The organism is Desulfobacter sp. (assembly GCA_028768545.1).
Taxonomy (GTDB): Bacteria; Desulfobacterota; Desulfobacteria; order Desulfobacterales; family Desulfobacteraceae; genus Desulfobacter.
Map to the genome: position 1 here is coordinate 1,660,247 of CP054838.1, position 57,671 is coordinate 1,717,917.

The window sequence follows — 57,671 nt, forward strand, 5'->3', positions numbered from 1 at the left end:
TTTCCTCATTGGGTTCCAGGTAATATTGGTACACAGGATCGGCATGTTCTGACTGAACCCCGATGATTTTGGGCAGGCAGGTGATGATGCCTGCCTCCAGGAATTTTAAAAATCCGTTCATCACCGCAGAAATATTGCCTGCATTACCGATGGGGAGCACCACCACCTTGTCTCTCATGTCCCAGTCAAAGTCCTGGGCAATTTCATAAGAATAGGATTCCTGGCCCAGAATACGCCAGGCGTTCTTTGAGTTTAACAGCACCACCGGATATTTGGATGAGAGATGTTCAACTACCTTCATGCAATCATCAAACACGCCCGGGATTTCAAAGACGTTGGCACCGCTTCCCAAAGGCTGGGCCAGCTGGGCAGAGGTCACCTTTTTATATGGCAGCAATACCGCTGATTTTACAGCATCCCCAAGATAAGAGGCATAGAGGGCTGCCGCTGCCGAGGTATCTCCCGTGGAAGCGCAAATTGAAATAACATCAGAGACCAGTCCCTGGTCAATCAGGTATTTAATGCTGGACAGGGCCGAGGCCATTCCCCGGTCTTTAAAGGAGGCGCTGGGGTTCTGCCCGTCATTCTTATAGTAGAATTTAAGCCCTGTTCGTTCCTGAAGCAGTCCATTGGCTTCAACCATAGGGGTATGTCCTTCTCCAAGATAGAGAATCGAGGAGAGGGGGATGGAAGGCCCGATAAATTCATGGTACCGGTAAATCCCTTTGAGCGCTGGAATTTTGAGCATTTTTCTATAGTCAAATATTTTTTGCCACATGGGCCCTGAAATTTCTTTGAGACGGGCTTTTTGCCGGTCATGGATGAGCAGGACCTGGTTGCACTCAGGGCAGACATAGAGCAGTTTTTCAATGCCGTATTCCCCACCGCAGCCCAGACATTTATAGTAAAGCTCTCCTTTGGGCTCAGGAATAATGTAGGGCCTTATCTCTTCTGGAAAAAGATCAAGATTCATTTTCAATTACCTTTTGGCCCCCCATGTACGGTACCAGTGCATCGGGTACGGTGATTGTACCGTCTTCCTGCTGGTAGTTTTCTAAAATGGCTGCAAAGGTCCGTCCCACGGCAAGGCCTGATCCGTTCAGGGTGTGGCAGAATTCTGTCTTTTTTGCATTCTGCCGTTTAAACCTGATATTGGCCCGCCTGGCCTGAAAATCCAGGCAGTTGGAGCAGGAAGATATTTCCCGATACTTGTTCTGGCCCGGCATCCACACCTCTAAATCATAGGTTTTGGTGGCTGAAAATCCAAGATCTCCCGTGCATAATGTCACGACCTGGTAGGGCAGATCAAGGCGCTGGAGAATGGTTTCCGCATTGGCCAGCAGGGAGTCGAGTTCATCAAAGGAGGTGTCCGGCGAAGTGATCTTGACCATTTCAACCTTGTTGAACTGGTGCTGACGGATCAGGCCTTTGGTGTCCCTGCCGTAAGAGCCTGCTTCTGAACGAAAGCAGGGGGTATATGCCGTGAATTTGACCGGCAGCTTTGACTCGTCCAGGATCTCTTTGGCAAAAATATTGGTGACCGGCACTTCGGATGTGGGGATGAGATAGTAGTCCAGGCCCTCAAGCTTGAAAAGGTCCTCTTCAAATTTGGGCAGCTGACCCGTGCCTGTCATGGTGGCCCGGTTAACGATAAACGGGGGCAGGGCCTCCTTGTATCCATGCTCTCTGGTGTGGATGTCAAGCATGAAATTGATCAATGCCCTTTCAAGACGGGCGCCTGCACCTAAGTACAGAGGGAACCTGGAACCTGCAAGCTTTGTTGCCCTGGCAAGGTCGAGTATGCCTAAATCTTCACCAATATCTGCATGGTCTTTGATCGTAAAGTCAAATTGTCTGGGACTGCCCCATGTTCTTTCCAGCCTGTTTTCGGTATCATCCTTTCCCTTGGGCACATCATCATGGGGTAGATTGGGCAGGGAGATGAGAAAATTTTTTATCTGGGATTCAAGATCTCCAAGTGCTTTGTCAAGCCCCTTTATCCGCTCTGACACGGCCCGCATATCATCAATGCTGGACTGGGCATCCTGTCCGGATTTTTTCATCTTGGCAATTTCATCTGAAACCGTATTTCGTTTATGTCTGAGCGTTTCTATTTCAAGCAAAAGTGTTTTTCTGCTTTCTTCGTTTTTCAAAAATTGGGAAAAATCAATCTTGGCACCCCGTTTTTCCATTCCTTTTTTAACGAAGTCCAAGTTATTTTTTAACTGTTTTATATCCAGCATTTTGGTCGTTGTCCTGCCTGGTTAATGGGTTGAAATGTCGATATTTATAAGATTTTACACAATTGTAATCAGATAACATGGGCCATGTAAACAGTCAATGATTATTGCCGGTTGACAATTGGCTTTCAGTGTATAATATTTTCCCAACACTTTTTGCTAAGGAACCAGGTGGATACAACCTGTACAGGTTGTATCCAAGTTTCACCTGATGACTAAATCAAAGGAAATACAACTATGGACGAGATGAAGAACGGAAAAAGCAGTGTATTGGCACAGGTGGCTGCTCGGATGGATGCCCTGGCTCCGGAAGTTCTGGAGGAAAAATATCAGACCATTGAAGGAAAATTATTTGAGTTCGCCAATTTTCTTGAGGCCCAGCAGGCATTTTTATATACCCCGGCCAGCACTGAAATTCCTACAGAGAAGATTATTCGGAGGGCATTGGAGATTGAGAAAGGCGTTATTCTGCCTGTGTTTACCGATGCAAAAAATGCCTTTCACCTTTATAAAATAAGTGATTATGATAAGGATCTTGTGGTCAATGCCAGTGACATGCTTGAGCCCAATCCTGACAATTGCAAAAAAATTGTTTTAGATGATGTGGATATCGCCATTATTCCAGGACTCGCCTTTGATGATAAAGGCGGCCGGGTCGGGTTTGGCAACAATTACTATACCAAGCTGATCACAAAATTGCCTGAAACCTGTAGAAAAGTTGCTTTGGCCTATGAAGAGCAGGTGGTTGACCAGATTCAAATGGAGTCAAGAAAATTTACAGTGGATATTATTATCACAGATACCCGGATTATCTATAAGATTTAGTTTTTACCCGAGGCTGTCCGAAAAAAAAGGATTTGCAGTGATTTGCCGGGGCTGAGATCTGGTCTTTTCGGGCCGGCCCCTTTTGATCTTAAAGTGACAGGGCTTTGCGAAATCCTCTTAAATCTTCTGTTTTTCCCATGACAATCAGGGTATCCCCCGGATGGATCATGGTTTCAAAATGGGGGGCAAAGTCCATCTGGCCTGCGGCATCCTTAACAGCAATGATAATGAGATTGAAATCCTGGCGGATACCCGAGTCTTTCAGGGCCTTGCCGGCGTAGGGAGAAGACTTGGGCACAAAGGCCTCTTCAATCTGGATGGCATCGCTTTTTCTTGAAATGGCCGCATCCAGAAAGTTGGAAACCGTGGGTCTTAAAAGTTTCATCCCCATTGACACGGCACCCGTGTCATAGGGAGATTCCACCTGGTTTGCACCTGCGACCATAAGTTTTTTACGAACCTTGGGGCTGGATGCTCTGGCCATGATATAAATATCAGGGTTGAGCTGCCTTGCGGTCAGCACTAGAAAGACATTGGCCGTGTCCGTTGCCAATGCAGCAACCAATGCTTTTGCTCTCCCGATCCCGGCCTTTTCAAGAATCTCTTCATCCGAGGCGTCTCCCATCATATAGTGGATTTTATCCTTTTCAAGGATGGGGATGAGTTTTTCGCTTTTTTCAACCACCACAATGTCCGGGGTGTCTTCCTTGATGAAATTGCAGAGTACCCGGCCGATGCGTCCATAGCCGCATACGACATAATGATTTTTTAATTTTTTGATCTTATTGTCCAAACGTTGCCTCCCCAGCAAAGTTTTAATTTCACCTTCCACAACCGAACCGATGATTACCCCGCCCAGATAGAGAAAGTATCCCACGCCCGCGAATATTAGGAAGATGGTGAAAATCCTTCCGGCATTGGTCTGTTCCTGGACCTCCAGGAACCCAACGGTACTCAGGGTGATGGCTGTCATATACGCGGAATCCATGACGTTCCACTCTTCAATGATCATGTATCCCAGGGTACCGCCCACATAGATACAGACTGCGATGAAAATCGCCATTTCCATTTTTAAAATCTTATTCATGACAGTTATCATTACTGATCCTGGCCTTAAAATGCAAGGCATAAGTCCGGCCAGGGAAAATTGGTATCCAGATCTTTTAACCCACGCCCTGTCAAACCATGTATCAAGGGGCGTATGCCCGGCCTCATATTATGGTTTGTCCCAAGGGGGAGGCCTGGATCATTTCCGGTTTATGGGTTTTGCCATTTGAGTTTTTATATTATACTATGACGGCTGAAGGCCAATACCGTCCAGGCAGGAGTTGGCATCCGGCCCGGTACACGTTTTTTGCCGGGCATCATATGCTGGAATCCTCAGCATCTGCAATTGGATGAGGCTTTTTAAAAACATAAGGACAGACAATGAAGATCCACCATTTAAGGAATGCCACTTTTGTGATTGAATCGGGTGAGCATTTTATCCTGATTGATCCCATGCTCAGCAATACCGGAGGGCTGCCGCCATTTGCCTTTTTCCGGCATAAGCCCCTGCGCAATCCCATTGTGCCCTTGCCGGAAAATGCCTTGGATCTTCTGGATAAGATTAGTCTTTGTTTTATTACCCATTCCCAGAAGTGGGGAATTCAGGCCCTGACCCACACGGATCACTTGGATTTGCCGGGCATCGTTTTTTTAAGGAAAAACAAGATTCCCGTGGTTTGTCACCACAAGGATGCCCCTTATCTGAGAAAGCATCAGATCCGGGTGGCGGCGGCCACGGAGTATTGGCAGCCCCTGGACCTGAGCATGGGGCGGGTGGTTGCCGTTCCGGCAAAACACGGCCATGGCTGGTATCACAATTTAATGGCAAACGGTTCGGGTTTTTATCTTGAACTTGAAAAAGAGCCTTCAATGTATATTAGTTCTGATACGGTGTTTACCCGGGAGGTGGCCCGGGCCCTGGATGAGTTTAAACCCGATATTTCCGTGGTTGCGGCAGGCGGTGCCAGCATGGATATTGGCGGGCCTATTTTGATGACTTTGGACGAAATTGTGTCTTTCGTACAAAAGGCGCCCGGCCGAGTGATTGCAAATCATATGGATGCCCTGAATCATTGCCCCATTACCCGCTCAAAATTGATTCGTTGTTTAACACAAAAAAAGTTGTTGAAAAAGACCTGGATTCCCGGAGACGGGGAAACAATTCAGGTAATTGAAGGATAAGAATATCTGATTGAGTCTGCCAAAAAAAACGGCAGAGATTGGATCTTCTATCCCCTTGGTTATATCATTATTTAAGGAGCATCATTGTGGATACCTATAAGGTCGGGCTGGTTCTGGGAAGTGGGTCTTCCCGGGGCTGGGCCCATATCGGGGCCATTGAAGCCCTTCAGGATGCATCCATTCGAGTTCATTTCATTGCCGGGTGCAGTGTGGGCGCCTTTATCGGTGCGGTCTATGCTTCCGGCGGCCTGGATGCGCTCAAGCAATATGTCATTGACATGGATGGCGAGCGCATGTTTTCGTTTTCAGATCTCTCCTTGATCCGGCCCGGGCTTTTGGACGGTGATAAAAAGCTTAATAAGCTTTTTTGCATGCACTCTGATAAAAAAGCCTTTCATGAGCTGGAAATTCCTTTAAAGGTTGTTGCCGCAGACATGCATTCCGGGGATCAGGTGGTTCTGGATTCAGGGGATTTGATCACGGCCCTGCGGGCGTCCATGTCATATCCCGGTCTTTTTGCGCCTGTACATCACAAAGGCCGGTGGCTCATTGACGGCGGAGTGGTGGACCCGGTCCCGGTGGGGGTGGCCCGTGCCATGGGCGCGGACGTGGTAATTGCGGTGAACCTTGATTCTAAGCTCATCTCCCGCAAGCTTCATCTGCCCTCAGCATCCATTTCCCAGGTCAAACTGCCGCCTTTTAATAACGAATTTTTAAACACCATTGCTGCCCGCTATGAGGCCGTAGAAAAGACCTTTATACAAAAATTGGAACAGCAGCGGGGAAAAAAAACGGCAATCCCCAGCACACCTTCGGTAATAAACGCGGCAATTGGGCTGATGCAGGAACGGATCACACGAGTGAATTTTGCTGTCAGCCCCCCGGACATTTTAATCACCCCAAGGCTTGGGGATCTTAAAATGCTTGATTATGACCAGGTGGAGCATGCCATTGAAGAGGGGTATATTGCCACCCGAAATAAGATTAACGATATTAAAATGCTTTTGGAATCAAGACAGGAAAATAAGTTCAAAAACAGATGAAGATCTCTGAAATTTGAGAATTGGGTTCATCTTTGGATTATGGGGTGGCACCCTTGTCCGTTCTGCTTGACTGGCCGTGTTGTTGCTGGTATTAAGGGGGCATGATTGACCAACCCAAAAAATATTCCCGGTGGCGAAGGGAGATGGTAGAGACCCAGGTCATGGCAAGGGGGATTACAGACCCTTTGGTGATCCAGGCCATGAATCATGTGCCCCGCCATCTTTTTGTGAGTGAGGCCCTTGTGGACAGCGCCTATGGAGACTTCCCCCTTCCCATTGGAGAAGGCCAGACCATTTCCCAGCCCTTTATTATTGCAGAAATGACCCAGAGTCTTGAACTGACCGGGTCTGAAAGGGTGTTGGAAATCGGGACCGGGTCTGGATACCAGGCTGCCGTACTGTCCAGAATCGTTTACAAGGTATTCACCATTGAACGGAATAATACCCTGTTCATGCAGACCCGGAAGCTCTTTGACCGGCTCAAATATCACAATATTGTTACCCGGTATTCCGACGGCACCCAGGGATGGAAGACCCAGGGCCCCTTTGATGCCATTATCGTAACCGCAGGCGGAAATCAGATCCCGGCTCCTTTGGTGGATCAGCTCGATCTTGGGGGCCGCCTTGTCATGCCGGTGGGCGGCCAGCATGCCCAGGAACTGCTCAAGCTTGAAAAAAACAAGACCGGTATTAAAACCACCAATCTGGGCGGGTGCCGGTTTGTCAAACTCATTGGTGAGCACGGATGGCAGCAATAAATCCTATGCATTCCGGAGATCAGGTTTAACATGGCATTCAGGGAATTTTGGCCGTCCATGGTAAAAGAGCTTGGCATGGGATTTTGCCTGGGCGTGGCAAATATTATTCCTGGTGTCTCAGGCGGTACCTTCCTTTTGGTTTTTGGTATTTACGAACAGGTGTTTTCCATTCTTAATCAGATCAATAAACCCTTTTTGATGCGATTGGCCGCATTGGTTCTGGCCCTGGTAAAAAATGTTGGCAAAAAGGGAACAGCCAGGGATTTGATTCGTTTTTTAAGGGAAAGCGGTTTTTTGTTTTTGTTCAAACTTGCAGCGGGCGCCTTTTTTGCCATCATAGCGTTGTCCAGCCTCATGAAATACCTTCTGCTCGATCATTTTTCCATGACCTATGCCTTGTTCTTCGGCCTGATCCTGGTCTCCATTATCATTCCCATTAAGATGCTTAAATGCTTTAATGCATCCATTTTTTGTTTTGTTTTGCTGGGTGCGCTACTCACCGTCTTTGTGGCCGGGTCGGTCAATCCCTATGACAAGATAAAAATGAAGTCAGATCATCTGGCCCGAGCCTATGCCCAGGCCGGTGGTGAACACGAATCGGTCCGGGCATCTTCTTCTGCCTTTACCCATGGATATGGGCTGAACGAATATCTTTATATCGGGATATGCGGGGCGCTGGCCATTTCAGCCACGGTCTTGCCCGGTATCAGCGGCTCTCTGGTTCTGATCCTGATGGGGGCTTATTTTGAGGTAATTTCCGCCATTTCCGCTTTGAAAACCCTGAATCCGGAAACCTATTTGTTTTTAGGGGTGTTCGGCCTAGGAGTGCTGTTGGGCGGGCTGTTGTTTGCCCGGCTGGTCAGTTTTGTCTTGTCCCGGTATTACAAACGGACCATGGCCTTTTTAACCGGCCTGATGATCGGTTCCTTGTATGCCCTCTGGCCCTTTAAGCAGTCCATTGTCATGGCCAGGCAGTATGTGAGGGAACAAGGAGAAATCAAGGTGATGGAAAATGTCCTGGTCCAGACCAATATCAATGTCCTGCCCGGGACTGAAGATCCTTTGATTTTACCGGTGCTGTGTTTTATTATCGGCTGCCTTGTTATGGCCGGATTTGTCCGGGCCGAGGCGGCCTGATCGTTCAGGGGGTTAGCCTTTTTTTGAGCCCTTCCAAGATGAGTTCAACTGCAAACCGGGTATCTTCAGCAATGGTTTTAAAATTAAACTGATCTGAAATCATGTATCCGTTTTTCATGTCCATGCCTCTGCTTTTCATGCTATCGGCAAGGGAGAGGATGATCCATGCGGTTTTTTGGGTATCCACGGGGTGGATGAGGTCGTCTGCCTGAGCCCGGTCTAAAATGTTTTTGATTAACTCGGATTCCTGGGCTTCAAAGTTGGCGGCCAGGGTTTTGAACATGGGTTGGAACTGAAGCTGCTCGGTGGTTTTTACCGAGAGCTTGTGAAGATTGACGGTCTCTTTCAAGTATTGCTGGCGTTCCAAAAGATAGGCCTGAATTTTGACGTCCCATTGGGACAAGCGATTGATCTTTTTTTCCAGAGAGGAGATAAAGCCTTGGCATTCTCTTTCAATGATTTTGCAGAATATGGCTTCCTTGTTTTTATAGTAATAGTACAAGGAGGCCTTGTTCAGTCCCACCAATTTGCCGATATCATCCATGGTGGTTTTGGAGAATCCGTAAAGGGCAAAGCTGTGGCTGGCAGCCTTTAGTATTTGGTTTCTTTTTTCTGAATCGGCCATATTCCTCAAATTAGCAATAAGATTTGCCCCACCTTATTTTTTGACAATGGCCCTGTCAAGGAATAATCAAAGATCCAATATAAAAAAGCCCGGGCCTGGCCGGGAATAATTCCGGCAAAATGGGCTTGGGACCTTTGCACGACTCTAATGTTTTAGTGGACTGGTTTGATAGGGGCACCTGCGTTTTTACTTCCAGGGTTCAGGGGGAAAACGGCCGGACTTTTTTTGCCCGGCCGTTTGGCAAGAAGTATGGGGGTTAAAAGAAGGAATACCGAATGCCGACGGCGCACTGGTACAATACCTTGTCATAGGTAACTTCCGGTGTGATCGTCGGGTTTCCTGGAATTGGGGTCGCGGTTACTGCCGGTGCTGTATCGTCTATATAAAAAAAACCGGCCAGGCCAAGGGTGAAGGCCAGGCGTTCGTTCCATTTATATTTACCCCCGACTGCAAGGGTGTGGCAGTCCAGGGGAGGGCTCATTTTTTCGATGATCCCGAAGTTTTGAGGCTTCATGTCCACGTCTGTGTACATATATCCAATTGTGCCGGTCCATTTTTCGCTGAAATCGTACCTAAGGCTCAGGGCAAGGTCATAGGAGTTGCCGTCCACAGAATCGTTCTGGTCTCCCCAGTCCGCATCTTTTTCAAAGTAAAGGGTGTAGGAGGGGCTGATGGTTAATTTGGGCATGATGCTCCATTCAACGCCCAGGGCCAGAACAGCCGGGAGGTCCCTGGCATAACTCTGGCCGTCCTGTCTGCCGAAAACACCGAGGATTGATTCTCCGACCGTACCTTTGGATTCACCTGCTACGGTGGTTTCCCAGTCCAGGTTAACCCTTGTTTCATATCGGATACCGATATTCACGGTGTCCGAGGGGTGGATGTTGATGCCGAAGATTCCGCCGAACCCGTCGGCTTCCTGTTCGTATTTTCCTGCCACATGGGTCATGGTACCGACCGGGTCGGTATAATCCCCGTGGATATCCACCTCCTTGTCCGTGATCACGTACCTTACGCCTGCGGCCAGGGCGAACATCTCATTGATTTTATAGGAGACCCCTGTGGTGAATGTATAATCATAGCTTTCAACATAGGCATACTCATTGGACAGGGTTCCGCCAGGCATACTCAAGCCGGGAGCACCCGCAGGAATTTGTGATGTGGGAAAACCATCTGTGAACATTCCCAGAGCACCCATGTTCCCGATCCCTTCGGTAATGATATTCCCGTTGTCGTATTCAACTTCGCCGCCCCCGCCGTTGACGGTGAAGGCGCCCCAGAATGCCCAGTTGTCGGATTTGTGAATGGCAAAGGCTGTGGGGGAGGCAAGGTTGGGGCTGGCCGTATGGGTTTCATTTCCATAGCTGTGCTCATAATCAAAGGTAAATGGCTGTATATTAAATTCGAAATGTAGCCCATTTTTTAGCATCATCATGCCGGCCGGGTTGTAGGCGGCTATATCGGGTTCGTCGGTGGCTGCATTCCGGCTCAGACTGCCGGCATAGGCCGCAGAGAAACTCTGTTTGTTGTCAATACCACTCCCAAAAGCCGGAACCGCTGAAATTGCCGTTCCCAGAATTAATACCACCAACAGCACGGGGTTAAACCATTTTTTCATCAATGTCTCCTCCTAAAAATCGGTGAATAATTATCTTACACTGGTCCATCTACGGTCCAAAGCTGAGTTGTCTGTCCCGGCATCCATCGTGTCCTGTTCCGAGACTATGTTTGATGCTATATGGAAACGGTGTTTCAAATTGTCAAGCACAAATATGTTTTGTTTGAATGTTTGTCAAGTGAAAAATCTATCCAAATCTGAGAAAAGAGATTGGAGAGAATCAAAATCCATTATGGGAGGCTTCAATTGATTTACGATAAGGTTCAAAACGACCAATGGAAGTGTATTGGTCGGCAAAATTTTATTGGGCCCTGATTATGAGAACGGCCATGGGCTGTTTAACAGCCCAGTCTACTCAGCGATAGTTAAAAACAGATGGCGGCCTGACCTGAACTGGCCAGGCCCGTTTTTTTAGACCACTGAAATGATAGGCCGGTCTGTCTCATGAACCTGGCCGATCACTGTGGTATGTTCAATCCCTTTGTCCTTTAACTGGGCGATCAGGGCTTGGGTTTTGTTTTCCGGGCAGCCCATGAGCAGTCCGCCGGATGTCTGGGGGTCAAAGAGGATGTCCCGGACCACCGGGGTGATTGTAGGGCTTAAACTTACCATATTCTGCCTGAACCGACGGTTGGCATGGGCTCCGGCAGGCACAAGGCCCATGGCGGCAAATTCCGCGGTTTTTTCTATCACAGGGACGGATGCGCCGTCCAGGGTGATTCCGGTCAAGGTCTTGTCTATCATTTCAGCCAGATGTCCCAAAAGTCCGAATCCTGTGATGTCGGTGCAGGCGGTAATGGGAAAATGGGCCATGACCTCGGCCGCATCCTTGTTGAGCTGTGCCATGAGAGCGACGACCTTTTTCATTGTATGGTCCGGGGCAAGCCCCCCTTTGATGGCCGTATTGAGTATGCCCGTGCCCAGAGGTTTTGTCAGGACCAGGCAATCGCCGGGCTCAAGGCCCTGGTTGGCCAGCACCTTTTGGGGATGGACAAATCCGGTAACGGACAACCCGTACTTGAGTTCTTCATCTTCAATACTATGGCCGCCCAGAAGAACGGTTTTTGCCTGGTTCAGCGTATGGATTCCCCCGGCCAGAATTTCTCTGAGGACCTGGCCGCCCAGCTTTGCCAGGGGAAAGGCCACAAGGTTCATGGCGGTTTTTGGCTGTCCGCCCATGGCATAGACATCAGAGAGGGCATTGGCTGCGGCAATCCTGCCAAAGTCAAAGGGATCATCCACAATGGGAGTGAAAAAATCAACGGTCTGTATCAGGGCCAGGTCCTGGGATATCTGGTATACCCCTGCATCATCAGCCGTTCCAAGACCGATCATCACATGTTCATCCCCTGGGATTTTCAGGGAGCACAACGCCTCTGCCAGGTCCCCTGGCGATAGTTTGGAGGCTCACCCGCCCCCTTTGACGTTGCGGGTCAGCTGTACTTTTTTTATCTCTTTGTCTGCTTCCATTGATTTTCTCCTGAAATTTAGGGTTTCAATACCAGGCATATGGACTTTAATCAATGAAATAAATCATGGATGCGTATGGAAAATCTGAGGTATTGAAAAATTAAATATCAACGGCAATTCCCATTGCAATAATCAATTGGATTCAAGGGATGATGAATGACAATAACCAATCTATACTATATTTATGGGAGAAAAAATGAAAGATCAATTTGTAAAAAAAAAGAGGGGGGCATTACCCTGGAGATGACCGTGCTGGAGGTGGTGTCCCAATGGGAATCCACCCAGGCGGTTTTCAAACGCTGGGACCCTGCGGCAGGAGAGTGCATCTGCTGTAATTGCCTTTTTGAACCCATTGAATACCTTGGCAAAAAATACAGACTGGATACCCAAAAGCTGATAGGTGAACTGAACCAGGCCGCATCAGGATAATGGGTTATAACATTTCTGGTGTGAATGCAACCACCTGGTCAATGGCAGGTGAATCGCAAAATAGCATGACCAGTCGGTCCATTCCCAGGGCAATGCCTGCGGCATCAGGCATGGTATCAAGGTCGGCAAGAAATTTTTCAGGCAAGGGCAAATGGGGCAGTCCATATTGGGCCCGGATTTTGTTTTCCGTTTTAAACCGGGCTTTTTGAATGTGAGGATCCGTGAGTTCTGTAAATCCGTTGGCAAGCTCAATGCCGGCCGCATAAAGTTCAAACCGCTGGGCAATGGTTTTGTTTTCTGGGTCAAGCCTTGCCAGAGAGGCCAGGCAAGAGGGATAGTCATATAAAAAACAGGGCCGTTCATTGCCCAGGTGGGGCTCAATTTTTTCAGTCAGGATTTCTTCAAACTTTCCCTGTTCAAGGGCAATTTCAGCAGATGTATTGGCAAAGGTTTTAAAGGCCTGGGCCACGGAGATTCGGTCAAAGGGCGGGGTTAAATTGATGGTGTTTCCCTGGAAGACCAAATCGTTTTTCCGGCCAAGGCCCACTGCCAGTGTACGGAGCAGATCCTGGCACTGGTCCATGAGGTCTGAATAGGTCTGGTGTTTACCATACCATTCCAGCATGGTGAGTTCAGGCAGGTGGCGATTTCCCCGTTCTTTTTTTCTAAAGCATTTACAGATCTGGAAGATCTTGTCCGCACCCATGGACAATAGGCGTTTCATGCAGAGTTCGGGAGATGCCTGGAGAAAATCGTTTTCAGCCCTTACCGGGTCAATGTGGGCCTCTGGTATGATTGCAGGCCCCATGATAGGGGTCTCCACTTCCAGGTATCCTCTGGACCTGAAAAAATCCCTTGTATGGTGAATGACAAGGGATCTTTGTTTGAGATTTTTCAGCCGGGATGCTGAATCCATGGGGTCAGCCTTGAAACTTATTGCTTGATTTCATAACTGTCTTTGGGCCGGTCCTGGAGATAAATATGCTGATATTTGGTTTTGTCTGCCTGGTCATAGAATTGATACGCCTGTTCTTTGCAGGCAGGGCAGGCATTGATGGGAATATGGACCCCTAAAATGTGGTTTCCAGGGGTGGCTTTGGAATCCACCTCAAAACTGCCGCCGCAATCCCTGCACACCCTTATTTTTTCCTTTTGGCGTTCAAAAATATTGTCGGTGTCATAAAAGACCTCCCGGTGCCTCACCAGGATCTCACCTACGGTGCCGGCCTCTTGTCTCATCTTTTCCCTTGCCGCCCAGAACCCATTGATCTGGTCCGTGGTCTTTTTAATTTTATCTGTAATGGACACGGACTGCTTGAGCTGTTCTGGATTATAGTCCGGTTCGATCACCCCTGAATAATCCAAGCCTGCCATGGCCAGGATGATGCCGAGGTTAACGTAGGGCAGGGCCCCTTCAATGGCATAGCCTCCCTCAAGAACGGCAATGTCCGGTTTGAGCATTGAGGTGAGTTTTGCATAGCCCTGGGCCGAAAAATTCATATTGGTCAATGGATCGGTATAGTGGTTGTCCTGTCCTGCGGAATTGACCACGATATCAGGTTTGAACTCTTCTAATATGGGCAGCACGCAATGTTTGATCACGTAAAGATAGCCCTTGGTGGAAGTGCCCGGGGGCAGCGGGATGTTCAGGTTCGACCCCTTGGCATTGGGTCCTCCCAGTTCTCCGGGGAATCCTGTGCCCGGATACATGGTCCTGCCGTCCTGGTGAAGTGAAATAAAGAGCACATCCGGATCATGCCAGAAAATATCATTGGTTCCGTCTCCATGGTGGCAGTCCGTATCAATGATGGCAATTTTTTTAACCCCGTATTGTGACCGGATATATTCCACCATCACGGCCTCCATATTGATGTGGCAGAATCCACGTCCCCCATGGGATACCCTCATGGAATGGTGACCGGGCGGCCGGACCAGGGCAAATCCGTTCTTGACTTCCCCTTTCATGACCGCATTGGCAATGGCCATGGCCCCGCCGGCCGAGATGAGATGGGATTCCGTGGTGATGGTCTTTTCATCGGGCACGCAAAAATGGGTACGCCGAATATCTTCCTTGGTGACCAGGTCGGGTTTGTACTCCACAATGCCTTCAATGTCGAAAATGCCTTCTTCTGTCACCTGGTCCTGGGTATAGAGCAGTCTTTCTTCCCGTTCCGGATGGGTGGGGTCAATGGCCCAGTCAAATGCAGGGAAAAAAACAAGCCCGGTTTTATGAGAAGCTTTTAACATGGTGTCCTCTTCCTTAATGCTCGCTTGGGGGATTGGGGCTGATCACGGATTCATAGCCTTTGATCAGGCCCGGTTTCAGCTGAATTTTGGTTCGAAAAATTTTCCCCCGGGGAGAAAAATTTCTGACAATGTTGAACTCCTGGAATTCAACCACCTCAACATCTTCAAGGTTCTCCGGATCCGCGCCTGAGTTTTCCGCCTTTTCCCTTAACAGGGTATAGGCGGTTTCAATGAGATCATCTTCTGAATAGGTCTTTGAAATAGGCTCTGCAAAATCTTCTTCATGGGCCGTGACAATGCCCTGTTCCGTATCTGCATTCAAGGAAACTTCACAGGTGGTCCGGGCCAGGGCAGCACCAATGGCGTTGGCCACGGAAGATTCAGGGACGGCCATGGTTTCAATTTTGTACATGTCCTGGATTTTGTCTGCAAAGAACCGGGCAGGGCCGCCAAGCAGAAGAATTTTCCGGGGACTGAGTTTATACCCTTCTAAAAAGTCGTGTACCGTATACACGGGTTTTGAATTGAGCTGGTCAATCATTTCAAAGGTTTTTTTTAGGATGATGTTGCAGCAGGAGCGGAAGATATGATCTGCTGCCTGGGTGTCTGACATGGATAATTCATCTGCGATTTCATGAATCCCCTCTCTTGCCTTTTCCATATCCCCCTGATCCATCAGCCCCAAGACCACCAGGGCGTCTGTGGGCGTCGGGCTGGTACCGCCAAAAGCCATGGCAGGCCCGATCCGGTCCGGCCCGATGGTGAGTTTCCCCTGATCCACCCGCAGGGCAGAGTCTCCGCCGATCCCTTTGGAATTTGTCCTCAAAGAGCGGATCAGGCTTTTGTAATGGCCCCTCCGGATACCCACAGGTTCGAGCAGGGGGGTTTTGTCTACCAAAAAGGCAATGTCTGTGGTGGTGCCGCCAATGTCCAGAACAATGGCATCCTGGCTTGCCGGGGCATGGGGAATGGCGCCCAGGATACTGGAGGCAGGCCCGGATAAAACGGTTTGGGCCGGAAATTCCATGGACGAGGCCAGGGTCATGGTCCCCCCGTCTGCCTTTAGAATCTGTATGGGCACGACCAGCCCTTTTTCTTCAAGGGACTTTTCCACAGCCTCAAAAAAGTTTTTGTGAAGTGAAAAAACCGCAGCATTCAGATGGGTCGTGGCAATCCGTCTTGGGAAATTCAGATTTCCTGAGACATGGTGGCCTAGAAATATTTTTTTGAAATGCTTATTGAGAATGCGTTTGATCAGTATTTCATGGGAGGGATTTCGGGTACAAAATTTACTGACCACACCCACATATTCAATGCCGGCTTTTTTCAGTTTTTGCGCAATGTCCTTGATCTCCATCTCATTGACCCGGGCCTTTTCCCTTCCCCGGTGGTTGATAGAGCCTCCCACGCAATAATACGGGCCTTTGGTTTTGAAAAATTCAGGATTAATCCCAGGGCCTGCCGATACGATCATTCCCACCGGTGCCATGGTCTGCTGTACAATGGCATTGGTGGTCAGGGTGGTGGAAATGACCACCCGTTCGATCTGGTTGGGATTTGTGTTTTCCAAAAGTTTGGAAAAGCCTGTGAGGACGGTCTTGAAAAGGTTGTCAGGATCAGTGGGTACTTTTACGCGCTCTTGAATCCCTGCGCTGCTGAGGAGAACAGCATCCGTGTGTGTGCCGCCGACATCTAATCCTAAAATCATGGTGTCTTCCTTGGCAAGGTGATTTAAATCAAATGATACCAGAGTATCTATAATAAAGCGGAGCTTGTCAGAAAACGATAAGGTTGTCAATGAAGTTTTAGCCCCTTGAAATCTGCATGGAATTGATTTATCGTCCGATAACAATGTTAATTTGTACGAATGTAAATTTAACTTTAGGAGCAGCATATGGCAGTCATTGAATGGAGAAAAGAAAATAAGATCGCAATCGTGGAAATGTGCAACGGCCCCAACCTGATGAACCAGACCTTTGCCCAGGAGATGAATCATTGTCTGGACGAGGTTCTTGAAGATCTTGATGTGAATGCCGTGGTGCTGACCTCAACAGATGAAAAAAATTTTTCCCAGGGCATTGATGTGGAGTGGATCGGGGGAAAACTGGCCGCAAAAGAAAATGAGGCGGTGATCTCTTTCATGAACGGTATGAACACCATCTTTAAACGTCTGCTGCTTTTTCCCGTGCCTGTGATTGCCGCCATCAACGGTCATGCCTTTGGCAATGGGGCCATCCTGTCCTGTGCCTGTGATTTTCGGTTCATGAAAAAAGACAGAGGATTTTTCTGTTTCCCTGAGGTGGATGTCTCCATCCCCTTTCTGCCCGGTATGATCGGGTTTGTGCGCAAGGCCATCCCCGAATACAGGTTCAACCAGATGCTTTTGTCAGGCCAGCGCATGGGAGCCGATGATTTAGAAGCCTCCAATGTGATTGTCCATGCCTGTGAAAACCAGGAGGCGCTGATGGAAGAATCCCTGGCCTTTGCCGCCACCTTTGCCAAAAAACGGGGAATTTTCCAGGAGCTTAAAAAAAGGATACACAAGGAACTGGTCCGCATTATTGATGAAGAAGATTCTGAATATATTGATACCTTGAATCTTTTTGTGGCAGATTGATTTATGCCCCACCTTGCAGAATTTTAAGGTGATGCCACAAACGGTTTTTCTTCGGGAAAACCATGAAGGCCCTATTTTCTTTGTTGGTAAGATGTTACGGTGAACGCTTTTTGCGGCAATCCTGCTGTTGTAAGCGTTCGCCTTTAAGTGCTGGGAAGAAAGTTACGGGGAAACTAAGCATTGATCTGTGATCGGTTGGGTGATGCGTTGTTGTTGCATTCATTGTCTGAGATTACCTGCAAAAAAAAAATTTAGATTGTTTGGCGTGTTACATTGGTCGGTCTGTGCCTGTCGAAACCCTGTCCATGGACTTTGACTCCTGGGTCCTTTGGGAGACCATTTCAGGCCTGGCGTATCAATCTTACGAGTGTGGTGGATACCTGACTTATATATTAATTTTGCATATACGTTGAAATCCTCAAATAGTCCTTGTCATTTATTCGGCTTACTGTTTTTTTATTAAAAATTGTGCAGACATAGGTGACCTACAATTGTTTATTCCTAGCTAAGGCGTATATTCTAAATCTCAAAAGTGATTTGCCCCAAGTTAGAAGATAGTTCTTTTGTTTTTTATCAGGAGATTGCCAACATGGCTAACGGTATCGTAAAATGGTTTAACGACTCAAAAGGTTTTGGATTTATTGAACAAAAAGACGGTGGAGAAGATGTATTTGTGCATCACTCAGGCATCAATACAACACCTCAATGAGGGGGATCGTGTTTCTTTCGATATAAAAGAAGGACAAAAAGGACCTTCTGCAACAAGCGTAACCGTGGTTTAGTCAACTGTTTTATTTGTTTTCCGGAATTAAAAAATATGTTCAGAAATTTTTAAAAAACCATCTCTTCTCTGAATGAGACGTTGCCGTTTTCCAGAAAAATCCTTATCAGGTACAGATGCATATCCTTGCAGCCTAAATTGGAATAATACAAAAACATGTTGTCGTCATTGGGATGATTGCAGGAAGACAGGGTCCCGCACATGAACTGGGTAAATGAATGCCCATGATAAAGATCCGTGGTTTTCATCAGTTCCATCTCATGGGTATGGCCACAAAAAACATTCTCTATTTTGTGTTGATGCACAAAGTCAATCAGGATGGATGAATTTTTCAAGAGGGCGTTCAAAATTCTGTGTCAGTTGAATGAAAGCTGATATACTCAGCTAAATAAGGAGAACTGACATGACCGAAGAAAACACCGAATTTGATTTTCAAAAAGCCCTTAAAGGCATCCAGGAAGGTAAACCCTTCACAGGTAAGGGCGGCGTCCTTACATCATTAATCAAAAATCTTGCTGAAGCTGCTCTTGAAGGAGAGTTGGAGTCCCATCTCGGGCAGGAAGTTTCTGCCAACCGCCGTAATGGAAAAAGCAAAAAGACCATTAAATCCCTGGATGGTAAATTTGAGCTAAAAACCCCGCGTGACAGGGCCGGAACCTTCTCTCCACAGATCGTCAAAAAACATCAGACAACGCTCAGCGATGAAATTGAAAGAAAGATAATAGCCCTTTACGGCCTGGGCATGAGTTATAATGATATGGCTTCCCATTTACAGGAAATCTATGGACTTGAGATTTCAAATGCCACTCTGAGCACCATTACCGATAAAATCATCTATACCGTCAAAGAATGGCAGGCCAGGCCGTTGGAAAATGTGTACCCAATCATATGGCTTGATGCCATACATTATAAAGTACGAGAAAACGGAAAGGTCGCCAGCAAAGCCGTTTACACAATTCTTGGGGTGAATATCGAGGGCCGCAAAGAGGTTCTTGGGCTGTACATATCCGAGAATGAGGGTGCGAACTTCTGGCTGCAGGTGTTAACAGACCTTTCAAACCGAGGGGTAAAAGATATCCTGATTGCCTGTGTTGATGGTCTAAAAGGTTTTCCCGAGGCCATTGAGACCATATTCCCGGACACAGAAGTTCAACTCTGCGTAGTCCACCAGATCCGAAATTCATTGAAATACGTTGGTTCCAAAAATAAAAAGGAATTTATGGCAGATCTAAAACGTGTTTATAAAGCGGTCAATAAGGATCTGGCCGAAGAAGAACTGGATATCTTGGAAAATAAATGGAATGACAAATACCCGATTGTGATAAAATCCTGGCGGAACAACTGGGAACGCCTCAGTCATTTCTTTAAATATCCAGAAGAGATTCGACGGATAATATACACCACAAATACCATTGAGGCTGTGCATCGACAGTTTCGAAAACTGACCAAAACAAAGGGATCATTCCCGAACCAGGACAGCCTGTTAAAGCTGCTTTACATGGGGATCCAGAACGCCAGTAAAAAATGGACAATGCCGATTCAAAATTGGTCACTGACAATTTCCCAGTTGGCAATTTTCTTTGAAGGCCGGCTGGATAAAGAGCTGGGAATTTGATAGGGATTTATTTACAGATGGAAAAGATGGTTCCAGGAACTCCACTCCAGCAAAAGTCAACTCCTCCGACGTGGCTGATTGAAGGCCCATTCTCGGACCTGACTTTTACTTCCGCTGGCGCTGAGGCAGATCCGGGAACCGAAACCGTGACACAGAATTCTGAACATTCCCTTTTTCAGGGGACAATCATCAGTGCCTAAAACAGAGTAGTGGGTCAGCAAAATCGGCAGATCATATTCCGATTGATGGATTTCCTTTGAGACGGCCTTTAAAACTTCTTCTTCAACGTACCCTTGATCGCTGTATAGCTCATTGGTGTCTATGCTGATAACCAGAATGCTCTTGTTTTTTAACGAAATGAGCTTCACATAATTTATATCCGTAAAATTATCGCGAACTTTGGTTATGTCCCGGTCTAAAAAGAGATGTTTCTTTTTTGACGGTACCATCTCAGGAATATAAATGATCTCCGGTTTATAGATGTACTTTCGGAACAGTTCATGGGAGCGCATATTTCTCTTGTCATGATTTCCGATAATGGAAATTACATTTTTACATTTGATTTTTTTTAAAAACAGGCCTGCTTTGGCATACTCATCCTCTAAGCCATCGGTTGTATTGTCTCCGGTATTAATTACAATATCAGCCTTAAATGAATTAAGTTTTTTCAAAAGAATCTTATCGTTTCCATCCCAGTGGCGAGGACCAAAATGCAGATCCGAAATATGCAGGACATTCATGATTGACTCCTTTTTGCAATAAAAATAGATTCAAACCGTGGGTGAAGTCTGATCTTTAAATGGTGTATTGTCAATGCTTAACAAAACTCTAACTCCTGGGTACAAAAGTTTGACATCGTCTATTTTTTACACGAATTCATACATGTTTTGACAAAAGAGCAGGACCTATCTATCCTATAGAAATATTGCTACAGAGGGCTATAAAAATGCAGGACACTTTTTTAAACATATTTAACAATATTCTAGGCTCGGTCCGGGAACCGCTTGTCTTACTTGATCCGGATTTGAAGGTTGTCAGTGCCAACCAATCTTTTTACCAATCTTTTTGTGTCACACCTTCCGAAACCGAAGGGGTACTGATCTACGATCTGGGCAACGGGCAGTGGAATATTCCCAAACTCAGAGAATTACTCGAGGATATTTTGCCTCAAAACAGCGTATTCAATGATTTTGAGGTCTTCCATGATTTTGAAACCATTGGGTCCAAAATCATGCATCTGAATGCCCGAAGAATCCATGGCCAAACAGACCCCGGTGACTTAATTCTTCTGGCCATAGAGGATGTAACTGAAAGAGAGCATTACAAAAGGAACCTTGAGGATATCGTTGAAACCCGAACAGCCGAACTTGTTCGGGCAAACCAAACGGCTGAACAAAGAAAACAGGTTGCCGAATCCGCAGTCTTGGAAATTCGTAAATTGAAAAATCAGCTGGAAGAAGAACGGGCATACCTGAAAGAGGAAATCAAACTCGATCACGATCATGAAAATATTATCGGGCAAAGCGACGGGCTCAAATATGTGCTTTATAAAATTGAACAGATTGCCAACAGCAACACCATTGTACTGATTCTCGGTGAAACCGGAACCGGTAAGGAGCTTGTTGCCCGGGCCATTCACGGCTATAGTAATCGGAAAAACAAAGCCTTGGTAAAAGTCAATTGTGCGGCACTGCCCTCAAGCCTGATCGAAAGTGAATTGTTCGGTCATGAAAAAGGTGCTTTCACCGGCGCCAACGCCTTGCAACTTGGACGATTTGAAATTGCCAATGGGGCCACTCTTTTTCTGGATGAAATCGGAGAACTTCCTTTGGAATTGCAATCCAAACTGCTTCGTGTGATCCAGGATGGCGAATTTGAACGACTGGGAAATTCGAAAACCATTAAAGTGGACACCCGGATTATTGCCGCAACGAACCGGAATCTGGAAAAAGAAACCCAAAAGGGACGGTTCAGGGATGATCTATGGTACCGGCTGAATGTATTTCCCATCACAATGCCACCCCTTAGGGAACGGATAGAAGATATTCCCCTTCTGGCTGATTTTTATGTCAAAAAAATTTCCAGAAGACTTGGAAAAATAATTGAAATGATTCCCCAAAACGTGATGAATGCGTTAAAAAAATATCATTGGCCGGGAAATATCCGGGAGTTGGAAAATGTTCTTGAACGCGCCGTTATAAATTCGTCTGGATCGAAGCTTCGCCTGGCCGATGACCTTGTCAAACCTTGTAAACGATTAGGGAAAACCTCAAAGACCTTGGATGTTGTCGAACGGGATTATATTATTCGGGTACTCAACCAGACCCGCTGGAAAGTCAGTGGGAAAAATAGTGCTGCCCAAATTCTGGGTCTGAATCGAAGTACCCTGCGCGCCCGAATGCGCAAGCTTGGTATCATTAAATCCTAATCGTTTTCTCTCCATTCGGATGAGAGGGGGCTCTCCTCCAAGGCCTGCCTTTCCCTTTCTACCCCACTGTATAGTCCATGAAACACGGGGCTATATATGACCTATTGCACAAGTATGACCTCTTTGTCTTCTGGTAAGGGTGAACGTATTCAGCTGATTTGAAATTTTATATATATAAATCAAGTGTTTAAATGAAACTTCGATTTTGTGGCAACATTGGCATCATGATTGCTATAGTTAATAGACGATGGGTGAGAACATTGTGTTATTCCTGGCAATAAAGATGGAGGCATAAATGGAAGGTTATCTGCCCCAAAAACAAATAATTTTCTTTAATCCGGGTAAACCAGGCATTGTATTTATCCACCCTGCAAATCAATTCATTACGGTAACACAGCTTCTCAACGTGCAGGAACATTTTGTGGAAACAACCAGCAGCCCTGTAATCTATATTGAAGATCGCAGACTGAAATCAAGATGAGCCGTTATTTCACATAAAAATAGGATACCCGTTTATGGGGCCATATATGACCAGGCTAATGAGGCTTAAATCTAAAACGAAAAAGGGAAGATAATGGCTGACAAGGGAAAAAGGGACAAGGGCAAACGTGAAGTTCAAAAAAAAAGCAAACTCACACTCAAGGAAAAACGGAAACAAAAAAAAAGCAAATAAATTTTAAATTTAAATGACCGGCACATGAAAGGATCGGTGGAAACGTTGAAATGAAAGAGCTTATCGAAACCATGGCCATGGCGCTGGTTGATGAACCCGATTCTGTCAGTGTCACCGAAGTCGGCGGAATGCACACCTCTATACTGGCACTGAAAGTTTATAAACCCGACATGGGTAAAGTGATCGGCAAGCAGGGCCGGACAGCTGATGCGCTGCGGACCATATTAAGTGCGGTCTCAGCAAAGTTGAACAAACGGGTTTTCCTTGAAATTGTGGACGATTAAATCCTTAGCTAAATTTTATACGAGGTGATCTCAATGATCGCTGTTCGAATTATTTTAGACGTACTGCCGGAAAAACAACTGGAAGTTATGCAGACCCTCTTTTCCCTGATCAAACCCGTGGGCAAAGAACAGGGTTGCAAAAGTTATAAGGTTTATTGTGATATCAAGGATAAGAACAGTTTTTGCCTATTCGAAGAATGGGAGACCCGTGAAGACCTGGATTACCACATAAAGACATTTCGATTCAAAGTATTGCTGGGCACCAAAACACTTTTACGCAAACCTCCGGAAATAAGAATTTATACCGTCAGCCGGACCCAGGGAATGGAAGCCGTGGAGGCCATAAGAATTAAAGACGTTTGATAAGAATCGATATCCTGTTGGTTTGTATCTTTTTCACCTGTTGTTTTTTTCTGACAAATATACAGCAAATTACAGAATTCAGGAGATCCCGAAATCCCTGTATGACCTTACCAATAATGGGTATTGGTTTGCCGGCTGCCGTTGGCTCACAATGATAACGGCCCCTCAAATTTCTAATCAAAAGGAGATCTATGATAAAAACTAAATCGTATTATCACAATAACCGTATTACAACAGCCCTGCTGCTTGCGGCCGGCACGGGATCACGTCTGCTCCCTCTGACGCAAAAGGCGCCTAAATGCCTTACAATGGTAAACGAAACCTGCATATTGGACCGATTGATAGCCAGCCTGAATCATCATGGTTTCAAACGCCTTGTTGTGGTAACAGGACACCTGGAAGACTGCATCCGCAATTTTTTGGAGGACAGGGCAGGCAACCTTGTCATTGAATATGTTTTCAGCCCCCGGTATAAAACCACCAATAATATTTACTCCTTGTGGATGGCCAGAAACTTTATAAGCGAGCCGTTTCTGCTGATTGAAAGCGATCTTGTTTTTGACCCCTCTTTGTTGACAGAGATGCTTTATCCCGACAGGATAGCCGTTGCAGGGATAAAACCCTGGTTGAACGGCTCCACTGTCACGATAAATCAATCCCATCGTGTTGACGCCTTTCATCGTGATACCTCACGGTCGCCAACCCGGACAAAGTATAAAACCGTCAACATTTACAGCTTTTCCCTTTCTTCATGGTACCAGGTTGTTGATCTCTTAAATGAGTATATTCACGCCGGGAGAGTCAATGACTATTATGAGGTTATATTTCGTGAAATGGTGGCTCAAAAAAGATTGTCCCTCAAAGCCGTATCCTTTGACGGCAAGCCCTGGTATGAAATAGACACCTTAGAAGATCTTGCATCGGCCGAACAATTGTTCCCTTCAAAATTCATTGCAAAACGTCCCTCGTATGACCTTAATCAAAACCGTTCTGAGCATTCGTTTGGCCCTTTGTCTGACTCTGATTGGGTGTTGAAAGGACAGAATAATGTCATTGCGTGAATATCATAATCAAGCTGAAAAATATGAGTATATTTCAAGACAGCATGGCGGATATTACCGGCACGATTTCATAGATCATGCATACCTGTATAATCTTTATTTTCCACCGGAAGAGGTATTTAATTGCTTTAAACATAATATCCATGATCTTGTGTTGAATTATCCCGTTGCCCAGGATGTCCTTGCCTCACTTGTGGGAAGAATTATTAATCAAAAGCCTGAGCATATCGTTGTGGGCAATGGTGCCGCAGAGCTCATCAAAATTGTTTCCGGGCAACTTGCCCGAAAACTCATTGTTCCCGTACCTTCCTTTAATGAATATGCCAATGCCGCACCCAAGGGATGTGTCATCCAATTCCCCCTTGAATTTCCTTCCTTTCAACTGGATGTGGAAAAATTTGCAGACCATGCCATTCTGGAAAAAGCGGATATTGCAGTGGTGGTCTCACCGAACAACCCCACTTCAATGGCTGTACCAAAGTTGGATCTGATATTCCTGGCCAAAAAATTAGGCCGGCATAATTGCCGGTTAATTATAGATGAATCCTTTATTGATTTTGTACCGGATACAGATCTGTTAACCATGGAGCCTGAAATTAAACGGTATTCCAATATCGCTGTTTTTAAAAGCATGAGTAAAGCATACGGAATCTGCGGTCTTCGCATCGGATACCTTTTAACGGCTGACCTAAAATTTGCCCGAGCCGTCCGCCAGGGTGTCCACATCTGGAACATCAACGGGTTTGCCGAAGAATTCCTAAGAATTTTGCCGGATTTCAGGGAAGATTTTATCAAAAGCTGTGAACGGGTTAAACAAGACCGGTCAAAGCTTTATGAAGATCTGAGACGGCTGCCGGGAGGAACCATTTACCCCCCGGATGCCAATTTTATTTTTTGCCGCCTGCCCGATGGCGGCCCTGCCGGTCCCGAGGTCACCCAAAGGTTATTCATTGATCATAACATGTACATTAAGCATTGTTCCGGGAAGACCATGCAGCAAGCGGACCGGTTTATCCGCATTGCCGCCCGGACAAACAAAGAAAATTCCAACCTAGTGGATGCTCTGGTTTCCATCCTTGGTTATAAAGAATTATAAAGAGCCCATAATGAATATATATAAAAAACACAGACACCAGGCTGGAATGCTTTTTTTTGCCAAAGATCTTCCCAATATCTGTTCTCTGACAGGACTCTTATGTGCACTTATGGGCGTTTATTATACAATTTTACAGAACTTTCAAGCCGCAATCATCGGTATGATATGGGCGGTTTTATTTGACTGGGCAGACGGAATCATTGCCCGGAACATGAAGAATCGGACTGATAAACAAAAGGAATTCGGAGGGCAGTTGGATTCTTTGATTGATATGGTCAGCTTTGGTATCTGTCCGGCTGTTTTTCTTTTGAGTTATGGAAATTTCAGCCCATGGTTTCTTCCGGGTGCCTTTGTCATCGTTGGGGCTGCGGCTATTCGGTTGAGCTATTTCAATGTGTTCGGTCTTGTCGACGGGGCAACATACCTGGGGCTTGCCCTTGATAATAATGTCATTATTTTTGCCTTTGTTTTTCTGTTTGAAGGCATCTTCGACCCCGGGGTTTTTTCAGGCATCATTTATGCCTTATTCCTGGTCATGGCCGCCTTGAACCTGGCGTCGATCCGCACACCCAAATTCGCAGGAAAATGGTTTTATGTTCTCATGGCATATACTGTTGGATTAACACTTATTTACGGGGGGATCATATGGACTCGGTCCTGACGAAGCCGCCCCTGAATACCGGCACTTCCTTCCGTTCGTCCATTTAACAGTCTGACAATGAACTGCTGATTTTCGGGGTGGATAATTTTTCACAATTTTCCAAACGGGACGGGTCGATTTTGTCAAGATGCAACCGGGCCCTTGCCGTTGCAGGGCAGGGGGATCTGGTTGTTTTACGCACAGAATTTGACAGGGATTATCGAGATTGGCTGCAGGCCAATGGCCTTGGAACAGATAGGCTCGTTGAGTACGGTGTTCAGTCAGATGAAATGACCCTTTCCGAAATGATCGTTAAAAATCCAGATCCCATATTGGAGGTGATTTCAACCCTCGGAAAAGACCCTGTTTATGTGCCTTGGTTCTCCGGACAAATGGAAAAAGCCGCAGCAGACATACTTGGGGCAAAGCTTTTCGGTTCTCCAAAATCTTTGACCCGAACCTACAATGATAAAGTGTGCTTTAAACGCATCTGCCGACAATTGGGGATTTCAACCATAGAGGGCAACTCCTTTGAGGTCGTTCCGGAAAGAAACGAAAATTATTTTCAGTTTGAAAAAATCGTTCACCGTCATCTGTCAACAACCCATAGGGTAATTGTGGGGGAAGCCGGTATGTCTTTATACAAAACTTCGGGTAATGATCTTCCTGAATTATACCGGCAGATAGCCGACACCGGGGAAAAAAAATTTATTATAGAGCCTTTTTTGAATGTAATTTCTTCTCCCAACGATCAATGGATCATAGACAGGAGCGGAAATGTTCACCACATGGGTATTCGGGAACAGATCTGCGAGAGGGGTATGGTATATATTGGTACGCTCAAAGGAGAACCCTATTCCCCTGCTGTTCGTGATTCTATTTTGCAAGCGTCCATGAAAATTGTAACTCATATGGCCCGCTCGGGATACACAGGCGTCGTCGGCATTGATTATATTATAACAAAGAACGGCACCTATCCTGTCGAAAATAATGCACGGTTCAATGGTTCCACTTATGTGGGGATGATCATCCTTGCAACGGATATTGAACAACTGCATCATCTGGAAAAAGAATTAAAGGAATTGGGAATAAGAAAATGAGGTTTGAAATAAATATTCAAGGTTTAACTGGAAAATTAGGATCTCCCAGTCAAGATTGATCGTGATAAATTGACGACAGAAAAGGACATATTGATTTGAAACCCAAAAAAATAGAACCAAAACAGAGGCATTTGGAATTAAAATTATATTTTTGCCCCCATTGTCAAATGTCATTGATGAAAGGAAATGTCAGAACCCTGAAAATGGAATGCCCAAATTGCCAAAAAATGATTGATTCAGATGAAAAAGACCTTTTTGAAAAATAGGAAATGTACATTTTTCAGGGGGGCCTGAAAAATCCGGATTATAATTTAAGCGCTTGCATGTTATGTTTAGAAGGGCAAAATTATTCTGATATGTGCAACACTATTTTTTCAGGCCAAAGCGATAACCTGTGGATAGACAGTCATGACTTTTGCATGGGATCCCTTTGGGTGGTTGCGAGCCGAATCTGTTCTGTTTTTTTATTGGGGTAGGACCGGCTTGGCAGAATTAAGATCCAATGGTTTTCCGGGTAAAGTCGATAAATTTTTTGCAGATGGGAGAGCGGCTCCGTTTTTTGGACAGGGTCAGATAAAAATAACGGGTCAGGTCCAGCCCTTCCACTTTCAGGGCAAAAAGACGCTTGGTGCGAAGTTCTTCCGCCACGGCAATGGTGGAGAGAATGGAGATGCCCACACGGTTGATAATTCCCTGGATCACGGAAATGGAGTTGCCCATGGTGACGTTGGGCACAAGATTCCCCGAGTTAAAGCCTGCATTGTCCATACTTTTAAGGATGGATTTCCAGGTACCCGATCCCCCTTCCCTTGCAATAAAGGGCTGGGAGAAAAGAAGATCGCAGGGAATACTTTTTCGGCCGGCCCATTCATGGCCGGCCGGAACAATGAGTTTCATCTCATCTTGAACCAGTTTTTCCTGTTCAATGACGGGATCATCTGTTTTGGCCCCGACCACCCCGAGTTCCAGCTCTCCTTGCTTGACTGCCCGGATGATTTGGCTGGTGTCTCCGGGCAGAAGGGATATGGTCACATCCGGATAGGCCTGTTTAAAATCGCCCAGAATCCTGGGGAAAAGATACCCGGCCGGTATGCTGGAGCCGCCCATGATGAGTCTGCCTTTGGTATGGCCTAAAAAATCCAGCATGGCCGTCTGGGTCTCCTCTCTCAGGGCCAGCAGTTTTTTGGCATAATCATAGAGGATGAGGCCTGCCCGGGTGGGTTCTGTGATTTTGCCCAGCCGGTCTAAAAGCCGGCACTGGAAATGTTCTTCCAGCTCTTTGATATGGGTGGATACGGTGGGCTGGGACAGATTGATGACTTCAGAGGCCTTTGAAAAGCTCTTTTTTTCAACCACAGAAACAAATATGTGAAGCTGCCAAAGATCCATGGGGCTCCTAACAGGGGTTAAGGGTTAAGTTTTGGAAATTTTTCCATGAGTTTAAGTTTAACCGGTTCGGGCACCATGTCAGAGATGTCTCCTCCGAATCTTGCTGCTTCCTTGATAATGGAAGAAGAGGTAAATATCCAGCGCAGACCGGTCATGAGAAAGACGGACTGAACATCTTTGTTCAGCTTTCTGTTCATCAATGCCATCTGGAATTCGTTTTCAAAATCGGAAATGGCCCTCATGCCCCGGATGATTGCCACGGCTTTTTTCATCCGGGCATATTCCACCAAAAGGCCGTCAAAGGTATCCACCTCAATCTGTTTATTTCCGTTAAGGCTTTTCTGGATCATGGTTACCCGCTCTTCCGGGGAAAACAAGGCCTTTTTGGATGGATTATGAAGCACTGCCACAATCACAAGGTCAAATATATCCTGGGCGCGTTTGATGACATCAAGGTGACCGTTTGTCAGGGGGTCAAAGGAACCGGGGTAGATGGCAATTTTTTTGTCTATCATACTCAATCCTTATATCATTAGGCAGTTTCTCGCAAAAAGGAAACAAATGTCTTTGAGTATTTTTTTTGACGGTAAATGTCAAGGCTGTTCAATGGATTGGCCAGTCTTTCCTTAAACGACTGCTCCACAATGATCAGCCCGTCGGGCGCAAGCAGTTTTATAAACCCCTCTTTCCCAAGGACTTTTTCCCCATATCCTTTGTTGTAGGGCGGGTCCATGAAAATTAAGTCAAAGGTTTCTGCCAGGTCTGGCAGGGGGCTTTTGACAAGGTCATGGCAGACCAGGGTGGCAGACGATGCCATGTTGCAAAGCGCTATGTTTTTTTGTATGACCTCGCAGGAGGCGGGCGCTGCATCAACAAACACGGCAGATTCTGCCCCCCTGCTCAAAGCCTCCAGGCCGAATGCGCCTGTGCCGGCAAAAAAATCCAGCATCCGCTGTCCCCGGATGGCGGGACCGATGATGTTAAACAAGGCTTCCCTGACCCGGTCCGAAGTCGGCCTGATGTCCCGGCCCTGGATTTGGATCAGCTTTTTTCCCCGGTTTTGTCCGCTGATGATTCTCATGGCCGATCAGGTGATTCTTTTTTTAATGTATTTGATGGTGGTGTTGATTTTCTGGGCAACAGATTTAAGATCCCCGTTTTCCTGTTCAACCTTTTTGCGCAAAAATTCCTGCTCAAAGGCGATTCTTGCCTCTTCCAGGTTGTCCATGGTGAACAGCCACCGTCTCTCTTTGGGGGTTTCCTGGATGAAATCCGGGTTGTAGGGCTGGGGCAGATCTTCTTTTTCAATTATTTCACCCTTGACCATGATAAAGAGCCGCTCCACTAAATTTTTAAGCTCCCTGACATTACCCTGCCAATTGCATTGGCCTAAAAGGTATAGAGCATCTTTGGACAACGTTTTTTTCACAGATGAGGACTGGGCAGACAACTTGTCCAGAAAAATATCCACCAGCATGGGAATATCTGCCTTGCGTTCTCGCAGGGGCGGTACATGGATGGGGATGACATTGAGACGGAAAAAAAGATCTTCACGGAAATTTTTATCTTTGATTTCAGCTTCCAGGTCTTTGTTGGAAGAGGTGATGAGCCTAACATCCATTTGAAGGGTTCGACTGGACCCGATGCGCTGGAAGGTTTTGGATTCTATGGCCCTTAATATTTTGGCCTGGGTATTGATATTCATGTCCCCGATTTCATCTAGAAACAGGGTGCCGCCTGAGGCCAGCTCAAATTTGCCCTTGTTTTTGGATGTGGCCCCGTCAAAGGCACCTTTTTCATGGCCGAAAAGTTCTGAATCCAGGTGTTCTTCGGGGATGGCAGCACAATTGATGATGATAAAGGGGCCTTCGGGTCGGGCGGAAAACTGGTGGATGGTCCGTGCCACCATCTCTTTGCCGGTTCCGTTTTCCCCTGAAATCAGTATGGATGCATCAGAGGGGGCGGCTGCCATGATTTCCCCGTACAATTTTTGAACTGCCGGGCTGGAACCTGTGATGGAGTTTTTTTCAATGGTCTTTTTTCTCAGGTAAATGTTTTCTTCTTCAAGTTTTCTGAAATTCAAGGCATTGTTGATGGTAACCATGACCTTGTCAATGGACAAGGGCTTTTCAAGGAAATCAAATGCACCTGACTTGGTGGCATCCACGGCAGATTCAATGGACCCATGTCCCGTGATCATTACCACGGGCAGGTTGGGACTTGTTTTTTTGATTTCCTTTAAGGTATCAATGCCGTCCATTCCCGGCATCCAGATGTCTAAGAGAACGATATCCGGGGAATGGGTTTCAATTTTTTTCAAGGCCTCATACCCGTTATAGGCATGGATGACCTCAAATCCGTCATCTGATAAAATTCCCTCTAAAGAGTCAATGATGGTGGTTTCATCATCAACAATTAAAACAGCCGGGTACATAATGATATCCTTTCAATGCATGTTTGTTTTTTGTTTGGGCCCGTGGGTCGGGTCAGGCCGGCAGTTCAATAATGAATTTAGCGCCTTTGGGCTGGTTGTCCTGAACCCGGATGACCCCGTTATGGTCGGACACAATAGAGTTTACAATGGCCAGGCCTAATCCCATACCTGATTTTTTAGTTGAAAAATAAGGTTCAAATAGTTTTGTTTTTTCCTTGTCTGAAATGCCTTTTCCTGAATCGGCAATTTCAACACGGACAATTTTTAAAATTGGCTCATAGGACAAATCAATAACAATGGTGCCGTTTTTGTTCATGGCATAGACCGCATTGTCAACAAGGTTGATAAAGGCCTGTTTCATATGCTGGTGGTCCAGTTTCAACGTCGGGATATTATCCCCGAAATTGGTCTGGATGTCCACTTGCTCCAATCCTTCTCTGTACAGGGCAATGGTTTCCATGATGATGTTGTCAATGCGGGCTGCGGCCATATTGGTGTCCGGGAACTTGGCAAAGGTGGAAAATTGATTGACCAGGTTCCGGATCAAATCCACATGCTCGACAATGGTGTCGGCACAGCCGGTAAAAATGGTATCGTTGATCTCTTTTCCGTATTTGCGTTTAAGACGCTGGGCAGAAAGCTTAATGGGAGTTAAAGGATTTTTTACCTCATGGGCGATGCGCCGGGCCACCTCCCGCCATGCCACCATGCGCTGGGCCTTTTCCAGTTCCGTGACATCATCAAAGACCAATACCGCCCCGAGATTGTGGCCGACATCATCTTTCAGGGTGGAGTAATGAAGGGAAAAATGTTTGGGCGTGCCTGCCACCGAGGCTGAGATCGGTACTTCAATATGCTGGGCCCCCTGGGCTGCCTGGGCATAGATTTTTTCAGCCATGGGCAGGTATTCACCTTTTAAAATTTGCCGAAAACTTTTGCCCAAAATGTCCAGGCTGTTGACCGCAAGCATGGATTCTGCCGCCTTGTTGATGGTGGTGATGATGCCTACCTTGTCTATGGAGATGACGCCTGCAGAGATGTTTTTCAGCACAATTTCAATGTATTGCCGGCTTTTTTCAAGCTCTGCATTCTGTTGCTTGAGCATTTTTTCGGACAGGGCAATCTGCTCTCTTCCGGTTGCCAGCTGTCGGGTCATGGAGTTGAAACTCTTGATCAGGGTGCCGATTTCATCGTCGGTTTTAAAGTCAATCTGGTAGTCAAGGTCCCCTTCAATGATTCTCTGGGTGCCTTCTGCAAACTTCATGATGGGGATGGTAATGGATTTGGCGATTTGAAATCCAAACCATATGGCGCAGAATATTACCAGCAGCGCCACAATGGACAGGGCAATATAGTATGAAATCTGGGCCGGTTTTTTGGTCAGTTTAAGCTGCTGGTATTCTTCCACCCCTTTGAGAATGGATTTTAGATTTTTTGACAAATCCGGGGAGACCAGGGTGGTGATCACGATAAACCCCTTTGCCTTGGCAGGAATTGTCCCAAATGGAACCGCTGAAACCGTTCTTAAAAATTCCCCTTCTTCAATGGCCTGGAACACGGTATGGCTGGTTTGCCCCGGGGCTATACGGGTTAAGTCGGTGGTGGTTAAAAGACCAAAATACATGGTTTCTAGCTCATTGGCCAAAGAGAGACTCACCCGTTTTGCGTCCGGGGTATATACTTCTACCCCGTGCCGGTTAAACGCCCTTTGGATCACCTGGGTATACCGGGTCAGTTTTTCCTGGTTTTCCGGGCGGAGCAGATCCCGGGAATCAATCTGAAAGGCTGCCCGCTTGGCAAAAAACGCATTTTTGTCTTCAATGTATTCATAGAGCTTCTGGCCCACGGCAAGTGATGAGTCCAGGGTCTTTTCCACGGGTGCATTGAACCAGAAGGCGATGGAGGTGGAAATAAACTGAATGGAGAAGAAAAAAAGCACTGTGGTGGGTAACAGGGCCAGGACAATAAAGGCAATGGTCAGGCGGGTCTTTATCTTTGAGCCCAGGATATTGTTTTTCTTCTCATAGTAGAGCTTGGCAAGGTTGCGGAATACCAGAAGCAAAAGACTGAGCAATAAAAGCAGGTTGATATTGATCAAAATAAACATGAGAACAGTGGACGAGAGAGGGAAATCCGTTCCAAAAGGGGTGATCCGCGTTTCCACAATGGTCAGGCCGCTGACAACCAAAAGGATGATCAGGATGAGAATTCCTTCCTTTTTACGTTTGGACTTTTCTTGTCCTATGTCTGGGGCTTCATCTCTCATGGGTGGTAGGCCTGGGTTGTGGGCAGCATGTTTATAAAAAAAATGCCGGGTTAATAGGTAAAATTAATTACATACCAGTCTGTTTCAAAATCCCAGAAAGAGACAAAAAAGAAGACATAGTGAAGGGAGAGGGGCAGGGTGACCTTTTCCAGTTCCGCCTTGATTCGGATTTGATATTTATCTGCCTTGACCAGCTGGCCTAATGGGATGACCTTGAGATTGTCCACTTCAGTCATCCAGGCCTTTGCCTCGTCAAAGGATTTGGTCATCAAAGGGGTCTCTTCTTTCCAGGGGCGAAAGACCGTGTATTCTTCTTTCAGGGAGTTGTATTTTATGGTGGATTTGATTTTTAGATCTGCAATTTTTTTATCAAACAGGTTGCCTGCGGTTTTATACAAGGTCAGATAAAAAGTAAAGGTGGTGGGAATTCCGTTTTGAACCGCCTGGATGGTTTTTGTTTTAAAGGCATTTTTTACCTTAAAATAGGCGATCAGATCATCCCGGGTGTTGGCCAGTTTGATCCCGGACAGCACGGCGTTTATATCTGCAAAAATATTTCCCGGCACCAGCAGATTAAAGCAGATTACGGAAAACAGCAGAATATAGTATTTTTTTAAAGCACCCTTTGGTTTCATTGTCACTGTATCAGCTTAGCGTTTTGCCGGTCCGGTTTCCCAGGCCTCTTTTTTATCCAGAAACTTTTTGATGAACAAATGGTTCAGGGTGTGTCCGGACTTGTGGGTGATGATATGACCCTGAATGGGCATGCCCAGCAGGGAAAAATCCCCAAGACTGTCCAAAAGTTTGTGCCGGACAAACTCATCTTCATAGTTTAACCCGCCCTTGTTTAAGATTTTATCATTATCGATCACAATGGCATTGTCAAGGCTTCCGCCCTTGCCCAGGCTGAATTTTTTTAAGAGCTCAAGGTCTTTTATAAACCCAAAGGTCCTGGCGTGGCTGATTTCTTTTTCAAAATTATTCTTGGACCGGTCATAGGTCAGCCTCTGTTTTCCGATAAGGGGATGATCAAAATCAATGGAACAGGAAATTTTAAAACAGGGCTCGGGCAGCACCCGGACAAATTTGTCTCCCTCTGTGACTTGAATGGGTGCTTTTACAATGATAAAATGTTTGGGCAGGTTCTGCTCCACGACGCCTGCAGCGGACAGGGCCCGGGTGAATTCTTTGGCAGACCCGTCCATGATGGGCATTTCATAGTCATCCACCTCAACCAGAGCATTGTCTATGCCCAGGCCTGCAAAACTGGCCATAAGGTGTTCAATGGTGGATACAATGGCCCCGTTGGTTCCTAAAACAGTTGCCAGACTGGTATCGACCACCAGTTTAAACAGGGCCGGGATATCCTGGGTTCCGGGCAGGTCCACCCGCCTGAATTTTATGCCGTGGTTTTCCTGGGCCGGCCGGATGGTCAGGTTGGTTTTTTTTCCGGAGTGGACCCCTGTGCCGGACAGGGCTACATTCCTTGCTATGGTGCGTTGGTTATGAAAATTAGTCATATTTGATTTGTTTCACAGATATTTGTTCAAAAATTGTGCTATATATATCTGATTTTAATATACAAAGCAAAACAATTGAGAAAATTCTTTGGTTTGGAATTGATTTTTGTTAAATAAGAGGAATTTTATTCTCTAAAAATTTCTTTCTGGTAAGGCATAAACCCGTTTATTGGGTTAGGTGAAACATGATTGCAAAAATGCATTCTTGTGCAGTTCAGGGCATTGACGCCATTGTGGTGGATGTGGAGGTGGATATTTCCCTGGGGCTTCTGGTTTTCAACATGGTGGGGCTTGCAGAGGCGTCGGTCCGGGAGAGTAAAGAACGGGTAAGATCCGCCATCCAGAATGCCGGATACACCTTTCCCATGGATCGGGTCGTGGTGAACCTGGCCCCTGCGGATATCAAAAAAGAGGGAACCGGCCTGGATCTTCCCGTGGCCCTGGGCATCCTCGGTGCGTCAGGCCTGTTTTCAGGCGAGGAGAGTCTTGGCTGGTTGGTGGCAGGCGAACTTTCCTTGGACGGCAGGGTGAAGCCGGTGACAGCAGCCCTTCCCTTTGCTCTGGCCGCCAGGGACAATGGGTACAAGGGGATTATCCTGCCCAGGGAAAATGGGGCTGAAGTCTCTCTGGTCAAAGATATTGAGGTCCTTGGTGTCTCCCATCTTTCCCAGGTGGTTGATTTTTTATCCCAGAAATCCAAAATTCCTGTGATGGCGCCTGATCTTGAGACATTTATTTCAAGCCGCCCAGATGATTTCGAGGTGGATTTTTCCCGAGTCCGGGGTCAGGACCATGTGAAACGCGCCTTGGAAGTGGCGGCTGCCGGCAGCCATCATATACTGATGAGCGGTCCGCCGGGCAGCGGCAAGAGCATGATGGCCAAAGGGCTTGCCTCTATTCTTCCTGAGCCTGACTTTGACGAGGCCATGGAAATTGCCCGGATTTATTCCATCATGGGAAAAAACAAAGCGCCTGGGCAGCCCATGGGCGCCCGGCCCTTCAGGGCACCTCATCATTCCATTTCAGATGCCGGCCTTGTGGGTGGGGGATCCTCCCCCATGCCCGGTGAGATCAGTCTTGCCCACAACGGGGTGTTGTTTCTGGATGAACTGCCTGAATTTAAACGGCACGTGCTCGAGGTGCTCCGCCAGCCCCTGGAGCAGGGCCGGATAACCCTGGCCAGGGCCAGGACCAGTGCCACCTATCCCGAGGGCGTTCAAAATTCTGTGTCAGTTGAATGAAAGCTGATATACTCAGCTAAATAAGGAGAACTGACATGACCGAAGAAAACACCGAATTTGATTTTCAAAAAGCCCTTAAAGGCATCCAGGAAGGTAAACCCTTCACAGGTAAGGGCGGCGTCCTTACATCATTAATCAAAAATCTTGCTGAAGCTGCTCTTGAAGGAGAGTTGGAGTCCCATCTCGGGCAGGAAGTTTCTGCCAACCGCCGTAATGGAAAAAGCAAAAAGACCATTAAATCCCTGGATGATAAATTTGAGCTAAAAACCCCGCGTGACAGGGCCGGAACCTTCTCTCCACAGATCGTCAAAAAACATCAGACAACGCTCAGCGATGAAATTGAAAGAAAGATAATAGCCCTTTACGGCCTGGGCATGAGTTATAATGATATGGCTTCCCATTTACAGGAAATCTATGGACTTGAGATTTCAAATGCCACTCTGAGCACCATTACCGATAAAATCATCCATACCGTCAAAGAATGGCAGGCCAGGCCGTTGGAAAATGTGTACCCAATCGTATGGCTTGATGCCATACATTATAAAGTACGAGAAAACGGAAAGGTCGGCAGCAAGGCCGTTTACACAATTCTTGGGGTGAATATCGAGGGCCGCAAAGAGGTTCTTGGGCTGTACATATCCGAGAATGAGGGTGCGAACTTCTGGCTGCAGGTGTTAACAGACCTTTCAAACCGAGGGGTAAAAGATATCCTGATTGCCTGTGTTGATGGTCTAAAAGGTTTTCCCGAGGCCATTGAGACCATATTCCCGGACACAGAAGTTCAACTCTGCGTAGTCCACCAGATCCGAAATTCATTGAAATACGTTGGTTCCAAAAATAAAAAGGAATTTATGGCAGATCTAAAACGTGTTTATAAAGCGGTCAATAAGGATCTGGCCGAAGAAGAACTGGATATCTTGGAAAATAAATGGAATGACAAATACCCGATTGTGATAAAATCCTGGCGGAACAACTGGGAACGCCTCAGTCATTTCTTTAAATATCCAGAAGAGATTCGACGGATAATATACACCACAAATACCATTGAGGCTGTGCATCGACAGTTTCGAAAACTGACCAAAACAAAGGGATCATTCCCGAACCAGGACAGCCTGTTAAAGCTGCTTTACATGGGGATCCAGAACGCCAGTAAAAAATGGACAATACCGATTCAAAATTGGTCACTGACAATTTCCCAGTTGGCAATTTTCTTTGAAGGCCGGCTGGATAAAGAGCTGGGAATTTGATGGATTTATTTACAGATGGAAAAGATGGTTCCAGGAACTCCACTCCAGCAAAAGTCAACTCCTCCGACGTGGCTGATTGAAGGCCCATTCTCGGACCTGACTTTTACTTCCGCTGGCGCTGAGGCAGATCCGGGAACCGAAACCGTGACACAGAATTCTGAACATTCCCAATATCATAAGCCATTTCATCGATGTAAAGGTGTTTCCCTAGACGTGGTGTGGTCAGAAATAATTAATTATTTAAGCAAACCAAATCGATGTGTAATCATATGTTATGATGTGAATGGTTATGGGCACTGCTCAGTTGTGAAGAAGGCCTCCCCAAAATGTCTCTTTCTCTTCGATTCAAATGGTGGTCAACTGATCAGAAAATCACAGTCAACCACCCCTGAATATCATGGTAGCCGATCTTGCTGCCATTACCCCTACCACACTGTCTTTCTTTCACTGGACGATTGATCATTTGTGATTTGTGGGCAAAAAATCCTACTTGATCTGGCAAGGGAGGTCAGGCAATCTCCAAGATTCCTGATTTTTACCCCTGAAATTTGGACATTGAGCCGTGTCCAAATACGAAAGGGATAACTGATCCTACGATTAAGAGTGCCATTATGATATTAAAAGTCTGCACTAACTTTTCATTTTGGATAAATTTCCTCAACACTACGCCACCCAATGCCCATGAATTGGTTGAAAGAATTGCACACAAGAAATATATGCATGAAATAACCACAACCTGAATAGTTGCGATTTGATGGTCTGTAATAAAAGCAGATGTTGATGTTATCGCTGCTATCCATGCTTTTGGATTCACCCACTGAAATAATGCGGCTTGTAGGAAAGTGAATGGTCGATCCTTGATATTCGCCGGGTCAAGCGAACCCTTTGTATTGGCTATATGCCAAGCCATCCATACTAAATATGATATTCCAACGATTTTTAAAGCCGAATATATAACTGGATAACTTTCAAATAGCTTTCCGATACCCATTCCAACACAGATAACCATTACAGGAAATCCAAAAGTAATCCCTAAAGCATGAGGTATCGTCCGTTTGTAGCCAAAGGTAAGTCCTGAGGACAATAGCATGGCATTGTTTGGGCCAGGGGTCATAGTCATGGCTAAGCCAAATGAGGCAATCGATAGCATCATTGTCGCTGTATAAAACTCGGTCATATTTATCCTAAATCCCCTTATTTTTCAGAACAGGATCATTGCTGTTGGGAATGTTCAGAATTTTGTGTCACGGTTTCGGTTCTCGGATCTGCCTCAGCGCCAGCGGAAGTAAAAGTCAGGTCCGAGAATGGGCCTTCAATCAGCCACGTCGGAGGAGTTGACTTTTGCTGGAGTGGAGTTCCTGGAACCATCTTTTCCATCTGTAAATAAATCCCTATCAAATTCCCAGCTCTTTATCCAGCCGGCCTTCAAAGAAAATTGCCAACTGGGAAATTGTCAGTGACCAATTTTGAATCGGCATTGTCCATTTTTTACTGGCGTTCTGGATCCCCATGTAAAGCAGCTTTAACAGGCTGTCCTGGTTCGGGAATGATCCCTTTGTTTTGGTCAGTTTTCGAAACTGTCGATGCACAGCCTCAATGGTATTTGTGGTGTATATTATCCGTCGAATCTCTTCTGGATATTTAAAGAAATGACTGAGGCGTTCCCAGTTGTTCCGCCAGGATTTTATCACAATCGGGTATTTGTCATTCCATTTATTTTCCAAGATATCCAGTTCTTCTTCGGCCAGATCCTTATTGACCGCTTTATAAACACGTTTTAGATCTGCCATAAATTCCTTTTTATTTTTGGAACCAACGTATTTCAATGAATTTCGGATCTGGTGGACTACGCAGAGTTGAACTTCTGTGTCCGGGAATATGGTCTCAATGGCCTCGGGAAAACCTTTTAGACCATCAACACAGGCAATCAGGATATCTTTTACCCCTCGGTTTGAAAGGTCTGTTAACACCTGCAGCCAGAAGTTCGCACCCTCATTCTCGGATATGTACAGCCCAAGAACCTCTTTGCGGCCCTCGATATTCACCCCAAGAATTGTGTAAACGGCCTTGCTGCCGACCTTTCCGTTTTCTCGTACTTTATAATGTATGGCATCAAGCCATACGATTGGGTACACATTTTCCAACGGCCTGGCCTGCCATTCTTTGACGGTATGGATGATTTTATCGGTAATGGTGCTCAGAGTGGCATTTGAAATCTCAAGTCCATAGATTTCCTGTAAATGGGAAGCCATATCATTATAACTCATGCCCAGGCCGTAAAGGGCTATTATCTTTCTTTCAATTTCATCGCTGAGCGTTGTCTGATGTTTTTTGACGATCTGTGGAGAGAAGGTTCCGGCCCTGTCACGCGGGGTTTTTAGCTCAAATTTATCATCCAGGGATTTAATGGTCTTTTTGCTTTTTCCATTACGGCGGTTGGCAGAAACTTCCTGCCCGAGATGGGACTCCAACTCTCCTTCAAGAGCAGCTTCAGCAAGATTTTTGATTAATGATGTAAGGACGCCGCCCTTACCTGTGAAGGGTTTACCTTCCTGGATGCCTTTAAGGGCTTTTTGAAAATCAAATTCGGTGTTTTCTTCGGTCATGTCAGTTCTCCTTATTTAGCTGAGTATATCAGCTTTCATTCAACTGACACAGAATTTTGAACGCCCTCCAGAAGTTCAACTCTGCGTAGTCCACCAGATCCGAAATTCATTGAAATACGTTGGTTCCAAAAATAAAAAGGAATTTATGGCAGATCTAAAACGTGTTTATAAAGCGGTCAATAAGGATCTGGCCGAAGAAGAACTGGATATCTTGGAAAATAAATGGAATGACAAATACCCGATTGTGATAAAATCCTGGCGGAACAACTGGGAACGCCTCAGTCATTTCTTTAAATATCCAGAAGAGATTCGACGGATAATATACACCACAAATACCATTGAGGCTGTGCATCGACAGTTTCGAAAACTGACCAAAACAAAGGGATCATTCCCGAACCAGGACAGCCTGTTAAAGCTGCTTTACATGGGGATCCAGAACGCCAGTAAAAAATGGACAATGCCGATTCAAAATTGGTCACTGACAATTTCCCAGTTGGCAATTTTCTTTGAAGGCCGGCTGGATAAAGAGCTGGGAATTTGATAGGGATTTATTTACAGATGGAAAAGATGGTTCCAGGAACTCCACTCCAGCAAAAGTCAACTCCTCCGACGTGGCTGATTGAAGGCCCATTCTCGGACCTGACTTTTACTTCCGCTGGCGCTGAGGCAGATCCGGGAACCGAAACCGTGACACAGAATTCTGAACATTCCCTTTAAAAGTAGAACTCCGATTCAAAGAATGATTAGAAAGTATTCTTAAATTCTCAGCTTACACTTCAAAGGAGGCAAACCAATCCATAAGTTTGGCCTTATTCTCAATTGATGGTTCTGATTCCGATAGTTCCCATCTTGCAACAGAGGTCGGGTCAACACCAAGTTTTGATGCCAATTCTGTAATAGACAAAAAGTTCTGCATCCTGGTTGCTCTGAGTTGATCACCGAAAGTTTCCTGGGTTTGGGGATAAAATTTGTCGTTTTGAAAACAGAGCTCCCAGAATTCTTCTTCCGGTATAGAGCCGTTAACGTGAGGTCTCAGAAATTCAACAACCGATTTTAATAAATGTAATTGGGGGTGCTTTCTTCTATATTCCCAGTTGATAGCGGCATCCTCGGTAACGTTCAAAAGTTTAGCTAATTCTTTAATCTCCCAACCTAAGTCCATCCTGGTTTTTCTGATCAAATCACCTAAGCAAGTAACTTCAGTTGGATAATCAGGTCTATAAACACTGATTGGAATACTACGTGAAATCTGATACTTAGATTGATATGCATTGGGCAGCAAAAAGTTGTTATTCTGTACTAAAGGGGTGTCCCTGCGGAAATTTGAGCAACCCGGACAGGCCCTGTATCTGCACGCCTGCCCAAATCAGGCAGTACAAAGCCAGGATTTCAGGACCGCTGATGGACCGGCTGGATATCCAGGTGGAAGTGCCCAGACTGTCATATGATGATCTGTCAGGTGCCTGTGAATCCGAGTCATCGGCCCAAATCCGGACCCGGGTAAAGCGGGCCAGAAAGATTCAGAACCAGCGGTTCAGCACATTGAGACAAAATGCCGCCAATCAGCCCCTTTGTTTTGCAAATGCCGGCATGAATCAGGATATGATATCAAATCATTGCAGACTTTCTACCCAATCCGGAAATACTTTGAAACAGGCCATGGAGACCCTAAAGCTTTCTGCCAGAGCCTATTCAAGCATTTTAAAATTGGCCCGGACCATTGCCGATCTGGCGGGTGAAGAAAAAATTAAAAGATCCCACATCCTTGAAGCAATTCAGTACAAGTCCTTTGACCGGGAGGATGAGGCGGGGGGATATTGAAGACTTGGGAATTATTGACAGAGAATAAAAAAAGTTTATACTGACATTCGTCAAAAATTTAATCATATGGATAGAATACATGGCTGTTTTAGACAAATATTGGAAAATGACACCCAACAAACGAATGGCAAAACACTTAGCCCTTCGTGAACTCCCTTCCCTTGTTTATGAAGCTGTAAATCTTGAAGGCGTTGCAATGACACTGCCTGAAGTTCAGACCATCTTGGACGGTGTGACTGTGGGGGGGCATAAAATCAGCGACCAGAATATGGTTATAAACCAGGCAAATACTTGGGAGCGGGTATTTGATTTGATTGACGAAGATGGTTTTGATTTTGCAAAACCAGTCGTCCTTGAACTTCACGCGATTGCAGGTAAAAACGAAGCCTTTGAATGGGGAGTATTTCGTTCTGGTCATGTTTCAATAAGCGGGTCTGGATATGAACCACCTTCACCAGAGACTCTTGATCAAGTATGGTTGCAAACCGTATCTGAAATTGAGGGTCTTACAGAAGTCTATGACAGAGCTATTGCAGCATTTTTAAAAATGGCCCGGGCTCAATTTTTTTGGGATGTCAATAAAAGAATGGGTCGTTTTATGATGAACGGAATACTGCTCAAGGAGGGGTATCCTGTTATTAATGTCCCGGTAAAACGTCAACTTGAGTTCAATAACCTCATGTTAGAATTTTATGCTTCAAATGAGATGTCCGGTATGAATCATTTTTTACGTAGCTGTATCAATGAAAAGGTGATTGCAAATTTTAAGTAGCAGTCCACAGATACTTGACACGTCCCCATTCAGGGACCGCAATTTAGTACAAGTCCTTTGACCGGGAGGATGAGGCGCTGCCCTGAATCGTTTGGATTCAAAAATCCTAAATTTACCGCCTAATTTTATATTTGTTCTAATATGGGGATGTTCCGTGCTTTTCTGACCACCAGCAAGGTACCATCTTGCGGCGTCAAACGAGCGACGAATGAGATGTATGCGTCATGCGCCCTATCTCGTATATTTCACAACGCGTTTTTGCCTTAGCTGCAAGGCACAGACCGAGAAGCCTTAGTCCTTTACTGCGAGTGGACTGTAACCCAGCAGATGAGGTAAAACACTTTGCTCGGAGGGTGAGGTTTTGTATAATGGAAAACGACTAAAAAACGGCACAACCAATTGTAATGATATGACTTTTTGGCAAAATGCTTCAAATTTCATGAAATATTCGGGATAGTGAGGAGCAAACCAAGGCAACCAAGAAGATGGTTCTGTATGGTGGATCAGGGAAAATCCCATGGTTTACATTTGTTCCTAAGTCCTTATAATACCCTAATACTTGAATACTATGGGAGTCTCCATAAAAGAAACAGACCTTTGGGAAGGGCAATGATTAAAAAAGATATTTACGACCATGATGTAAAGGCGCAGTTCAAGGCCTCGGCAAAAGACAGGCTCTATCGGTTCATGATGGCCGATGACCAGATTAAGGGGGCGGTGGTGCACTCCACCCGGATGGTCAATGAGATGAAGGCCAACCACGGGCTGGGCCCTTTGGAAACCCTGATTCTGGGTCAGGCCTATATTGCTGCCGCGCTGATCTGTTCGGGGGTTAAGGGCAAGGACAGGGTCAGCTTGAACATCCAGTGTTCAGGCCCGGTAAAGGGGCTGGATGTGGAGTCAAATGCCTTTGGGGAGGTCAGGGGTTTTTTAAAGGCCAATCCCATAGAGGTGGAAAATCCAGAGCAGATCAAATATTTGTCCACCCTTTACGGGGCCGGTTTTTTATCTGTGACCAAATATCTCGAAGACGGGGCCATGCCCTATTCCGGTCAGATTGCCCTGGTCCACGGATCCATTGCAGAAGATCTGGCCGAGTATTTTTTAAAATCAGAGCAGATTCCAACAGGGTTTAAACTCAGCGTGTTTTTTGATGAAAACGAAAGGGTGACAGGCGCCGGGGGGATTTTCCTCCAGGCAATGCCCGGTGTGGATACTGACAAGGTTGCCAAAGCTGAAACCCTGATTGAAAAAATCCAATCTCTGGGCGAATCCTTTGCCAGTGGGCAAACACCTGAATCTGTTATCAGCCAGTCTTTTTCAAGTCTTAACCCAAGATTTCTGGACAGTTCCCGGGTGGAGTTTTTCTGCCGGTGCACAAAAGAGCGTATGCAGGGCTATCTTAAAGGGCTTGCAAAAGAGGACCGGGAAGATATCTGTAAAAACGGGCCTTTTCCCCTGGAGATCCGGTGTCACCACTGCAACTCCCTGTACCGGTTTACCCGGTCGGAACTGGCATCTATTTTATAACTGCCGCTTGCCTGTGGGCTGGGAATTTAAAAAAAACAAAGATATGGAGTTTTTCTTGCAAAAGCATTTAAATATATTATAAATTTTGAAAGCGGGCTCAGCCTTGGTTTTTTGCAGCCGTGAAGATTATATCAACCTGTGATGCAAAAGAGTCATGTTGAATTTGAGTTTGCCCCTATGTTAAGAGTATAAAGAAAGACCCGGTTCAATGAGAAACAGTTTGGCACCCTTAAAAGGTAAGGGTTGAGATGCTGTTTGGCCGGGCCTTTTTAAATTGTCGAACTAAAATTAAAGAAAGGTTTAAGAATCATGTGTAACCATTGCAGTGATCATTCCCATCACCATCACCACCACGACCACCCCGAAATTGTTCAGCTCATGCCGGTTCAAAATAATTTGTTTGCCGTTTACCAGACAGACGCCCCTCTGGATTTCAGTGTGGAAACAGGTAAAAACGGCATCAGCCTGGTCCCGGTATTATTCATGGGCCTGATTCGCCTTGGAGACAAAACCATGGTGGAAGGTTTTTTTGCTTCAAATGCCATCAATTCCTGTGAAGAGACAAAGGGGTTTAAAGGATATGCCTCTTCTTTGACCCATGCGGAAAAGCTTTACGCATAGGTTAGGTCTGTCTGGTCAATCAAAAAGAATATATGGGTGAACCGGCCGGGTATGATCTGTTTAGCCATACAAAAGAATTTATCTTCCGGAGTTGAATGCCTTATGAGTGTTGCAGCACCGGAGGTGAGTCAGTCACAATTGCAGTAAATCCACAAAGGAGTGCGCATGCATAAATTGTTAAAGGACAGCCCGGGTGAAAAAATCATGCTCCTGGGCAATGAAGCCATTGCAAGGGGAGCTGTTGAGGCGGGAGTGGCCTTTGCCACCACTTATCCGGGCACCCCTTCGTCTGAAATTTCTCTGAATCTTTTCCAGATGTCCCAGGAGTCTGATCTGTATTTTGAGTACAGCACCAATGAAAAAGTGGCCCTGGAAGTGGCTGCAGCAGCAGCCAATTCAGGCTTGAGAACCTTTTGCATGATGAAGCATGTGGGGTTGAATGTGGCGGCAGATCCTTTGATGACCCTTGCCTATGTAGGGGTAACCGCAGGCATGGTCATTCTGACCGCAGATGATCCGGCCATGTTTTCCAGCCAGAACGAACAGGACAACCGCTACTATGCCAAATTCGGCGGACTTCCCATGCTCGAACCTTCGTCTGTGGCAGAAGCAAAGGATATGATAGAGCAGGCATTTGATTTGTCCGAAGAACTCAAGCAGCCTGTGCTGCTGCGCACTACCACCCGGATCAATCATTCCAACGCCTTTGTAACCTTTGGAGCGATCAAGGCCCAAAAAACAAAGGGGCGGTTTGAACGGGACCCCATGCGCTGTGTTACGGTGCCTGCCGTATCCCGGGGGCTCCATGTCAAACTCCTTGAAAAGTTGGAAAAGACCAGAGACCTTTCCGAAGCCTCTTGCTTTAACTTTGTTCAGGGCAAAGGTGATTTGGGCATTATTGCCAATGGGGTCAGCTTTCACTATGCCCAGGATGCGGTTACGGATCTGGGCATTGAAGATAAAATCCGGATTTTGCGGATGGGGTTTTCCAACCCCATGCCTGAAAACAAGATCAAGGCATTTCTCAAGGCCTGCACCCGGGTACTGGTCATTGAAGAGGGCGAACCCTTCATGGAAGAGGCGGTCAAGGCCTTTGCCCAGGAAGAGGGGATCACGATTCCCATCCAGGGAAAGTCTTCCACCCTTTTTTCCAGGCTTTCTGAGTATGATCCGGCCATGGTCCGGGAAAAAATTGCCCTTTGTTTTGGTGTTGAATATACCCGGCCGGAGACAATTGATGTTTCAGATCTGCCTGAAATTGCCAATCGTCCCCCCAACCTGTGTTCGGGCTGTTCCCACAGGGCAACCTTTTATGCGGTGCAAAAGGCAGCGGACGGGATGGATATCATCTGCCCCAATGACATTGGCTGCTATACCTTAGGATTTATGCCCCCCCTGAGCACAGGTGATTTTGTCATCTGCATGGGCTCTTCGGTGAGTACCTCCTGCGGGTTCAGTAAAGCCACGGACCAGAAGGTGGTTTCCTTTATCGGGGATTCCACTTTTTTCCATTCAGGGATCACAGGCCTTGTCAATGCCGTGTTCAACAATCATAATTTCACCCTGGTGATTCTGGAAAACGGGATTACGGCCATGACCGGCCACCAGCCCCATCCCGGGGTGGACATGGAACAAATGGGCCATTCAGGCTATGGCCGGGTTAATATTGAAAACCTGGTCAAGGTCCTGGGCGTGGAACATGTGTCTGTGATCAAGCCCTTTAAGGTGAAAAAGAGCATTGATACCATCAAAGAGGCCCTGGCGTTTAAAGGGGTGTCCGTGATTATTTCCCAGGAACCCTGTATCCTCTTTGCCAAGAGCCTTAAACTTAAAAAACCAAGGCCCTTTGAGGTGACTGACAAGTGTACTGACCACAAGGAATGCATCAACGGGATTGTCTGCCCCTCTTTTTATATTGACGAGGGCAGGGTGAAAATTGATGCTGATACCTGTGTGGGCTGCGCCCTTTGTGCCCAGATCTGTCCTGAAAATGCCATCAGGCCCCTGAAAAAATAATCAAATCAAGGAATAAAAGCATATGGAAACAACCAGACTGGTAATTGTAGCCGTGGGCGGACAGGGCAACCTTCTGGCGTCCAAGGTTCTGGGCGAAGCCGCCCTGATTGAGGGCGTGGAAGTGAGGATGAGTGAAATCCACGGCATGGCACAGCGGGGCGGGGTCGTGGAATCGGCCATTGTATTCGGCAATGCCACAAGTTCCATTATTTCAGACGGAGAGGCAGATATCCTGGTTGGGTTTGAACCGGCTGAAACCCTAAGAGCGATTAAACGATGTTCTGCAAAGACCCATGTCATCACCAATACGGCCACGCTGCCCCCTTTTACCGTGGGCATTGGCAAGGGAGCATATCCTGAAGTGGACACCATTACAAGGCTGCTCAAAGAAAAAACAGCAGGACTTGTGGCCATTGATGCCATGGCCATTGCTCGGGAGGCCGGCAGCCCCATGAGCGTGAATATTGTGCTCTTGGGTGCCCTGATTCAGACCGGGGCCCTGGGGTTTTCCAAAGAGAGTGTGATTGAGGCCATCAAGCGGAGAACCAAGCCTGCATTTTTGGACAAAAACCTTAAGGCATTTGACCTGGGATTTGAGGCGGCCTTGAACAGTGCGGCCTAAATTTTGTTTTTGAGGCTCTGGACATTGAGCCTGTAAAAGGGGTGGGTATGGAAAGAAAAATACAACCAGGCCTGGTTTATGTTATCAACGGTCCCAACCTGAATATGCTTGGCAAACGGGAACCCCGGGTTTACGGAAATTTAAGCCTTGATCAGATCAACCAGGAGCTCGAAGCCCTGGGTGAAAGACTGGGCATGGGGCTTGATTTTTTTCAGTCCAACCACGAGGGGCAGATCCTGGATCATCTTCATGGGATATTTGAAGAAAATCCTTTGGGGATTATCATTAATCCCGGAGGTCTGGCCCATACATCCATCGCCCTCAGGGACGGCCTGGCAATGTTTTCCTGTCCTGTTATCGAGGTCCATTTGTCCAATATTCACAAGCGGGAAGCCTTTCGGCGAAACTCTTACATTGCAGGGGGCTGCACGGGTCAGATCTCAGGGTTTGGTGACTTTGGCTATCACATGGCCCTGCAGGCCATTGGTCAAGGGCGAGGTTAATCCTTTGCCATGTCCCTATTGATTCTTTCTGCCACTTCTTTTGAGGTGGCAGGCCTTTTAAAGCGTGCTCCCAAGTCTTCGGGCCATATCCTGAAATCGGGCCAGGTCCTGTATTCAGGCCTGGGAAAAGAGCCTGGCTGGCATTGTCTGGTCACAGGACCCGGGGGCTTTAACACGGCCATGGGCCTTGGGGCCTTTCTTGATCATCACCGACCGGATCTTATTCTTGATACCGGTATTGCCGGTGCTTACGCGCCTTCGGGCCTGGGCGTTGGGGATATAGCCCTTGCCAGCCAGGAGCAGTATTTCCACACCGGGGTGGGCATTGATTTTCTCTCCCGAATTCCCCTTCCCTTTGATCTGATCCAGGGAAATTCCAAGACCCGGAAGGGAATTTATTCTTTTGACCGGGCGCTGGTCTCCCAATGGCTGCGTCGTCTCAAAGGCGCGTTGGGCCAGGACCGGTTTAAAATTATCCAAGGGCCTTTTCTCACCGTCTCTTCCATCACCCGGGGCCAGGACATGGCCCTGGCAATTTTCCAGCGGTTTTCTCCTGTTATGGAGGCCATGGAAGGGGCGGCTGCGGCACATACTGCGGCCTGTTACGGGGTACCCATGATAGAAATCCGGGCCGCATCCAATCGTGCTGGAGAACGGGATAAGGGGGCCTGGGATATTGATCTGGCCTGTGACCGGCTGGACAAGGTCTGCTGCATTGCCCTTGACCCGTAACCGGGGGGGTGTTTTTTAAGACACCCTTGGGGGCCTTGCCTGTGACTTGTTTTGCCTGTGCTCAGCCGGGGCCTGTCCTGGATATCTTACAACGCATTTTTGTTTTAGCGGCAAGGCCGCGGCCGAGAAGGAAAGGGTTAAGGTGTTGCCGGGCCGATCAGGGGAGCCTGTTTAATGGGAAAAAAATTAAAGTTTTTGTTTTTATGCACGGGAAATTCCTGCCGCAGCCAGATGGCCGAAGGGTGGGGCAGGGCATTAAAGCATGATGTTCTAGAGGTCTATTCGGCAGGGGTTGAAACCCATGGCCTCAACCCCGAGGCCGTCAAGGTCATGGCCGAAGCAGGAATCGATATTTCAGGCCATCGTTCAAAGGTGGTTCATGCCGGGTTTGATGATCCGCCCAGAATGGCTCAAGAACTGGCCTACAAAGGCGAGTCCGCCAAAGTTCAGCTGGACTGTTATCGAACAATCAGAGATGAAATTAAAGCCTTTGTTGAAAAAATGCCCGATAATATCATTTAAGGGTGTCTCTAATAATCAGGCTTTTGGTTTGAATTCAAGGCACAGGTAAATTTTATTCAGAGGAATATATTTAATATTTTGAGGATTTAAATTTGCCTGCAACGAAGAAATCAAGCCAAAAGACAATTATTAGAAGTGGCCGTAATTTTTAAAAGGAGGTATTTATGCCTTATGTGAATATCAAAATCACAGATGAACGTGTCAACCGGGACCAAAAGCTGAAATTGATTCAGGGGGCGATAAGGCTGTTCGAGGATGTTCTGGGCAAAAATCCAGCCACAACCGTGGTTGTCATTGATGAGGTGGATACGGATAATTGGGGGATTGGCGGGGACTCTGTCACCCGGCTGAGAAAAAGGTGAGCCCTGTTATCCCTTGCCCTAAATCCAGCGCCAAATTTTATATTTTTTAAAATCTGGCGATGTACCGCCTCTTCCTGGCCGCGGCCAAGGTTTTTGATTTTAGGCGCCAAGGAAGTGACACGTGATGAGTATAATTCCTATGCCCCAGGGAAAAAAGACCCAAGGCAGCAAAGTAAGCGGGTGCCGTATAAAGGATCAGAGCTTGCCTCCGGGCGTTGACAATTAAAGGGGGAATCGGTATTTTCAATCCTAATGCCCGGATTTGGACCGGGCAAACGAATTTGGAGCAAATGTCTATGAAAGCCAACAAGCCGGCAAAGTCTACCAATATTCTCATTCTTGGCCTTGGCGGGGTGGGATATTATCTGGCCAAACGCCTTGTACATGAGGGATATGCCATCACTGCCATTGAGCCGGACGCCCGGATGATCCGCAATGCCGACGGGGACATTGACGCCCGGTTTATTCAGGGTAACGCCATGAGCGTGGAATGCTGGAAAGAAGCGGGGGCGGACCGGATGGATTATCTCATTGCCGTTACCAATAATGATGCGGTGAATATGATGTCCTGTCTTTTGGGGGACCGGTTTGGGATTTTAAAAAAAATAGCCCGGGTCCGCTCCACCGATTTTGGAGGGAAAAATTCCATTCTCAATGCCCAGGACCTGAAAATTGATCTTATCATTCATCCGGAGGAGTTGGCTGCCCAGGAGATCTTCAGGCTCATCAAATTACGGTCCGGGGATGATATTCTGGACATGGCCCAGGAGCAAATCCTTGCCATGGCTAGCCGGATCCATGAAACCTCGCCCCTGGCCTACCAAAAATTAAAGGATATCACCAGCGTTCAAACAGGGTTTCCATTCAGGATTGTTGCCATTGCCAGGGGAATAAAGACCCTGATCCCCGGAGGGGATGATGAGCTTTTGCCCGGAGACCAGGCATTTTTCATGGCCTCAAGCGAGCATCTTCCCCAATTGATGACCCTTACGGGGACAGAACAGCAAAAGCGCCACAGGGTGATGATCATTGGGGGCGGTCTTGTGGGCAGCCGGTTGGCCCAGCTGCTGGGTAAAACCTTTGATGTTAGGCTGGTAGAAAAAGATGAGGAAATAGCCAAGGCCCTTTCCCATGAACTGGGCCATACACAAATTCTTCACGGAGACGGGTCGGATTCAAATATTTTAGTTGCAGCAGGGCTTTTGGAGATGGATACCTTTATCACGGCCACGGGTGAAAATGAAACCAATATCATGAGCTGTGTCCTGGCCAAGCATTTGATGACATCAGGGGACGTGGGGACCCGGCAGAGAAAATGTATCTCCCTGGTCAACAAGGAAGACTATGTGGTTCTGGCCGCCACCATGGGAACCGATATTGCCCTGAACAAAAAGATTCTGGCCTCCAATGAGATTTTAAAATTTATCCGCAGGGGAGAGCTGCTCTCTGTGGCCCACCTTCACGGGTTTGACGCTGAAATGGTTGAAATTGTGGCGGCTCCGGGCTCCCCCATTACCAAAACCCCCCTGTCCAAGCTTGGGGGGTATTACAATGGAAAGATCATGATCGGCGGAATCCGAAGGGACAATACCTGGCAGGTGGCTGTGGGGGACACAAGGATCCAGAGCAATGAGCGGGTGATTGTGGCCTGTATGTCCCAGAACCTTAAGGATGTTCAAAAGTTGTTTCTGGCCTGAACTCAGGGGTTGTACCGGCTTATCTTTTCCAGAACGAGGGGTAGAAGATGACCAGGGCGGAGAACATTTCCAGGCGGCCCACCAGCATGAGCCAGGATAAAAACCACTTGCCTGTGACCGAGATAAAGGCATAATTTTCACTGGGCCCCACATCCCCGAAACCAGGTCCGATATTCATGAGTGTGGCAATCACTGAACTCATGGCCGTGGTAAAGTCCATATTGTCCGAGAGCACCATAAAACATCCCCCGCCCAGAACCAGAAAGATATTGACGATAAAATAAAATACCGCTAACTGGCCGATCTGGTTGTCCACGGGCCGCTGGTTGAGCCGGACCGAGATGACTGACATGGGGGAGAAGAAAATCTGTTTGATGGTGGCAATGCCGAATTTCCATATCAGGACATAATGAACCACTTTAATGCCCGAGGTGGTGGAGCCGGCACAGGCACCAATAAAACAGACCGCATATAAAAACATTTGTGAGGACTGGGGCCAGAGCTCGTAGTCTGCCGTGGTGAATCCGGTGGTGGTGAGCAGGGAGGTCACCTGGAAGGTCCCGTATCTCAAGGCATCCCAAAAAGGATAGGTATTGTTTTGCCATAGCAGGAAGGTCACCATGCCGCAGAAAAAAAGGATAAAGCCTAAATACCACCTGAATTCGGTGTTTTTGACAATGATTTTAAGGTTGCCCATCATGAGGTGGTAAAAGAGCATAAAGGTGACCCCGCCCAAAAACATGAAGGTGATGATCACCCAGTCAAAATAGGCATTGTTGTAATGGCCGATACTGGCGTTATACGGTGAGTATCCCGAGGTGGAAACCGTGCCGAATGCATGGCAGAGAGAATCGAACAGAGACATGCCGCCTCCGCACATGAGAAGGGTCTGGATCAGGTTCAGCCCAATATAAATTCCCCAGAGCCAGACCATGGTGTCCCGGTTCCTGGGTATGAATTTTTCCCGGGTGATCACCTGGCCTGGGGAAGATTCAGCCCTGAATATTCTCACCCCGCCCATGCCGTGGGGCAGAAAAATAATGGTCAGGGTGAGAAATCCCATGCCCCCCAAAAGGTGGGTCTGGCTCCGCCAGAAAATCAGCCCATGGGGCACCACCTCAATGTCTGTGAGTATGGTGGCCCCGGAGGTGGTATATCCGGACATCATTTCAAAAAAAGCATCCGTGAATGAGGGAATGGAGCCGTGGAAGATAAAAGGAAGGGCTGAGACCGCAGAGATCAGCACCCAGCCGAAAAAGGCAATGAAAAATCCGTCCTTGATATTCAGGGTGTGGTGGTGCCGGAATATTTTCCACAGAGGAATGCCTGCCGTTATGGTGATGGCGGCCGTTGCAACAAGGGCGTCCAAATCATTTTCACCATAGATCAGGGAACAGAATATGGGGGCCAGCAAGGAGGTGCCGGTGATGATTAAAAGCTTTCCCAGCACATTGGTGATGGCTTTATAATTCATGGGCCTTATGGTCTCTTGTTATGGGTTGATCGCCCCCTTATTTACCTTAAACCTTGGGCCGGATCAACCCATTTCAGGATAATCTGATATGATTTGTTTATAGGTGTGAAAACCATTATATTGAATCTGCATTATTTTTTTTACGGTTAACGTAAGATCTTTTGGAATACTAAAAAAAAATTTTTTCGGTTCATCAGAAAATCGCGTACCTGGACTGAGAAACATCACTGGGAAGGCAATAACACAGTAAGGATTTTTATGCTTGAAATGATGGTGTGAACATGATCATGTTCTAATTTTTTTCAGTGATGTCCGGTTAGGTTTTTGCTTGCTCAATAATTTTTTGATCTTTGACAATATTGTCCCTGTTTGAACTATGAGAGCCCTGCTCCTCGCAGCCAAACAGGTCATTTAGAATGGCGGTTCGCAGCTGCCGAACTCTTTTGATCGTGACCTTTTCATTAAACTGTTTTTGGCAATGGATTGCCAGTAACAGGTAAGTGATAAGGCCGCCAAGAATCTGAACCATAAGGCCGTATTCACTGCGGGCAATGAGATGATATACCTTCAGATGTTCTTTCCACCATTTGAAAAAATCCTCAATGGTCCACCGGAGTTTATAAATTGTTGCTATTTGTTCCGCTGTTAAATCATGCCTGTCAGTTGCCACATAGTATTTGACGCCAGCAATTTTATAGCCAACAACCCGAACAGGCCTTTTCGTCTGGTTTTGATTCGGAGTACCAAGTTTAACCAGTGCATCATAAAAAATGTAGCTGTCGGAAGGGGTCTCGTGGTTATCAATAATTGTTCTTGTTGTCCTGGTTTTTATACGGCAGACAAAATGTTTGCCTTGCTCCTGAAGCAGGTCAAATTCTTTATGGGATTGATATCCACGATCCATAACACCTGTTTGCCCCTTGGAAAGTATTTTGGGAACAAAAGTGCGTTCAGCGCCGTTGCCTTCAGTCAAAAAGATTTTGTTTGGGATTCCGTGATTAATGTCAAATCCGCAATGTACTTTGGCTTTTTTACTTCCTTTTCTGTAGTTCGCCCAGTGCATTGAAAGGACTGCATTTATGAGACTACCGTCAATGGAAACCAACTCTCCTAACTCGGCGTGTTCACCCGGATGACACTCAAGAGCCTGTTTATAAAGATCCTCAAAGATAAATTGCAGTTGTTCGAGTCCCCTGTGATTGATGGCTTCACAGAAACTACTACGGCTGATACCACCGTCTGGCGCAATATTTTCTTTAGCAAAAACATTCTCCTTGAGATCCTGAATTAAATGTCGGGCAGACTTGTGCTCCTGAAGATGGAAATAAACCAAAGCATTTATCTGGTCTTCGAATGTCATTTTTAAAGGGCGGTCTCCTCGAGATTGTAATTCCGGTGCTTTTGAAAGTGACTTTATCAGAGGGCACCTGAAATTGTCAAAGTTCAGGGACCGTAGTTGTTTTTTAGGGACTGAGATGTGCGTCATTTGAGCTCCTTGAGTTAAATTTTCAAGGCGCACAAAAATTTTTACGCACATTTGTCAACACAAAACAGACTGTTTTTTCAATGATTTTAGATGCTTTTTATATGCAACAACCTAACCGGACACTACTGAATTTTTTTGTGTTATTCGCACAAAATCGGAGAATGAATTAATGTCCACAAGCTTCATATACCATGCCTTTGGCCTTCGTGACTACTTTTATAAAACAACGCGTTTCATCGGTGGAATAATCACTTTTGAACTCATACCAAAACCGGAGGCGGTAAAATGCCCGGAATGTAATTCCAGGTCCGTCACCAGGAAAGGGATTGTGACAAGAGATCTCAGAACAATACCGGTAGGTTCAAAACCCGTGATTCTCAGGACGGCTATCCAGAGAATTTGGTGTTCGTTCTGTCAATTTGTCCGGCAAATCAAACTATCCTTTGCCCAGGAGGGGAAAAGCTATACCCGGGCTTTTGAACGGTATGTCTTGGAGTTGTCTCAGTTCATGACAATCAAAGATATTGCCATCCATTTAAGGATCAGCTGGGATACGATAAAGCAGATCCAGAAAGAAGACCTGCTGAGGCGTTATCGAAATATCCCCCTTGAGAAAGTCCGGCAGATTGCCATAGATGAAATTTCCATAGGGAAAGGGCATAAATACTTGACCATCGTGATGGATCTGGAATCCGGTAGAATTCTGCACGTGGGAGAAGGAAAAGGTGGTGAAGCTTTGAAATCTTTTTGGACAAAAGTGAAAATATCGAAAGCAAAAATCAAAGCCGTCAGCATCGATATGTCCCCGGCATACTTGAGTGCTGTTATTGAAAATCTTTCTGGTTCAGCAATTGTCTTTGACAGATTTCATGTTGTTAAATTGTTCAATGAGAAACTGTCGGATTTCAGGCGAAAGCTCTACAACCTTCTTGCCAATACCGGGCAACAAAAACTTCTGAAGGGAGTCCGGTGGCTTTTGTTAAAAAATCCCGAAAACCTCAGTGATGACAAGAAGGAGGCCCAACGGTTAGAAGAAGCATTGAAAATAAATCAGCCGCTATTGGTAGTCTACTACATGAAAGAGGAACTCAGGCAAATATGGAATCAAAAGAAAAAAGAAACAGCTGAAAAGATAGTCAGCAATTGGATCAATCTGGCCAATATTTCCAAAATTCCAATGTTGATGAAATTTGCCAAGACCTTGGCTGTGCACAGGCAAAGAATCCTTTCATACTATGATTACAGGATATCTACAGGTCCTTTAGAAGGGACAAATAACAAGATAAAAACCATGAAACGGAAAGCTTATGGATACAGGGATTCGGAGTTTTTCAGGTTGAAACTTTTGGACCTTCACAATAAAAGGTACGCATTAATCGGATGAACCATTTTTTCCAATGGGGGAATTGCCAAACCATGGGTAGGATAATTTTTCATGAACTTTATTGATGTGCACACCCATCTCCATGATAAACGGATCATCGATCATGTCCCTGAAATGATCCGCAGGGCAAGGTCTTGCGGCCTTAAATTCATGGTGACCTGCGCCACCATGGCAAAAAATTTTGAATCCACTGCCAAGCTGGCTGAAACCCATGGGGATGTGCTGCCCTGTTTCGGGGTTCACCCCTGGTTTTTGGATACCCTGGAACCTTGCTGGGAGATGAATCTGGCTAGCTGGCTTGATAAAATGCCTTCGGGCGTGGGCGAAATCGGCCTGGATTTTTCAGACAAAGGCAGTGACAGAGATTTTCAGATCCGGGTGTTCAACGCCCAGATGGCCCTGGCCTCAGACTTGAACCGTCCTGTCTCCATTCATATCAGGCATGCCTGGGATGCCTTTATTCATATCCTTAAAAAAAACGGTCCATTGAAAAACAAGGGACTGGTTCATTCCTTTTCAGGGTCAGCCGACCTTGTCCGAATATTGGAAAAATACAATCTTCATATCTCTTTTTCAGGCGCTGTGACCCGGCCCAATGCCAAAAAAACAATCAAGGCATTGAATGCCGTTTCCCTGGATCGGATTCTATTTGAAACCGATGCACCCGACATATTGCCAAGCCTGGGCAATGATGAAAAAGTGTTTGATCGGTTGAATCATCCGGCCAATCTGCCTGGCATTGTGCGCATTGCAGCCCAGCACCGGAAAATGGGGTTTGAGAAATTGGCCGACCTTAGTTATACTAACGGGCTGAACCTGTTTAATTCGATAATTTTATAAGGATTTTAGATCAGATGGATGAACTTTCAGCGGGGGGGGAGGGCAATCCCTTTGCCAGAACTCAACAGCTTTTGGGCAGAACCGCCATTGAAGCATTAAAAAACTGCCGGGTGGCCGTTTTCGGTCTTGGTGCCGTCGGTTCCTTTGCCACAGAGGCCCTGGCCCGGTCCGGGGTGGGATCTCTTAAATTGGTGGATTTTGACCGGGTGGACGCATCCAATATCAATCGTCAGCTCTATGCCTTAAATTCTACAATGGGTCGGGAAAAGGCCCAGATTGCCCGGGATAGGATAAAGGATATCAATCCCCTGTGCCAGGTTGAGTCTCATTCAACCTTTGTGAATTCAGACAGCCTTGTCTCCCTTTTAAGTGATGATCTGGATATGGTGGTGGACGCCATTGACGGGCTCAACTCAAAGGTGAACCTGATTTTCGGGGCCAAAACCATGGGGCTGAACCTGGTCTCTTCCATGGGGGCTGCCGGCCGGGTTGATATTTCCATGATCCGGACAGGGGACCTGTTTGAGTCTTCGGTCTGTCCTCTGGCCAGAATGGTCCGCCAGCGGCTGAGACGGCGGGGGCTTTCCCATGGGGTGCCCTGTGTCTATTCTGTTGAACCGCCCTTGAATAAACAGCCCTTTAACCCTGAAGATGCCGGCGAGGCAATGGCGGATCACGGCCGGCCAAGACCGCCTCTGGGCACCATTGCCTGGGTGCCGGGATGTTTCGGCCTGGCCCTGGCCGGCCAGGCCGTTGAAATGATCATTTCATAAAATTTTTGGAAGGCTGGCCAGACAGACCTGTGAACTAGTCAAAGGCCATCTTTGTTTTCCATTCTTTCTAGACATTGTCCACAAGGCCTGGGCCTGGTTCAAGAGTCTTTTTGCCCGGTTTCCAGCCCGACGGAGTGGCCTGGGTCCCTTTTGATTCCCGGACCAGCTGGAATGCCTGGAGCTGCCTTAGACTTTCACTGACATTCCGTCCCACCGGAGGCGTCAACACTTCATAGCCCTGGACAATGCCGTCCGGGTCAATGATGAATCTTCCCCGGGTTTCCACACCAGCCTCTTCATCATAGATGCCGTAAATTTCTCCGATTTTTCCCCCGGCATCCGAAAGCATGGGAAAGGGGACCCCGCCCTCGACCATTTTGGAGAGTTCATGGTCATCCCACATCTTGTGGACAAACATGGAGTCGATGCTCATGGATAATACTGCCACCCCGAGTTTCTCAAATTCATTGTATTTTTCAGCAACTGCTGAAATTTCAGTGGCTCAGACAAAGGTGAAATCACCGGGATAAAAAC

The 57,671-nt window shown here is 46.6% G+C and carries 54 protein-coding genes and 4 pseudogenes (2 of these 58 running past the window's edge); 34 read left to right on the top strand and 24 right to left on the bottom strand.

Going from position 1 to position 57,671, the window contains the following annotated elements:
- Together thrC and serS are read right to left on the bottom strand one after the other, a co-directional pair.
- On the bottom strand, window positions 1-973 hold the 5' portion of the coding sequence (gene thrC, locus HUN05_07985; GenBank protein ID WDP85083.1) for a threonine synthase. The gene continues 524 nt to the left of window position 1, outside the view; only the first 973 of its 1,497 coding nucleotides appear in the window; it begins with the start codon at window positions 971-973; its stop codon lies off the left edge, out of view.
- Entirely contained in the window at window positions 963-2,243 is a 1,281-nt protein-coding gene (gene serS, locus HUN05_07990; GenBank protein ID WDP85084.1) for a serine--tRNA ligase, read from the bottom strand. The genes thrC and serS overlap by 11 nt, the downstream gene beginning before the upstream one ends.
- 234 nt (window positions 2,244-2,477) lie before the next feature.
- Between serS and HUN05_07995 the strand changes: the two genes are divergently transcribed.
- A complete protein-coding gene (locus tag HUN05_07995; GenBank protein ID WDP85085.1) occupies window positions 2,478-3,065 on the top strand; it encodes a 5-formyltetrahydrofolate cyclo-ligase in 588 nt (195 codons plus the stop codon).
- An 88-nt stretch (window positions 3,066-3,153) separates the two neighbouring features.
- Here the strand turns inward: HUN05_07995 and HUN05_08000 are convergent, their stop codons facing one another.
- Entirely contained in the window at window positions 3,154-4,134 is a 981-nt protein-coding gene (locus tag HUN05_08000; protein WDP87974.1) for an NAD-binding protein, read from the bottom strand.
- Between the two features lie 359 nt (window positions 4,135-4,493).
- Here HUN05_08000 and HUN05_08005 point away from each other — a divergent pair, with 359 nt between their 5' ends.
- The 4 genes from HUN05_08005 (at window position 4,494) to HUN05_08020 (ending at window position 8,232) form a co-directional block, all read left to right on the top strand.
- Window positions 4,494-5,294, top strand: coding sequence for an MBL fold metallo-hydrolase (locus tag HUN05_08005; protein WDP85086.1), 801 nt, complete (start codon window positions 4,494-4,496; stop codon window positions 5,292-5,294).
- Window positions 5,295-5,380: 86 nt separating this feature from the next.
- Window positions 5,381-6,337, top strand: coding sequence for a patatin-like phospholipase family protein (locus HUN05_08010; GenBank protein WDP85087.1), 957 nt, complete (start codon window positions 5,381-5,383; stop codon window positions 6,335-6,337).
- A gap of 101 nt (window positions 6,338-6,438) precedes the next feature.
- On the top strand, window positions 6,439-7,095 hold the full coding sequence (locus tag HUN05_08015; protein WDP85088.1) for a protein-L-isoaspartate(D-aspartate) O-methyltransferase: 657 nt from the start codon (window positions 6,439-6,441) through the stop codon (window positions 7,093-7,095).
- Between the two features lie 75 nt (window positions 7,096-7,170).
- Window positions 7,171-8,232 carry a DUF368 domain-containing protein gene (locus HUN05_08020; protein ID WDP87975.1) on the top strand — a complete coding sequence of 354 codons (1,062 nt, stop codon included), beginning with the start codon at window positions 7,171-7,173 and terminating at the stop codon, window positions 8,230-8,232.
- Window positions 8,233-8,236: 4 nt separating this feature from the next.
- Here the strand turns inward: HUN05_08020 and HUN05_08025 are convergent, their stop codons facing one another.
- The 3 genes from HUN05_08025 to selD all read right to left on the bottom strand — a co-directional run bounded on the left by HUN05_08025 (window position 8,237) and on the right by selD (window position 11,945).
- The gene (locus HUN05_08025; protein ID WDP85089.1) at window positions 8,237-8,857 is read right to left on the bottom strand and encodes a TetR/AcrR family transcriptional regulator; all 621 of its coding nucleotides are present in this window, start codon (window positions 8,855-8,857) and stop codon (window positions 8,237-8,239) included.
- 256 nt (window positions 8,858-9,113) lie between these two features.
- The gene (locus HUN05_08030; protein ID WDP85090.1) at window positions 9,114-10,475 is read right to left on the bottom strand and encodes an outer membrane protein transport protein; all 1,362 of its coding nucleotides are present in this window, start codon (window positions 10,473-10,475) and stop codon (window positions 9,114-9,116) included.
- A 411-nt stretch (window positions 10,476-10,886) separates the two neighbouring features.
- The gene (gene selD / locus HUN05_08035) at window positions 10,887-11,945 is read right to left on the bottom strand and encodes a selenide, water dikinase SelD (GenBank protein ID WDP85091.1); all 1,059 of its coding nucleotides are present in this window, start codon (window positions 11,943-11,945) and stop codon (window positions 10,887-10,889) included.
- A gap of 243 nt (window positions 11,946-12,188) precedes the next feature.
- Between selD and HUN05_08040 the strand changes: the two genes are divergently transcribed.
- Complete coding sequence (locus tag HUN05_08040; GenBank protein WDP87976.1) at window positions 12,189-12,374, top strand: hypothetical protein; 186 nt, start codon at window positions 12,189-12,191, stop codon at window positions 12,372-12,374.
- Window positions 12,375-12,378: 4 nt separating this feature from the next.
- On the opposite strand, the gene genX is transcribed toward HUN05_08040, so the two are convergent.
- Genes genX through HUN05_08055 form a run of 3 tightly spaced genes read right to left on the bottom strand, consistent with a single transcriptional unit; the run spans window position 12,379 to window position 16,329 of the window.
- Complete coding sequence (genX, locus tag HUN05_08045) at window positions 12,379-13,290, bottom strand: EF-P lysine aminoacylase GenX (protein WDP85092.1); 912 nt, start codon at window positions 13,288-13,290, stop codon at window positions 12,379-12,381.
- A gap of 17 nt (window positions 13,291-13,307) precedes the next feature.
- A complete protein-coding gene (locus tag HUN05_08050; GenBank protein ID WDP85093.1) occupies window positions 13,308-14,621 on the bottom strand; it encodes a histone deacetylase in 1,314 nt (437 codons plus the stop codon).
- A 13-nt stretch (window positions 14,622-14,634) separates the two neighbouring features.
- Window positions 14,635-16,329 (bottom strand): hydantoinase/oxoprolinase family protein, encoded by a 1,695-nt coding sequence (locus HUN05_08055; GenBank protein ID WDP85094.1) that lies wholly within the window; start codon window positions 16,327-16,329, stop codon window positions 14,635-14,637.
- A gap of 186 nt (window positions 16,330-16,515) precedes the next feature.
- Here HUN05_08055 and HUN05_08060 point away from each other — a divergent pair, with 186 nt between their 5' ends.
- Entirely contained in the window at window positions 16,516-17,238 is a 723-nt protein-coding gene (locus HUN05_08060; protein ID WDP85095.1) for an enoyl-CoA hydratase/isomerase family protein, read from the top strand.
- Between the two features lie 589 nt (window positions 17,239-17,827).
- Window positions 17,828-18,020 (top strand): annotated as a pseudogene (locus HUN05_08065) (cold-shock protein).
- A gap of 49 nt (window positions 18,021-18,069) precedes the next feature.
- On the opposite strand, the pseudogene HUN05_08070 reads toward HUN05_08065, so the two are convergent.
- A pseudogene (locus HUN05_08070) lies at window positions 18,070-18,354 on the bottom strand (metallophosphoesterase).
- A gap of 68 nt (window positions 18,355-18,422) precedes the next feature.
- On the opposite strand from HUN05_08070, the gene HUN05_08075 reads away from it, so the two are divergent.
- A complete protein-coding gene (locus HUN05_08075) occupies window positions 18,423-19,634 on the top strand; it encodes an IS256 family transposase (protein WDP85096.1) in 1,212 nt (403 codons plus the stop codon).
- Window positions 19,635-19,690: 56 nt separating this feature from the next.
- Here HUN05_08075 and HUN05_08080 read toward each other — a convergent pair whose 3' ends face one another.
- Entirely contained in the window at window positions 19,691-20,374 is a 684-nt protein-coding gene (locus HUN05_08080; GenBank protein WDP85097.1) for a metallophosphoesterase, read from the bottom strand.
- Between the two features lie 206 nt (window positions 20,375-20,580).
- Here HUN05_08080 and HUN05_08085 point away from each other — a divergent pair, with 206 nt between their 5' ends.
- The 8 genes from HUN05_08085 (at window position 20,581) to HUN05_08120 (ending at window position 27,279) form a co-directional block, all read left to right on the top strand.
- A complete protein-coding gene (locus HUN05_08085) occupies window positions 20,581-22,062 on the top strand; it encodes a sigma 54-interacting transcriptional regulator (GenBank protein ID WDP85098.1) in 1,482 nt (493 codons plus the stop codon).
- 295 nt (window positions 22,063-22,357) lie between these two features.
- Window positions 22,358-22,543 (top strand): hypothetical protein, encoded by a 186-nt coding sequence (locus HUN05_08090; GenBank protein WDP85099.1) that lies wholly within the window; start codon window positions 22,358-22,360, stop codon window positions 22,541-22,543.
- 242 nt (window positions 22,544-22,785) lie between these two features.
- On the top strand, window positions 22,786-23,019 hold the full coding sequence (locus HUN05_08095) for a KH domain-containing protein (protein WDP85100.1): 234 nt from the start codon (window positions 22,786-22,788) through the stop codon (window positions 23,017-23,019).
- Between the two features lie 33 nt (window positions 23,020-23,052).
- Window positions 23,053-23,382: an antibiotic biosynthesis monooxygenase gene (locus HUN05_08100; GenBank protein WDP85101.1), complete on the top strand. Its 330-nt coding sequence runs from the start codon at window positions 23,053-23,055 to the stop codon at window positions 23,380-23,382.
- Between the two features lie 191 nt (window positions 23,383-23,573).
- Window positions 23,574-24,443 (top strand): phosphocholine cytidylyltransferase family protein, encoded by an 870-nt coding sequence (locus HUN05_08105; protein ID WDP85102.1) that lies wholly within the window; start codon window positions 23,574-23,576, stop codon window positions 24,441-24,443.
- The gene (locus tag HUN05_08110; GenBank protein WDP85103.1) at window positions 24,430-25,539 is read left to right on the top strand and encodes a histidinol-phosphate aminotransferase family protein; all 1,110 of its coding nucleotides are present in this window, start codon (window positions 24,430-24,432) and stop codon (window positions 25,537-25,539) included. The genes HUN05_08105 and HUN05_08110 overlap by 14 nt, the downstream gene beginning before the upstream one ends.
- A 10-nt stretch (window positions 25,540-25,549) precedes the next feature.
- Window positions 25,550-26,200 carry a CDP-alcohol phosphatidyltransferase family protein gene (locus HUN05_08115; protein WDP85104.1) on the top strand — a complete coding sequence of 217 codons (651 nt, stop codon included), beginning with the start codon at window positions 25,550-25,552 and terminating at the stop codon, window positions 26,198-26,200.
- Between the two features lie 119 nt (window positions 26,201-26,319).
- Window positions 26,320-27,279: a hypothetical protein gene (locus HUN05_08120; protein WDP85105.1), complete on the top strand. Its 960-nt coding sequence runs from the start codon at window positions 26,320-26,322 to the stop codon at window positions 27,277-27,279.
- Between the two features lie 492 nt (window positions 27,280-27,771).
- On the opposite strand, the gene HUN05_08125 is transcribed toward HUN05_08120, so the two are convergent.
- Genes HUN05_08125 through HUN05_08155 form a run of 7 tightly spaced genes read right to left on the bottom strand, consistent with a single transcriptional unit; the run spans window position 27,772 to window position 34,888 of the window.
- Window positions 27,772-28,668, bottom strand: a complete 897-nt coding sequence (locus HUN05_08125) for a LysR family transcriptional regulator (protein ID WDP85106.1) — start codon at window positions 28,666-28,668, stop codon at window positions 27,772-27,774.
- Window positions 28,669-28,685: 17 nt separating this feature from the next.
- Complete coding sequence (gene coaD, locus HUN05_08130; GenBank protein WDP85107.1) at window positions 28,686-29,183, bottom strand: pantetheine-phosphate adenylyltransferase; 498 nt, start codon at window positions 29,181-29,183, stop codon at window positions 28,686-28,688.
- 17 nt (window positions 29,184-29,200) lie between these two features.
- A complete protein-coding gene (gene rsmD / locus HUN05_08135) occupies window positions 29,201-29,749 on the bottom strand; it encodes a 16S rRNA (guanine(966)-N(2))-methyltransferase RsmD (GenBank protein WDP85108.1) in 549 nt (182 codons plus the stop codon).
- Window positions 29,750-29,755: 6 nt separating this feature from the next.
- Window positions 29,756-31,102 carry a sigma-54-dependent Fis family transcriptional regulator gene (locus tag HUN05_08140; protein WDP85109.1) on the bottom strand — a complete coding sequence of 449 codons (1,347 nt, stop codon included), beginning with the start codon at window positions 31,100-31,102 and terminating at the stop codon, window positions 29,756-29,758.
- A 52-nt stretch (window positions 31,103-31,154) separates the two neighbouring features.
- Window positions 31,155-33,368 carry a PAS domain-containing protein gene (locus HUN05_08145; GenBank protein WDP85110.1) on the bottom strand — a complete coding sequence of 738 codons (2,214 nt, stop codon included), beginning with the start codon at window positions 33,366-33,368 and terminating at the stop codon, window positions 31,155-31,157.
- 50 nt (window positions 33,369-33,418) lie between these two features.
- Window positions 33,419-34,003: a DUF4390 domain-containing protein gene (locus HUN05_08150; GenBank protein WDP85111.1), complete on the bottom strand. Its 585-nt coding sequence runs from the start codon at window positions 34,001-34,003 to the stop codon at window positions 33,419-33,421.
- A 15-nt stretch (window positions 34,004-34,018) separates the two neighbouring features.
- Window positions 34,019-34,888 (bottom strand): UDP-3-O-acyl-N-acetylglucosamine deacetylase, encoded by an 870-nt coding sequence (locus HUN05_08155; protein WDP85112.1) that lies wholly within the window; start codon window positions 34,886-34,888, stop codon window positions 34,019-34,021.
- Between the two features lie 185 nt (window positions 34,889-35,073).
- On the opposite strand from HUN05_08155, the gene HUN05_08160 reads away from it, so the two are divergent.
- The gene (locus HUN05_08160; protein ID WDP85113.1) at window positions 35,074-36,129 is read left to right on the top strand and encodes a YifB family Mg chelatase-like AAA ATPase; all 1,056 of its coding nucleotides are present in this window, start codon (window positions 35,074-35,076) and stop codon (window positions 36,127-36,129) included.
- A gap of 35 nt (window positions 36,130-36,164) precedes the next feature.
- Window positions 36,165-37,376, top strand: coding sequence for an IS256 family transposase (locus HUN05_08165; GenBank protein WDP85114.1), 1,212 nt, complete (start codon window positions 36,165-36,167; stop codon window positions 37,374-37,376).
- A gap of 535 nt (window positions 37,377-37,911) precedes the next feature.
- On the opposite strand, the gene HUN05_08170 is transcribed toward HUN05_08165, so the two are convergent.
- Window positions 37,912-38,553: a LysE family translocator gene (locus HUN05_08170; protein WDP85115.1), complete on the bottom strand. Its 642-nt coding sequence runs from the start codon at window positions 38,551-38,553 to the stop codon at window positions 37,912-37,914.
- 217 nt (window positions 38,554-38,770) lie between these two features.
- Entirely contained in the window at window positions 38,771-39,982 is a 1,212-nt protein-coding gene (locus tag HUN05_08175) for an IS256 family transposase (protein WDP85116.1), read from the bottom strand.
- Window positions 39,983-40,052: 70 nt separating this feature from the next.
- On the opposite strand from HUN05_08175, the pseudogene HUN05_08180 reads away from it, so the two are divergent.
- A pseudogene (locus HUN05_08180) lies at window positions 40,053-40,523 on the top strand (transposase).
- A 228-nt stretch (window positions 40,524-40,751) separates the two neighbouring features.
- Here HUN05_08180 and HUN05_08185 read toward each other — a convergent pair.
- The gene (locus tag HUN05_08185) at window positions 40,752-40,898 is read right to left on the bottom strand and encodes a helix-turn-helix transcriptional regulator (protein ID WDP87977.1); all 147 of its coding nucleotides are present in this window, start codon (window positions 40,896-40,898) and stop codon (window positions 40,752-40,754) included.
- A gap of 350 nt (window positions 40,899-41,248) precedes the next feature.
- On the opposite strand from HUN05_08185, the gene HUN05_08190 reads away from it, so the two are divergent.
- The 11 genes from HUN05_08190 (at window position 41,249) to trkA (ending at window position 51,180) form a co-directional block, all read left to right on the top strand.
- Window positions 41,249-41,803 (top strand): ATP-binding protein, encoded by a 555-nt coding sequence (locus tag HUN05_08190; protein ID WDP85117.1) that lies wholly within the window; start codon window positions 41,249-41,251, stop codon window positions 41,801-41,803.
- 79 nt (window positions 41,804-41,882) lie between these two features.
- A complete protein-coding gene (locus HUN05_08195) occupies window positions 41,883-42,575 on the top strand; it encodes a Fic family protein (protein ID WDP85118.1) in 693 nt (230 codons plus the stop codon).
- Window positions 42,576-43,184: 609 nt separating this feature from the next.
- The gene (locus HUN05_08200) at window positions 43,185-44,105 is read left to right on the top strand and encodes an Hsp33 family molecular chaperone HslO (GenBank protein ID WDP85119.1); all 921 of its coding nucleotides are present in this window, start codon (window positions 43,185-43,187) and stop codon (window positions 44,103-44,105) included.
- A 309-nt stretch (window positions 44,106-44,414) separates the two neighbouring features.
- Entirely contained in the window at window positions 44,415-44,726 is a 312-nt protein-coding gene (locus tag HUN05_08205; protein WDP85120.1) for a hypothetical protein, read from the top strand.
- A 165-nt stretch (window positions 44,727-44,891) separates the two neighbouring features.
- Window positions 44,892-46,742 (top strand): indolepyruvate ferredoxin oxidoreductase subunit alpha, encoded by a 1,851-nt coding sequence (gene iorA, locus HUN05_08210; protein WDP85121.1) that lies wholly within the window; start codon window positions 44,892-44,894, stop codon window positions 46,740-46,742.
- A gap of 22 nt (window positions 46,743-46,764) precedes the next feature.
- Window positions 46,765-47,364, top strand: coding sequence for an indolepyruvate oxidoreductase subunit beta (locus tag HUN05_08215; protein WDP85122.1), 600 nt, complete (start codon window positions 46,765-46,767; stop codon window positions 47,362-47,364).
- Between the two features lie 47 nt (window positions 47,365-47,411).
- Window positions 47,412-47,867 carry a type II 3-dehydroquinate dehydratase gene (gene aroQ, locus HUN05_08220; GenBank protein ID WDP85123.1) on the top strand — a complete coding sequence of 152 codons (456 nt, stop codon included), beginning with the start codon at window positions 47,412-47,414 and terminating at the stop codon, window positions 47,865-47,867.
- A gap of 9 nt (window positions 47,868-47,876) precedes the next feature.
- Window positions 47,877-48,599, top strand: coding sequence for a futalosine hydrolase (mqnB, locus tag HUN05_08225; GenBank protein WDP85124.1), 723 nt, complete (start codon window positions 47,877-47,879; stop codon window positions 48,597-48,599).
- Between the two features lie 174 nt (window positions 48,600-48,773).
- The gene (locus HUN05_08230; GenBank protein ID WDP85125.1) at window positions 48,774-49,121 is read left to right on the top strand and encodes an arsenate reductase ArsC; all 348 of its coding nucleotides are present in this window, start codon (window positions 48,774-48,776) and stop codon (window positions 49,119-49,121) included.
- A gap of 164 nt (window positions 49,122-49,285) precedes the next feature.
- Window positions 49,286-49,483 carry a 4-oxalocrotonate tautomerase family protein gene (locus HUN05_08235; protein ID WDP85126.1) on the top strand — a complete coding sequence of 66 codons (198 nt, stop codon included), beginning with the start codon at window positions 49,286-49,288 and terminating at the stop codon, window positions 49,481-49,483.
- Between the two features lie 290 nt (window positions 49,484-49,773).
- Window positions 49,774-51,180, top strand: a complete 1,407-nt coding sequence (trkA, locus tag HUN05_08240) for a Trk system potassium transporter TrkA (protein WDP85127.1) — start codon at window positions 49,774-49,776, stop codon at window positions 51,178-51,180.
- A gap of 19 nt (window positions 51,181-51,199) precedes the next feature.
- On the opposite strand, the gene HUN05_08245 is transcribed toward trkA, so the two are convergent.
- Together HUN05_08245 and HUN05_08250 are read right to left on the bottom strand one after the other, a co-directional pair.
- Window positions 51,200-52,654 carry a TrkH family potassium uptake protein gene (locus tag HUN05_08245; GenBank protein WDP85128.1) on the bottom strand — a complete coding sequence of 485 codons (1,455 nt, stop codon included), beginning with the start codon at window positions 52,652-52,654 and terminating at the stop codon, window positions 51,200-51,202.
- 316 nt (window positions 52,655-52,970) lie between these two features.
- Window positions 52,971-54,140, bottom strand: coding sequence for an IS4 family transposase (locus HUN05_08250; protein WDP87978.1), 1,170 nt, complete (start codon window positions 54,138-54,140; stop codon window positions 52,971-52,973).
- A gap of 169 nt (window positions 54,141-54,309) precedes the next feature.
- Here HUN05_08250 and HUN05_08255 point away from each other — a divergent pair, with 169 nt between their 5' ends.
- From HUN05_08255 to HUN05_08265, 3 genes are read left to right on the top strand one after another with little or no spacing between them, the layout of a single operon-like run.
- Window positions 54,310-55,524, top strand: a complete 1,215-nt coding sequence (locus tag HUN05_08255) for an ISL3 family transposase (GenBank protein ID WDP85129.1) — start codon at window positions 54,310-54,312, stop codon at window positions 55,522-55,524.
- A 51-nt stretch (window positions 55,525-55,575) separates the two neighbouring features.
- Window positions 55,576-56,364, top strand: a complete 789-nt coding sequence (locus HUN05_08260; protein WDP85130.1) for a TatD family hydrolase — start codon at window positions 55,576-55,578, stop codon at window positions 56,362-56,364.
- Between the two features lie 14 nt (window positions 56,365-56,378).
- Window positions 56,379-57,137, top strand: coding sequence for a tRNA threonylcarbamoyladenosine dehydratase (locus tag HUN05_08265; protein ID WDP85131.1), 759 nt, complete (start codon window positions 56,379-56,381; stop codon window positions 57,135-57,137).
- Between the two features lie 67 nt (window positions 57,138-57,204).
- Here HUN05_08265 and HUN05_08270 read toward each other — a convergent pair.
- Window positions 57,205-57,671 (bottom strand): annotated as a pseudogene (locus tag HUN05_08270) (peroxiredoxin) (it continues 49 nt past the right edge of the window).

Coding starts and splice junctions, on each gene's coding strand:
- HUN05_08155 (WDP85112.1), bottom strand. CDS start 34,888: ATGACTAATTTTCATAACCAACGCACCATAGCAAGGAATGTAGCCCTG.
- HUN05_08095 (WDP85100.1), top strand. CDS start 22,786: ATGAAAGAGCTTATCGAAACCATGGCCATGGCGCTGGTTGATGAACCC.
- HUN05_08200 (WDP85119.1), top strand. CDS start 43,185: ATGATTAAAAAAGATATTTACGACCATGATGTAAAGGCGCAGTTCAAG.
- HUN05_08060 (WDP85095.1), top strand. CDS start 16,516: ATGGCAGTCATTGAATGGAGAAAAGAAAATAAGATCGCAATCGTGGAA.
- HUN05_08235 (WDP85126.1), top strand. CDS start 49,286: ATGCCTTATGTGAATATCAAAATCACAGATGAACGTGTCAACCGGGAC.
- HUN05_08145 (WDP85110.1), bottom strand. CDS start 33,368: ATGAGAGATGAAGCCCCAGACATAGGACAAGAAAAGTCCAAACGTAAA.
- HUN05_08250 (WDP87978.1), bottom strand. CDS start 54,140: ATGACGCACATCTCAGTCCCTAAAAAACAACTACGGTCCCTGAACTTT.
- HUN05_08115 (WDP85104.1), top strand. CDS start 25,550: ATGAATATATATAAAAAACACAGACACCAGGCTGGAATGCTTTTTTTT.
- iorA (WDP85121.1), top strand. CDS start 44,892: ATGCATAAATTGTTAAAGGACAGCCCGGGTGAAAAAATCATGCTCCTG.
- HUN05_08175 (WDP85116.1), bottom strand. CDS start 39,982: ATGACCGAAGAAAACACCGAATTTGATTTTCAAAAAGCCCTTAAAGGC.
- HUN05_08195 (WDP85118.1), top strand. CDS start 41,883: ATGGCTGTTTTAGACAAATATTGGAAAATGACACCCAACAAACGAATG.
- HUN05_08110 (WDP85103.1), top strand. CDS start 24,430: ATGTCATTGCGTGAATATCATAATCAAGCTGAAAAATATGAGTATATT.
- HUN05_07995 (WDP85085.1), top strand. CDS start 2,478: ATGGACGAGATGAAGAACGGAAAAAGCAGTGTATTGGCACAGGTGGCT.
- HUN05_08025 (WDP85089.1), bottom strand. CDS start 8,857: ATGGCCGATTCAGAAAAAAGAAACCAAATACTAAAGGCTGCCAGCCAC.
- HUN05_08080 (WDP85097.1), bottom strand. CDS start 20,374: ATGAATGTCCTGCATATTTCGGATCTGCATTTTGGTCCTCGCCACTGG.
- HUN05_08170 (WDP85115.1), bottom strand. CDS start 38,553: ATGACCGAGTTTTATACAGCGACAATGATGCTATCGATTGCCTCATTT.
- HUN05_08260 (WDP85130.1), top strand. CDS start 55,576: ATGAACTTTATTGATGTGCACACCCATCTCCATGATAAACGGATCATC.
- trkA (WDP85127.1), top strand. CDS start 49,774: ATGTCTATGAAAGCCAACAAGCCGGCAAAGTCTACCAATATTCTCATT.
- HUN05_08160 (WDP85113.1), top strand. CDS start 35,074: ATGATTGCAAAAATGCATTCTTGTGCAGTTCAGGGCATTGACGCCATT.
- HUN05_08125 (WDP85106.1), bottom strand. CDS start 28,668: ATGGATCTTTGGCAGCTTCACATATTTGTTTCTGTGGTTGAAAAAAAG.
- HUN05_08150 (WDP85111.1), bottom strand. CDS start 34,003: ATGAAACCAAAGGGTGCTTTAAAAAAATACTATATTCTGCTGTTTTCC.
- HUN05_08085 (WDP85098.1), top strand. CDS start 20,581: ATGCAGGACACTTTTTTAAACATATTTAACAATATTCTAGGCTCGGTC.
- HUN05_08185 (WDP87977.1), bottom strand. CDS start 40,898: ATGCAGAACTTTTTGTCTATTACAGAATTGGCATCAAAACTTGGTGTT.
- HUN05_08190 (WDP85117.1), top strand. CDS start 41,249: ATGCATTGGGCAGCAAAAAGTTGTTATTCTGTACTAAAGGGGTGTCCC.
- HUN05_08245 (WDP85128.1), bottom strand. CDS start 52,654: ATGAATTATAAAGCCATCACCAATGTGCTGGGAAAGCTTTTAATCATC.
- HUN05_08230 (WDP85125.1), top strand. CDS start 48,774: ATGGGAAAAAAATTAAAGTTTTTGTTTTTATGCACGGGAAATTCCTGC.
- HUN05_08265 (WDP85131.1), top strand. CDS start 56,379: ATGGATGAACTTTCAGCGGGGGGGGAGGGCAATCCCTTTGCCAGAACT.
- HUN05_08255 (WDP85129.1), top strand. CDS start 54,310: ATGTCCACAAGCTTCATATACCATGCCTTTGGCCTTCGTGACTACTTT.
- HUN05_08000 (WDP87974.1), bottom strand. CDS start 4,134: ATGGAAATGGCGATTTTCATCGCAGTCTGTATCTATGTGGGCGGTACC.
- HUN05_08015 (WDP85088.1), top strand. CDS start 6,439: ATGATTGACCAACCCAAAAAATATTCCCGGTGGCGAAGGGAGATGGTA.
- HUN05_08030 (WDP85090.1), bottom strand. CDS start 10,475: ATGAAAAAATGGTTTAACCCCGTGCTGTTGGTGGTATTAATTCTGGGA.
- HUN05_08075 (WDP85096.1), top strand. CDS start 18,423: ATGACCGAAGAAAACACCGAATTTGATTTTCAAAAAGCCCTTAAAGGC.
- HUN05_08205 (WDP85120.1), top strand. CDS start 44,415: ATGTGTAACCATTGCAGTGATCATTCCCATCACCATCACCACCACGAC.
- rsmD (WDP85108.1), bottom strand. CDS start 29,749: ATGAGAATCATCAGCGGACAAAACCGGGGAAAAAAGCTGATCCAAATC.
- HUN05_08100 (WDP85101.1), top strand. CDS start 23,053: ATGATCGCTGTTCGAATTATTTTAGACGTACTGCCGGAAAAACAACTG.
- HUN05_08165 (WDP85114.1), top strand. CDS start 36,165: ATGACCGAAGAAAACACCGAATTTGATTTTCAAAAAGCCCTTAAAGGC.
- HUN05_08215 (WDP85122.1), top strand. CDS start 46,765: ATGGAAACAACCAGACTGGTAATTGTAGCCGTGGGCGGACAGGGCAAC.
- HUN05_08040 (WDP87976.1), top strand. CDS start 12,189: ATGACCGTGCTGGAGGTGGTGTCCCAATGGGAATCCACCCAGGCGGTT.
- aroQ (WDP85123.1), top strand. CDS start 47,412: ATGGAAAGAAAAATACAACCAGGCCTGGTTTATGTTATCAACGGTCCC.
- coaD (WDP85107.1), bottom strand. CDS start 29,183: ATGATAGACAAAAAAATTGCCATCTACCCCGGTTCCTTTGACCCCCTG.
- HUN05_08055 (WDP85094.1), bottom strand. CDS start 16,329: ATGATTTTAGGATTAGATGTCGGCGGCACACACACGGATGCTGTTCTC.
- HUN05_08050 (WDP85093.1), bottom strand. CDS start 14,621: ATGTTAAAAGCTTCTCATAAAACCGGGCTTGTTTTTTTCCCTGCATTT.
- mqnB (WDP85124.1), top strand. CDS start 47,877: ATGTCCCTATTGATTCTTTCTGCCACTTCTTTTGAGGTGGCAGGCCTT.
- HUN05_08140 (WDP85109.1), bottom strand. CDS start 31,102: ATGTACCCGGCTGTTTTAATTGTTGATGATGAAACCACCATCATTGAC.
- HUN05_08090 (WDP85099.1), top strand. CDS start 22,358: ATGGAAGGTTATCTGCCCCAAAAACAAATAATTTTCTTTAATCCGGGT.
- serS (WDP85084.1), bottom strand. CDS start 2,243: ATGCTGGATATAAAACAGTTAAAAAATAACTTGGACTTCGTTAAAAAA.
- genX (WDP85092.1), bottom strand. CDS start 13,290: ATGGATTCAGCATCCCGGCTGAAAAATCTCAAACAAAGATCCCTTGTC.
- HUN05_08020 (WDP87975.1), top strand. CDS start 7,171: ATGGGATTTTGCCTGGGCGTGGCAAATATTATTCCTGGTGTCTCAGGC.
- HUN05_08005 (WDP85086.1), top strand. CDS start 4,494: ATGAAGATCCACCATTTAAGGAATGCCACTTTTGTGATTGAATCGGGT.
- HUN05_08105 (WDP85102.1), top strand. CDS start 23,574: ATGATAAAAACTAAATCGTATTATCACAATAACCGTATTACAACAGCC.